The organism is Prevotella sp. P6B1, from assembly GCF_000702825.1.
Classification (GTDB): domain Bacteria; phylum Bacteroidota; class Bacteroidia; order Bacteroidales; family Bacteroidaceae; genus Prevotella.
The window spans coordinates 461372-519042 of the sequence record NZ_JNKF01000011.1 but is presented as its reverse complement, the minus strand read 5'-3'; the positions used below and the strand labels follow the sequence as shown (position 1 = coordinate 519042).

The following is a 57671-nucleotide window of genomic DNA, read 5'->3' as shown; positions in this document are numbered from 1 at the left end:
GTGTGCTTGCTGCCTACAGGATACTTAGTCTCGATAGCCTCCCATGGATCCTCGCGGAGCTGCTTGATACCAAGGCTCATCTTGCGCTCGTCGCGGTCGAGAGTCAGGATAACAGCCTCTACCTCGTCGCCAACCTTCAGGAACTCCTGAGCTGAACGCAGGTGCTGGCTCCAAGACATCTCTGATACGTGGATCAGACCCTCAACACCAGGCTGAATCTCAACGAATGCACCGTAATCGGCGATAACGACTACCTTGCCCTTTACGTGGTCACCAACCTTGAGGTCAGCATCCAGAGCATCCCAAGGATGTGGAGTGAGCTGCTTCAGACCGAGAGCGATACGACGCTTCTCGTCGTCGAAGTCGAGAATTACAACGTTGATCTTCTGATCGAGCTCTACTACCTTGTGAGGATCGTCTACGCGGCCCCAAGAAAGGTCTGTGATGTGGATGAGTCCGTCAACACCACCGAGGTCAACGAATACACCGTAAGAAGTGATGTTCTTAACGGTACCCTCGAGGATCTGACCCTTTTCGAGCTTACCGATGATCTCCTTCTTCTGGGCCTCGAGCTCAGCCTCGATAAGAGCCTTGTGAGATACAACAACGTTACGGAACTCCTGGTTGATCTTAACAACCTTGAACTCCATAGTCTTGCCTACGAACTGGTCGTAGTCGCGTATGGGGTGAACGTCAATCTGTGATCCGGGGAGGAAGGCCTCGATACCGAATACGTCAACGATCATACCGCCCTTAGTGCGGCACTTGATGTAACCCTGGATGATAGCGTCTGCCTCGAGAGCCTCGTTAACCTTCTCCCAAGACTGGCTCAGACGTGCCTTCTTGTGAGAGAGGATCAGCTGACCTTTCTTGTCCTCTGCGCTCTCTACGTAAACCTCTACCTTGTCGCCGATCTTCAGATCTGGGTTGTAGCGGAATTCAGAAGCGGGGATGATACCGTCGCTCTTGTAGCCGATGTTGACAACAACTTCCTTCTTGTCAATAGAGATAACTGTGCCCTCTACTACCTGATGGTCGGCAACCTTGTTCAGGGTTTCGTCGTAAGCCTTGTCGAGCTCTTCCTTGCTAACATTAGCTACTGTTCCGTGCTCAAACTCGTCCCAATTGAAATCGTCGAGTGGCTTAACGTTCTTTGTTAATTCTGACATAATAAAATTTTATTGTGCCCCTCGTTTGTGTGTCGGGGCAGGATCTGGACAGACGTTTACCAGACCATTTTTAAAGGGTTAATAATCGATAGGAGCAAGCGCCTGTTCCGGCCCCTATTCCCCCTTACGGGGGAGAAAGCGGCTGCAAAGGTACTACTTTTTTGGATAATAGCTGATGATTGATAGATGATAGGTAAAATATTTATGTTTATTTAACAAAAAAGAGGACCGACTCTCACGAGCTAGTCCCCTCCCATTCCAGTTTTAACCTTTTATACTTTACTTTACTAACTATTTAATTATACAACTATTCATTTACACAATGCCCTGAGCCATCATGGCGCTGGCAACCTTCATGAAGCCGGCTACGTTAGCACCCTTCACATAGTTGATGTAACCATCAGCCTGTGTACCGTACTTCACGCAGTTCTCATGAATGTCGTTCATGATGCGCTTCAGATAGTCGTCAACCTCCTTAGCAGTCCAGCTCAGACGCTCAGAGTTCTGCGACATCTCAAGACCTGATACTGATACACCACCAGCGTTAGATGCCTTACCAGGAGCGTACAACAGCTTGTTGTCCTGGAAGATCTTGATAGCCTCGGGGAGTGAAGGCATGTTAGCACCCTCAGCAACAGCGATAACACCATTGTCTACGAGAGCCTGAGCCTGCTCGCCATTGATCTCGTTCTGTGTAGCGCAAGGCAGAGCGATATCAGCCTTCTCGTGCCAAGGACGCTCACCAGCGTGATATACTGCGTTAGGATACTCCTCGGCATATTCCTTAATACGTCCGCGCTCAACATTCTTCAGCTCCTTAACATAAGCCAGTTTGTCGAAGTCGATTCCGTCTGGATCGTAGATGTAACCGTCAGAGTCAGAGAGAGTCATGGGGATAGCACCCAGCTGCAGGCACTTCTCAGCAGCATACTGAGCAACGTTACCAGAACCAGAGATCAGCACCTTCTTACCCTTCAGCTCGATGCCACGAGTAGCCAGCATTGAAGTCAGGAAGTAAACTGTACCATAACCCGTAGCCTCAGGACGGATGAGTGAACCACCGAATGAGAGACCCTTACCTGTGAGTACACCCTGGAACTGGTGTGTGAGCTTCTTGTACTGTCCGAACAGATAGCCAACCTCACGACCACCTACACCGATATCACCAGCAGGTACGTCCTCATCGGGACCGATAACGCGGTAAAGCTCGTTCATGAATGCCTGGCAGAAACGCATTACCTCAGCGTCGCTCTTGCCACGTGGTGAGAAGTCTGAACCTCCCTTAGCACCACCCATGGGCAGAGTTGTCAGAGAGTTCTTGAAAGTCTGCTCGAAAGCCAGGAACTTCAGGATACCCAGGTTTACACTCTTGTGATAACGCAGACCACCTTTGTAAGGGCCAATAGCGTTGTTGTGCTGGATACGGTAACCCATGTTGGTCTGTACCTTACCCTGATCGTCAACCCATGTGATACGGAACTCGCAAACACGATCGGGGATGCAAAGGCGCTCAATCAGATTGGCCTTTTCAAACTCGGGGTGCTTGTTATACTCCTCCTCGATAGTGGGAAGAACCTGAGAAACTGCCTGGATGTACTCCGGCTCATTAGGGAAGCGCTGCTTCAACTCTTCAACAACTTTTGCTGCATTCATAATCTTTAATCCTTTTTTTGTTATTGTTTGAAATTTAATTTCTTAATTCTGTTTGCAAAATTACAGTAAAACAACCGAAATAACAAACTTTTTATCACTTTTTTACTCAAAAAACTTTCATTTTGATAGATTATTGATTTAAGTCAAGACAAAATGGCGAAAAAAAGCTCCTTTTTTGTGTCCGAGCACAAAAAAGGAGCCTATATAATATAATAATGTGTAAGCGATTACTTGCTTATTACTGACAATTTGCTCTTAATTTTGTCAACATACGCATCAATTGTCGCTACAGCCACGATATTTACGACATCTCGAACGCTGGCGCCGAAGTCGATAAAGTGGATAGGTTTGTTAAGTCCCATCTGGATCGGGCCGATGATCTCGGCATCGCTACCCAGCATCTGCAGCATCTTGTAGGATGAGCGGGCCGAGGTTAGGTTGGGGAACACCAGTGTGTTAACCTTCTGGCCCTTCAGACGTGTGAATGGGAACTCCTGATCGCGCAGTTCATCGTCGAGGGCAAAGCTGAGCAGCATCTCGCCGTCGATAGGCAGGTCGGGGTACAGCTCGTGCATCTTAGTTACGGTATCCTTCACCTTCAGGGCACCGTCGCTGGTGCTACTGCCGAAGTTAGAGTGAGATATCATGGCAATGACCGGCTTCTCGTTGAAGAAGCGTACGGCTGTAGCTACAAGCTTTGAGATATCGAGCAGTGCCTCGCGGTCGGGATTCTCGTTCACCATGGTGTCGGCAATATAATAGGTGCCCTTAGGTGAGTTGATGATATGCATTGTACCGAAGTGTTTGTACTCAGGACGGATACCAATCACCTCTTTTACCACCTTTACGGTATTCGAGTACTTGGTGTACAAGCCAGTGATAAAGGCGTCGGCCTCGCCGGTCTCCACCATCATCATACCGAAGTAGTTGCGCTCGAACATCTTATCGTTGGCCTCCTGGAAGGTATAGCCTTCGCGCTGGCGCTTCTCGGTCAGTATGCGGGCGTAGCGCTCGCGGCGCTCCTGCTCGTTGGGGTGGCGCAGGTTCACAATCTCAATGCCGTCCAGGTTCAGGTCCATCTGGGCTGCCATCTTGGTGATTACCTCGTCATTACCCAGCAGGATGGGGTAGCAGATACCCTCGGCCTTGGCCTGTACGGCTGCCTTCAGCATGGTGGGGTGAACGGCCTCGGCAAATACCACGCGCTGTGGGTGGGCAGCTGCAGTGGCGTAAAGCTTCTGGGTAAGCTTGGTTTCCTGTCCCAGCAGTATCGAGAGCGAACGCTTGTACTCGTCCCAGTCTTTAATATCCTTGCGGGCTACACCGCTCTCAATAGCAGCCTTGGCTACGGCTGAGGATACTTCGGTGATGAGTCGTGGATCGACTGGCTTTGGGATGAAGTAGTTGCGACCGAAGGTCAGGTTGTTCACCTTATAGACATCGTTCACTACGTCGGGTACAGGCTGCTTGGCCAGGTCGGCAATGGCGTGTACAGCTGCCAGCTTCATCTCCTCGTTGATAGCCTTGGCGTGAACGTCGAGGGCGCCACGGAAGATGTAAGGGAATCCGATAACGTTATTAATCTGGTTGGGATAGTCGGTACGACCGGTCGACATCAGTACGTCGGGACGTGCCTCCATGGCATCCTCGTATGAGATCTCGGGCACGGGGTTGGCCAGTGCGAAGATGACGGGATCCTTGGCCATCGACTTCACCATATCCTTTGAGAGTACATTACCCTTTGACAGTCCAACGAATACATCGGCATCCTTAACGGCTTCGGCCAGCGTGTGGATGTCGGTACGGCTGGTGGCAAAGAACTTCTTCTGCTCATTCAGGTCCTGACGCTCGGTAGAGATGACGCCCTTAGAGTCGAGCATCACAATATTCTCTTTCTTGGCGCCGATGGCCATGTAGAGCTTGGTGCAACTGATGGCGGCAGCGCCGGCACCGTTGACTACGATCTTTACCTTGCTGATATCCTTGCCGATAACCTCCATGGCGTTCTTCAGTCCGGCGGCGCTGATGATGGCTGTGCCGTGCTGGTCGTCGTGCATCACGGGGATATCGAGCGTCTTCTTCAGACGGTCCTCAATATAGAAACACTCAGGTGCCTTGATGTCCTCGAGGTTGATACCGCCAAAAGTAGGCGCGATGCGCTCTACGGCCTCGCAGAATTTCTCGGGGTCTTTTTCAGCTACTTCAATATCAAATACATCAATACCACCATAAATCTTGAACAGCAGTCCCTTACCTTCCATAACGGGCTTGCCGCTCAGGGCGCCAATATCGCCTAGGCCCAATACGGCTGTACCGTTTGAGATAACTGCTACCAGATTTCCCTTGTCGGTGTATTTATATGCATCGTCGGGGTTTTCTTGAATTTCCAAGCAGGGATAGGCTACGCCGGGAGAGTAGGCGAGACTTAAGTCTGTTTGTGTACGATAAGCCTTTGTAGGCTTAACTTCGATTTTGCCAGGGCGTCCGCTCTCGTGATATTCGAGCGCGGCTTCTTTCGAGATCTTTACCATAAAGTGTATTATTTATAATGTGATTATTCTGAAATACGGGTACAAAAATACAAAAAACTAATGAAAAACATTTGGGTTTTTAGTTTTTTTTTGTAACTTTGCTGCCAAATTGAATGATTATGCAAGAAAACATTGAAATTTCGAAGTATAAAAGGGGTTTGAGGGAGAGAATACCCGAAGTGGCAATGAAACTTTTTACTGAGCGGGGTATCAATTCGGTACGTATGGATGATGTGGCCCAGACCATGGGCATATCGAAACGTACCATCTATGAACTGTATAATAAAAAGGAGGATTTACTGTTCGAGGTGGTGGTGAAGCACTTCAGGCAGCGTTTGGATGTCATGGAACTGGTGACCAGTCGTTGCAATAACGTGATGGAGATACTGCTCGAAGTATATCGGATGAAGGTGGCTGACTTTAAGAATACCAATCCGCTCTTTTTTACTGAGATGGTGAAATATCCCGAATTGCAACAATTTCTGACAGAGCAGAATGACCACATGCGTGAAAACAGTTTGCTGTTTATCCAGCGCGGTGTGGATGAGGGCTACTTCCGTTCCGACTTGGATTATCAGATGGCGGTACTGCAGTTTGATGCCATGGGGCAATATGTCATGGAGAAGGAACTGTACAAGCAGTACTCCATTGAAGATATATTCCGAAACCTGGTGTTCGTGTCGCTTCGAGGGCTTTGTACCGATAAGGGTATCAAGGCGATTGATGCGATGCTTGAACAGAAATAATAAAGAAATCCCCGCTGGTTGGCGGGGATTTCTTTTTGGTATTACTGATGCTGTTCGCGCAGCAGATCGTTCACAGTCTTTACTGGATTGAAGGTGCCCAGAGGAACCTCTACGAAGATGGTGCTCCAATCGCTCATGGCACCATTCCATAGTCCTGGCAACTCAAGGGCTTTCAGTTCCTTGCCAGCCTTTGATTTCGAAGAGATGAAACCTGTGGTCTTATCGACAAATGCTGGCAGGTTGAATGGCTTGCCCTGATAATCCTTAACGGCGCATACCAGATCAACGGGATTGAAGTGTGTACCCTGGGTAAACATCTTCATGTAGGCCTCGTTGTTTGTGTCGATCTGACTGCTTTCCAGAATCTGCAGGCTTACGGTGCCGTCCTGATTATATGTAAGGAATGGACCACCACCAGGTTCGCCTACGTTCTTAACAACACCGCATACACGCATAGGACGGTTCAGCTTCTTACGCAGATAGTCGGCATCAACCTTGTTGTTCTTGGCATCGGTGCACAGGTTCTTGGCTACGAATGCTGCCATTTCCTGCAACTGAGCCTCGGTAGCACCGGCATCGAGCTGACGAAGATACTCGAAAGCCTGCTTCTGTAGGGTTACCAGCACACCTGCAATCACCTGCTTCCACTCCACAGTCTCGGGCTTCAAACGGTCGGGTACCACATTGTCGATATTCTTGATAAAGATGACGTCGGCTTCGATTTCGTTCAGGTTCTCAATCAGTGCGCCATGACCGCCTGGACGGAAAAGCAGACTGCCGTCCTCGTTGCGGAACGGGGTGTTGTCGGGATTGGCGGCAACGGTATCGGTAGAGGGCTTCTGCTCAGAGAAGGTGATATCATACTTAATGCCATATTTCTTAGCAAAGAAGTCTGCCTTCTCGGCAACCTTTGCCTTGAACAGCTCCATGTGCTCGTGACTCACGGTGAAGTGTACGTGCGACTCGCCGTTGGAAGCAGCATAGAGTGCGCCCTCAACCAAATGCTCCTCCATGGGTGTGCGGGATCCCTCGGGATACTTGTGGAACAACAACAGACCTTTGGGTAGCTGGCCGTAGTTCAACCCCTCGGCCTTCAGCATATTGGCAGCTACAGCCTTGTATTTGCCTTCGGCGATAAGAGCCTTGATGCCCTTGCCCTCATTCTTCTGGCAGACAGCATTCAGTGCCTCGAAGAAGGCGAATTTCTCAATAGAATCGAAATATTTCTTCTCGAAATCGGTGGTTGGTACGTCGTAGTCGGCATCGACAAATGCGAACATGTTCTTAAACATACGACTGGCCGCACCTGAGGCTGGCACAAACTTAACAACACGCTTGCCTTCGGCCTTATATGCGTTCCATGCTTCCACCAGTTTCTGGCGCTCGTTGGCATCGGGGGCGATAATGCCGTTGCCGACACCTGCAGCAGCCTCTAACTTCAGGAATGGAAAACCTGTCTTAAACTCGTTCAATTGATTCTCAATCTGCTCCTGGGTAATGCCCTTTTGAGCAATTTGCTTCAAGTCTTTCTCTGCTAACATAATAAAAAAAGGTATTTTGTCAAAAAACTACGGCAAAAGTAACCATTTTTTTCGAAAAATGAAAATAAATCCAAAGAAAAATGTATCTTTGTAGCGAAAAATAGAGTTTATGGCAGAAAAATTTGCATTTACATATGAACAGAAGAAACGCATGGCTTCGCAGACGGCCGAAATCCTGACTGAGGAGATAGGACTGAAAGGCGATGCTATTGTGGCTGTAGAGTTGATACCGGAAATTGAGGCGGGGCATATCACGCTCGATGAGGTAGAGAAAACTCATGGCGAGTCTGTTTCACGAATTCTTCATGGATTGAACCGCATCCAGCAGCTATATGAGAAGAATCCGGCTGTTGAGAGTGAGAACTTCCGTAACCTGTTATTGTCGTTTGCGGAGGATATGCGCGTGATTCTCATTATGATTGCCAACCGTGTGAATCTGATGCGCCAGATCCGCGATACAGAGAATATTGAGGCAAGACTGGAGGTTTCGCAAGAGGCGGCTTATCTCTATGCGCCGCTGGCTCACAAGTTGGGTTTGTATAAACTGAAGAGTGAGCTCGAGGACTTGTCGCTGAAATATATGGAGCACGATGCCTACTACCACATCCGTGAGAAGCTGAGTGCTACCAAGGCATCGCGTGATGCCTACATCGAAAGGTTTATCAAGCCTGTAGAACAGAAGATGATGGCGGCGGGTATCCGTTGTCATATCAAGGGACGTACTAAGAGTATCCACTCTATCTGGCAGAAGATGCAGAAACAGAAATGTCCCTTTGAAGGCGTTTACGACCTGTTTGCCATCCGCATCATCATCGACTGTCCGTTGCAGCAGGAGAAGATGCAGTGCTGGCAGGCATACTCGATAATTACCGATATGTATCAGCCTAACCCCAAGCGCTTGCGTGACTGGTTGTCGGTACCCAAGTCGAACGGCTACGAGTCGTTGCACATCACGGTGTTAGGCCCGGAACAGAAGTGGGTAGAGGTACAGATACGTACCGAGCGTATGGATGAAGTGGCTGAACGTGGTGTGGCTGCCCATTGGCGCTATAAAGGCGTGAAGGGTGAGACGGGTCTCGATGAATGGCTGACCAATATCCGTACCATGCTGGAACATGCTGACGGACTGGACGCTATGGACCAGTTTAAGATGGACCTCTATGAAGACGAGGTGTTTGTCTTTACGCCTGCAGGCGATCTGTGGAAGTTCCCGGTTGGTGCCACCGTGCTCGACTTTGCTTATCATATCCACTCCAAACTGGGGAATCAGTGTACCGGAGGACGTATTAATGGAAAGGTGGTGCCTATCCGCTATGTGCTGAAGAGTGGTGATCAGGTAGAGATTCTGACTTCGGCAAACCAGAAGCCTCGTCAGGAGTGGCTTAACATCGTGAAAACCTCACGTGCCAAATCCAAAATCAGACTGGCACTGAAGGAGACTCAGGTAAAGGATGGACTCTTTGCTAAGGAAATGTTGGAGCGAAAGTTCCGTAATCGTAAGATAGAACAGGACGACAGCATCATGTTCAACGTCATCCGTAAGATGGGCTATAAAGAGGTGAGCGACTTCTATAAGGCTATTGCTGATGGTGTACTCGATACAAATGATGTTCTTGATAAGTTCTTGGAACTCAGAGATAAAGAGTCTGTTGTTACAGGAGATAATCAGGCCCGTTCGGCCAGCGAGTTCGAACTCGATGAGTCGAAGATTGCTGGTTTGAATCAGCATATGAACGATGATGTGCTGGTGATTGACCGTAACCTGAAAGGACTCGATTATCAGTTGGCAAAATGCTGTTCGCCCATCTATGGCGACGATGTGTTTGGCTTTGTGACCGTGAACGGTGGTATTAAGATTCACCGTTGCGACTGTCCGAATGCGCCTGAGTTACGTCGTCGTTTCGGATACCGTATTGTCAAGGCGAAATGGAGTGGTAAGGGATCGTCGCAGTATAGTATCGCACTACGTGTGATAGGAAACGACGATATAGGTATCGTCAATAATCTTACTTCTATCATCTCGAAGGATGAGAAGCTGGTGCTTCGCAGTATCAATATCGATAGTCATGATGGTTTATTCAGTGGTAATATCGTTGTGATGCTCGAAGATACCTCGCGTCTGGAAGCACTGATAAAAAAACTCCGCACAGTGAAAGGTGTAAAACAAGTATCACGCATCTAAATACCCATTTCAGTATGAATAAGAAACTACTATTTGCAGCATCAGTCATGCTTGCTCTCGTGGCTTGTCGAGGAGGTCGTCAGCCTATGACTCCTGTAGAGGAAGAGAATATCGAGTATCGTCCCTTGGTTACTGATTCGGCAGCTATCGACTCGATAGCCTATTCGGGTTTGGTTGACAATGAGGCAGCTCTTGAGGTGCCTGACATCCCCCAAGACAAGGATGTTAATATGAATGCCTCTGACGTAGAGATTACGGATATCATGTCAGGGGGTAACGTTGAGGAAATCAAGAAGTAGCTACTCTCTGTATATCCATGATAACAAGGCATTCACCCATCGTATGGAAAAACGGAACCAGCGATAGGTGCTCTGCTCCTTACCGCCGAATCGCAGAATGAATTCGCGGTAGGGATTCTTCTGGAACGGCAGGCCGACATCCATAAACCGCATGTGTTGATAGCCTTGTTCGTAGGCGTGCTTCATGACATCCCAGATGATGATGGTGTCGGGATGCAGGGCGTGGTAACTCTTGCGTTTGAAGGCCGAATACCATAAGTAGGCATCGCCCTCACTATATACACAAGCTGCGCAGGCAATCACTTTGTGATGGTATTTGGTAACGAAGAGGTTACCGTTGGTGCTTGCCATTAACTCGCGGAAGAATATATCGTCAGGGATATAGCGCTTAGGCTTGAGGATGTGGTGCTTGCGTAGTAATTGTGAAAAAGCCTTGAAATCAGCTTCAGTGTTAACAATCTCGGTCTGTGCACCACGCTGGTGGGCGTGGTCTATGCGCCGCTGCAGTTTCTCGCTGATACGTTCTTCGGGAGCATGCCGATGCAGAGAGTTGTGAATCGATATCCAATTCACTGGGTAATAGTTGTTCTGACGCAACTGCTTGTAGCCCAACATCTTTTGGCTGAGGTTGCTGACCTCTATGAATAATACCCGATTGTCTAACTTACGAGTTAAAGCATCCAGCATACAGCCGAACAGTTCATCTTTCTTATAGGCAGGGTCGTCGCAGTAAATGCCTTCGCTCAATATGCGGCAGTGTATCAGCAGAAAAGGGGGTAGTATCAACGTGCGGAAGCGAATGATGCCTAACATGTGGCAGAGTTCGCGACCAGTGCCGTCGGTTATCACCACCATATAGGGACGTTGGCGTGGAGCGGCCTCACACACTTCCATCAGTTCGCGGCTGTGGAAATAGCTACCTTCGCGAAGTGCGGGCATGCCTTTGGATTTTGTGTATATGGTAGTAATCAGTTGATTCATGGTGCAAAGATATATAAAAAAAGCTACACAGAGATATAAAGTTGCATTGTTTTTTGTTTTTTTATTATAATTCTCGGTGTCGTTGTGTCACTGTATTGAAAAAAAATAGTACCTTTGCAGCATAATAATTCGAATGATATGACAAATTTTAAAGATTTGGCGCAGTTGCGTCGTAGCCATCGCAAATTCTCGGCTGAAGAAGTTGATCCTGATCACCTCAAATTAATACTTCGTGCAGCATTGATGTCACCCACGTCTAAGAGTCAGCGCGCCTGGCAATTCGTAGTGGTCGATGACAAAATGGATCTTGAGAAACTGGCGGATGCCAAGGACATGGGTAGTCAGTTCCTGAAAGGGGCGCCTGTAGCCATTGCCGTACTGGGCGATCCTATGCAGAACGACTGTTGGGTAGAGGATGGATCTATTGCAACCATCTCTATGCAATACCAGGCTGAAGAACTGGGGCTCGGTTCGTGCTGGATTCAGATGCGTGGTCGCGGACTAAGTGATGGTACGACGGCTGATGAGGTGATTCGTGGTGTGCTTGGCATTCCCGACAACTACAACTGTCTCTGTATCTTGGCTTTAGGACATTGGCAGGATGAGCGTAAGCCTCAGGACGAGGAGAAACTGAAATGGGAAAACGTTCACCTGAACAAGTTTTAAAGTTCAAAGCTCAAAGTTCAATGATTAACTACGATTTAAATAAGATCAAGGCCATTATCTTTGATATTGATGGCGTGCTTAGTGCAGAGACCATCAACCTGAGTGCAGATGGAACACCTCTGCGTACGGTGAATATCAAGGATGGTTATGCCATTCAACTGGCTATGAAGTTAGGATTGCGTATTGCCATTATCTCGGGAGCACGGGTAGAAAGTCTGCGTGTGCGTTACGAGGGCTTAGGCGTAGAGGATATCTATCTGGGGTGTGCTGTTAAGATAGCTACCTATGATGAGTTCCTGGCTATTTATGGCTACACGGATGAGGAGGTGATGTATATGGGCGACGATATACCTGATCTGGAGATTATGCGCAGGGTGGGGTGCCCGGTGTGTCCCAAGGATGCCTGTCAGGAAATCCGTGATATCTCGCTCTATACCAGTGACCGACGTGGTGGTTACGGATGTGGACGTGATGTAATCGAACAGGTTCTTCGTGCACAAGGCAAGTGGGTCATGAACGAGAAAGCTTTTGGATGGTAATGAGGAAATACAAATATGTGTTGGCGAGTAATTCGCCTCGAAGAAAGGAACTCCTCGCAGGACTCGGATTAAAATTCGAGGTGCGTGTGATTAACGGAATCGATGAGAGCTATCCCGCATCGCTGCCTGCCAGTGAGGTGGCTCAGTATATTGCTGAGAAAAAAGCCGATGCCTATCGGAGTACGATGCAGGCGGATGAGCTGATTATTACGGCAGACACAGTGGTGATTGTGGGAGAGGATATTCTTGGGAAACCCCATGACGAGGCTGATGCCGTTCGCATGCTGCGTGAAATCAGCGGTCGTACGCATCAGGTGACAACGGGGGTATCGTTGCTGACATCCACACAGCAGTGTTCGTTCTCCGTTACGACCGATGTTACCTTCAAACAGCTAACTGATGAGGAGATACAACATTATGTATCGCATTATCGCCCCTTTGATAAAGCGGGCGCTTATGGAATACAGGAATGGATTGGCTATATCGGGGTGACGGGCTTGCATGGCAGTTATTATAATGTGATGGGGTTGCCTGTGCAGCGCATCTACACCGAATTGCAGAAACTAACTTAGTATTGCCAATGAAGAAAATTGTTTCAATCTTAATCGTCTTGATGTCGGTCGTTGTACAGACTGCTTGGGCCGACGAGAAGCATACAGCTGATTATATCCGTCAGCGTATTGATTCTGTCTATAGTCATCATGGTATGGCTGATATCGACTCGACTTACTGTACCTTGCGGTATCTCGAACTGGTACGTCAGGCCTGGGATGAGTTGGCTGAGGGTGAGATATTGTTTGATGCTGATCATTGGATTAATGCACAAGATTGGAGTAAAGATTTCACGGCAGAGGCTAAGGATATTGATATTCAGACCGATACAACAGCTATTGTTAGGGTTGGAATTCATAATTTTGGGCGTGATTACGAGGTGGTCTTAAGCCTGCATTATGAGCGTGATGACTGGTTTGTAGATGATTTTCTCGCTGCTGATGGCGGTGAAGGCGAGCGGGCCTACCTGACTCAAACCATCTGTACCATTCTGTGGCGTCGAATCGGACTGACCGACTCTGGTTTCCAGGATGTAGATGTGGCAAAATATTGCTATGTAGATATCGATGGTGATGGTTATGATGAAATCTGGTTGCGTTCAGAAGATAATCGTTTCGGTGCGTTAGTCAGTCTGGCGGGTAATGCGCAGTTGTTGGTGATTGAGCGTAGTCCACAGAGAGTGGTCTTTTATCGTGGAGCTGTAGGGGTAATCGGTAAAGCTGGTTACAACAGCGAGATCTCAAAGGTGGTAACGCTTCGCAATAGTCGCAAGTTTCATACTGTTGAATATCTCGCCACCGTGCCACTGGAGCTGGGCACGCCTATTTATGAATATTATTATGATGGACATCCTATATCGCCAGTTAAAGGCCGCCAGTTGATGCAGCGTGCCAAACAGAAAAGGAGTCAGCCTAAGCCGACTTGGCAGAATCTGCCCCAGGAAGAAGGTAGTGCTGAAGTTTCCGGTGATTGATGTTAAAAAAAGGAAAGATTATGGCTACAGGTAAATGGATAGGAGGATTTGTAGGATGGATGGCTGGTGGTCCCTTAGGAGCGCTGGCAGGCTATCTTTTAGGCTCGTTGTTCGAAAGTATGCTGAATGGGGTGAATAATCCTGACAACTCTGGTACGTGGCAGTCGTATAACGATGCTTATCAGCAGGCTTATCAACAACGTCAGCAACAGGGCCAACGTAACAGTTTCTTGTTTTCGTTACTGGTATTATCGTCGTACATCATCAAGGCTGATGGAAAGGCCATGCACTCCGAAATGGAGCTTGTCAGACAGATGCTTCGACAGAATTTCGGTTCGGTTGCCGTCCAGCAAGGTAACGATATTCTCAATCGTCTGTTTGAGGAACAGAAACGTGAAGGATGGACCCAGTTTAAGCAGACTGTGCAGGCTTGCTGTGGCCAAATATGTCAACAAATGGATTATAGTCAGCGTTTGCAGCTGCTGAATTATCTGGTCATGGTGGCCAAGGCTGATGGAAGTGTGCCTCAGAGCGAGATTTCGGCTTTGAAGGAATGCGCTCAGTGGATGGGACTACGTGCAACAGAAGTTGACCAAATGCTTCATTTGGAAGGAGACACATTGGAAGATGCGTATAAGGTGTTAGGCGTTAGTCCTGAAGCTACCGATGACGAGCTCAAGAAAGCCTATCGAAAGTTGGCTTTGGAGCATCATCCGGACAAAGTGGCAGCCTTGGGCGAAGATGTAAGAAAGGCCGCTGAGAAGAAGTTTCAGGAGATTAATGCAGCCAAAGATCGCATCTGGAAAGCCCGTGGATTGTGATTTTTTTAGTTTTTTTGGGGAAAATATTTGGCGGTTTGGAGTTTTTTTTCTAATTTTGTACCCAATCAAGGCTTTAAGCCTGATTAAGAATGACTATTATGAAGCTGAAACTGAACTACATATTGCTGTTCCTGACATTTACCCTCTCGGTAAGTGCAGCCAACCTCGGCTTCACCAAAGAGAAACCTCTGCTTTTTGGAATCGACGAAGATTATCCTCCGCTTGAGTTTATCGATGAGCAAGGAGAACCTAACGGCGCTGATGTAGAGTTTACTAAGCTTCTGATGAAGCGTTTGGAAATTCCATTTGAGTACAAACCTAATAATTGGGGAGCTATAGCCAATGACGTCTTGCAGGGTCGAGTAGATCTGGGCATGATGGTGTATTCGCCATATCGAAAGGATGTGACCAATTATTCACGTGCCGTTATTCGCTTGTATTATCAGATACTGACTCGTAAAGGTGCTAAGAAAAATTACGGTCTGCGTGACATGCATAACATGGAAGTGGCACTGATGGCCAGTCGGCCAGTTCGTGATACACTGCAGAAGATCGGAGCAAAACTGATTATCGTTGAAGATCTGACTAAGGCTATTAAAGATTTGTCGAATGGCAAATACGACGCATTAGTATGCTATAGATATCAGGCCAGATTCCTGACCCAAAAATATAATCTGATGAACATTGAACAGGAGGATCTGACGCTGACACCACGTGAATATTGCTATGTGAGCAATAATAAGAAACTGATTGATGCCATCAATAAGGAATTGGATAAGATGGAGGATGAAGGCTTGATTGACGAGGTGTATGGTAACGTGGCATCTACATTCAACGGGGTGATTATACCAGGCTGGGTGTATGGTTGCATCTTGGCTGTGGTGTTTGCGACATTGATAGGTGTGATTCTGATGCAGAAACGCAATACACGTAACTTGAAAAATGCTTTGGATTTAGCCCGCCAGAATGAGGAGAGGGCGCTGGAAAGTGAAGCTAAAGCACGAAAGAGTGAGGATGAGGCGCGGGCTAATGCTGAGATGGCTAAGGAGAGCGAAGCTATTGCCAGAGCGAACGCAGAAAGAGCTAAGGTCAGCGAAGAAGAGGCAAAGCGTAATGCGGCTATAGCTGAACAGAATGCAGAGATAGCACGGCGAAATGCTGAGGAAGCAAAGAAGAATGAGGAGAAAGCCCGTCAGAATGCAGAGGCTGCCCGTAAGAGTGAAGAGTTGAAGGATATCTTCCTGGGAAATCTCAGTCACTCGTTGCGTACACCACTGAATGCCATTATCGGATTCTCTGACTTGTTGATGTCTATGGAGGACGATACAATGTCACGAGAGGAGCGCGATAATTTATTGCAGTTGATTAATAAGAATGGACTTGACTTATTGCATCTGATTAATGAACTGCTCTCTCTCAGTGAGGTGGAAGGTGATAAGCAGCTATTCAAGCGTGAGGTGACAGATGTGGACTATGAGATGGGACAATATGCTTCAGAAATTCGTCTACAATTGCACAAAGGCGTACAACTGGATGTCGTAGAACCTGTGGGCGGTCTCCGTGCTCTCATTGACAAAAAACTTTTGCGCATCGTTACGATGCATCTCTTGGAGAATGCCATGCAACACACCACCGAAGGCAAGATTACGCTGACATATTACCTGAAGGCTGGTGGTCTGTATGTTGAAGTGAAGGATACCGGTGAAGGTTTACCAGAAAAATTGAAGAATAATATTTTCGGTCTGTTAAGCGACAAGAATACATATACCCACGACGAGAGTCAGGATAATCCGGGACTTGGACTTAGTGTTTGTAAAGCTATCATGGACCGTTGTAATGGTAAGATAGGAGCACGTGACAATACAGAAGACGGAAGAGGTTCTATATTCTGGTATTGGACTCCTTCGGAGATATTAAACTAGGAGGCATAGAGAAAATGACATTAATTATCGTCATACTGCTATTATTAGGATACGTTGTGATAGCTACTGGCCACACAACGGGGGTAAACAAGTCGGCAATCGCCATTTTTATCGGTACTGTAGGATGGGTGGTCTATATATGTTATGGTACCGACTTTGTGATGCAGCGCCATGCACAGGATTATTGGAAATTCCTTGCAGGTAGTCTGCCATCGAGCGAAGCAGTAAAATATTACATATATAATAATATATTCCTATATTACGTAGGTCGTGCAGCCAGTATCGTTATGTTTCTTCTGGCAACCATGAGTATCGTCGAGATACTGCATAATAACGGCTGTTTCGATTTTGTAACAAAGTGGATTAAGACCCACAACTCAAAACGACTATTGTGGACTATCACCTTGGCAACTTTCATTCTGTCGGCTAATCTCGATAACCTGACAACAGCAACGATGATGCTGGTCATCATGCATTCCATTGTCCAGAACCGTCGTCAGCGTATGCTGATTGGTGCAGCCATCGTTATTGCAGCCAACTGTGGGGGGTGTCTGACTGTGATAGGTGATCCTACCACCCTAGTACTTTGGGGGGATGAAGCCATTACTGCAACCAGATATACAACGTATATGGCACTGCCAGCTATTCTGGCTTGGATTGTGCCAACCATCCTGATTAATCGTGAACTGCCAGAGCGACTTGATACCCAATGGGCACCGATGCCGTTCCGTGGTGATGATACCAATCTGTTGCCTTGGCAACGCATAGTGATGCTCTTTGTAGGTATTGGCGGTTTGTGGTTTATTCCGACTTTCCATACCATTACGAAACTGTCACCATTCCTCGGTGCTTTGTGTGTGCTGAGTGTATTGTGGGTAGTCAACGAGATTATGAATCGCAAGCTGATTGGAGCTGACCAGATGATGCAGCGGTTGACTCCTCGTTCGGTGCAGTATGGCTCACTGCAGCAAATACTATTTGTAATGGGTATTATGTTGGCAATGGGTGTTGTTACCGAGACTGGCGTGTTTAGCGATGTGGCCCAGTGGATAGATGATACTTTTGAAAATGTGTGGATTCTTGGAATAGTTTCTGGACTGCTGAGTGGACTTGTCGACTCGTTCACGATTGCCATGAGCGACGTTTCGCTTTATCCGATAGCTGATACTGCCATGGAAGGCTCGTATGCCGAGAATTTCGTGGTGAATGGTGCTTATTGGAAAATTGTTGCTTTCTGTACCGCCGTAGGTGGCTGTCTGCTCAGTGTTGGTTCGGTGAGCGGACTGGCCTTGATGAAAATGGAGCACATGCGCCTTAGCTGGTATCTGAAGAACCTGACGCTGAAGGTGATGGCAGGTATGCTGATAGGCTTGGCTGTGCTGTGGATTGAAGTGAATTATGTATAACTAAACAATAAATGATTAGGTAATATGACAAAGATTAAGACGATTGGTATCCTGACGTCGGGAGGCGATGCACCAGGAATGAATGCCGCTATACGTGCCGTGACACGTGCCGGTATCTACAACGGTTTTAAGATTAAAGGAATATATCGTGGTTATGAAGGACTGATTCATGATGAGGTTCAGGAATTCACCACAGAGAATGTGAGTGGCATTGTAACCCGTGGTGGTACAATCCTGAAAACAGCCCGTTCAAAGGAGTTCCCAACACCAGAGGGAATGCAGAAAGCTTACGAGACCTGTGTAAAGGAAGAGATTGATGCGCTGGTGGTTATTGGTGGAAACGGTTCGCTCACAGGTGCTCGCAACTTCGGTATGGAGTTCGATTTCCCTGTGATAGGTCTGCCTGGTACTATTGATAACGACCTCTATGGCACCGACTCAACGATTGGCTACGATACCACGATGAATACCATCATGGAGTGTGTGGACCGTATCCGCGACACCGCCAATTCGCATGAGCGTATCTTCTTTGTGGAGGTGATGGGCCGTGATGCCGGTTTCCTGGCACAGAACTCTGCCATTGCCTGTGGTGCCGAGGCTGCCATCGTTCCCGAGGAGTCGACGGATGTTGACCAGTTGGCACAGTTCATGAGCCGTGGTATCCGAAAGTCAAAGAAATCATGTATCGTGATCGTATCCGAGAGTCCCAAGTGTGGCGCACTCTACTATGCTGATCGTGTGAAGAAGGAGTTCCCTGAGTTCGACGTGCGTGTGTCCATCCTTGGTCACTTGCAGCGTGGAGGTACCCCATCAGCCCGCGACCGCATTCTGGCTGCCACCACAGGTGTGGGTGCTATCGAGGCCATTAAGCAGGGACAGCGTAATGTGATGGTAGGTATCCGCAACAACGAGGTGGTATACGTACCTTTCAGCGAGTGTATCCGCACCGATAAACGTTTTGATAAACGCCTGATTAAGGTTCTTGATGAGCTTAGCATTTAATCTATGCCAGATATTAAAAAGATAGTATTAACAGGAGGCCCCTGTGCGGGCAAGACCACTGCCTTGGTAAAGATTACTGAGTACTTCTCGGGCTTTGGCTACAAGGTGTTTAATGTACCCGAAGTGCCCACGATATTCAGTACGGCAGGCTGGAACTACCTGACCCCCAATCGCAACCTGTATTATCAGGGCGAGCGAGCCATCTTGGAGACGCAGCTGGCGCTCGAAAACCAGTTCATGCGTTTGGCTGAGGTGTGCGAAGATCCCGTTCTGATTGTATGCGATCGTGGCGCGATGGATATCTCTGCCTATATCAAACCCGAGGAGTGGGAAGAGATTACGCACATGGCTGGTACCAATAGTAATACGCTGCGTGAGAGCTACGATGCCGTGCTTCACCTGGTGAGTGCTGCTGATGGTGCTGAGCAGTATTATACCACTGCCACCAATGCCACCCGCTATGAGCAAGCTAATGAAGAGGGACTGCGTATAGCCCGTGAACTCGACAAGAAGGTCATCAAGGCCTGGACGGGGCATCCTCATCTGCGTGTCATCAACAACCACGACGACTTTGAGAATAAGCTCAACCGTGTGCTAACCGAGATCTCCAAGGTGGTAGGGCTGCCTCAGCCAGTGCAAGAGGAGCGTATCTTCAGGGTGGAGATTACCGGCGAGATTCCAGAGTGTTCTGTCAGCGAGATCACACAGACCTATCTGGTGGCAGAGCCAGGAACAGAGGTGCGTCTGCGCCGTCGTGAGTGGAGTGGTGGAAAGGTGGTCAATGTGCACCGTTCCAAGAAGCGTATCTCTGAGACCGAGGTGATAGAGACCGAGCGTCAGGTGGACAACAATCTCTATGAGCAGATGTTGCAACAGGCTGATCCGTATCGTACCACCATCCGTAAGAAACGTCAGAGTTTCATTTGGAAAGGCCAGTTCTTCGAGATCGACAGTTTCCAGAACCCTGTTAGTAATCTGGTGATGATGGAGACCAAGGGCGTCACCGCTCAGGAAACGGTTAACTTTCCGCCGTTTATACGTGTGCTTGAGGATGTTACCGGCAATCCTAAGTATCTCAATTACAATATTGCGTTAAGACGATAAATATAGAATCAAATAATAACTTTAAAAATTAACAGCTATGTCAAAAATTATTGGACACATTTCGCAGATTATCGGTCCTGTTATCGACGTTTACTTCGATACAGAGGGCCAGGATGCCGAAAAGGTGTTGCCAAAGATTTACGATGCTCTGAAGATTGATCGTGGCGACGGGCGTGACCTGATTGTCGAGGTGCAGCAGCACATCGGCGAAGATACGGTGCGCTGTGTGGCTATGGACAATACCGACGGACTGCATCGCGGACTGGAAGCGATCCCTCTGGGTTCACCTATCGTGATGCCTGCAGGTGATCAGATTAAAGGTAGAATGCTGAACGTTATCGGTCAGCCTATCGATGGTATGAAACAGCTCGATATGGACGGGGCTTACCCCATCCACCGCGAGGCACCAACATTCGAGGAACTGTCGACCAAGAAAGAGATTCTGGCCACAGGTATTAAGGTTATCGACCTGCTGGAGCCCTACATGAAGGGTGGTAAGATCGGACTCTTCGGTGGTGCTGGTGTAGGTAAGACCGTGCTTATCATGGAGCTGATTAACAACATTGCCAAGGGACACAACGGATTCTCAGTATTCGCTGGAGTGGGAGAGCGTACCCGTGAGGGTAACGACCTGATCCGCGAGATGATTGAGAGTGGCGTTATCCGCTACGGCGAGAAGTTCCGTGAGGCTATGGACCAGGGTAAGTGGGACTTGAGTCTTGTTGACCCTGAGGAGTTGAAGAAGAGCCAGGCCACACTTGTTTACGGACAGATGAACGAGCCACCAGGCGCACGTGCATCAGTGGCCCTTTCAGGACTGACCGTAGCTGAGGGATTCCGTGATGGTGGTGGTAAGGATGGCGGTGCTGCCGATATCCTGTTCTTCATCGATAACATCTTCCGTTTCACTCAGGCTGGTTCTGAGGTATCTGCTCTGCTGGGTCGTATGCCATCAGCTGTAGGTTATCAGCCCACACTGGCATCAGAGATGGGTTCGATGCAGGAGCGTATCACATCAACAAAGACCGGTTCTATCACCTCAGTACAGGCTGTATACGTGCCTGCCGACGACTTGACCGACCCTGCTCCAGCTACCACCTTTACTCACCTGGATGCTACCACCGTATTGGATCGTAAGATTGCTGAGTTGGGTATCTATCCTGCTGTTGACCCACTGGGTTCAACATCACGTATCCTCGATCCACTGATTGTGGGTAAGGCTCACTACGATTGTGCACAGCGCGTAAAGGAGATTCTGCAGCGCTACAAGGAGTTGCAGGACATCATTGCTATTCTGGGTATGGACGAGCTCTCTGACGAAGATAAGCTGACTGTGAACCGTGCACGTCGTGTGCAGCGCTTCCTGTCACAGCCATTCTCTGTGGCCTCTCAGTTCACTGGTCTGCCTGGTGTGATGGTGCCTATTGAAGAGACTATCAAGGGCTTCAATGCTATTCTCGATGGTGAGGTAGACGATCTGCCAGAGCAGGCATTCCTGAACGTCGGAACAATCGAAGATGCTAAGGAGAAGGCCAAGAAACTGTTGGAAGCAGCTAAAGGCTAATTGACAATTGAAATTTGACAATTATGTTACAGCTAAAGATAGTTTCACCCGAGAAGGTAGAGTTTGACGGAGCAGTCGAGAGCGTTCTTGTGCCTGGCACAGTTGGACAGTTCGAGATACTTACCAACCACGCGCCGATTATCTCGTCGCTGGAGAAGGGAACCGTAGTATATACCTTGGAGTCTGGTGAGAAGAACAGGCTCGACATCTTAGGCGGCTTCGTTGAAGTGCAGAAGAATGTTGTAAGCCTATGTGTGGAAATAAGGAGCATCGGTGACAATGGACTTTGATAAACTGAGTAAACGCTACGCACGGCAGAGCATTTTGCTGACGACAGGGCTGGCTCTTCTGGGTTTGCTGGTGGCAAATGTCTATCAGACAGACGGAATAATCATACCACTGGTTGTTAGTTCGCTCTTTGTGCTGATAACAGAGCTCGCTTCTGCATTTCTGTGGCGTTGGGTGGCTGTCAAGCATTCCGACATGCTACCATCGTTCTTTACAGGTGTGTCAGGATTCCGCTTTCTGTTAGCGCTGGCCGTTATGTTTGTTTGGTATCTGGCTACGAACAGACAGGCAATAATCACGTTCTTCGTGGTGTTCCTGATCTTTTACTTCGTGTCCCTTATTCACCATTCCATCTTCTTTTCGAGAGTATCAAATCGTTTGTAACGATCTTAAAATGAGTTATTTCAAATGAAACAATTAAAGTCAATATGTCTCTTGTTGATGGTCGCGTTTCTGCCGCTGTCGCTCTATGCCAATGAGCAGGAGGACGAGAAACTCGACATCCCGGAAATCGTGCTTGAACACTTGGCCGATTCCTACGAGTGGCACATTGCTTCTTATCAAGGTAAGCATCTGAGCATTCTATTGCCGATAATCCTTAGGAGTTCGAACACGGGTGCTTGGTACTTCTGCACAGCACATAGTCTGCCTGATGGTTTCTTCTTCAACGAAGAGGCACATGGCAAGGTGTATGAGCGGATGGCCGACGGGACGACAGAACGTCCGTTGGATCTGAGCATTACGCGTAATGTGTTGCAGATATGGATTGTGGTAGCCCTCTTGCTGGGGGTATTCCTATCCTGTGCCCGCTGGTATAAGAAGCATGACGAGAAGAGTAATGCGCCCGGCGGATTCGTGGGAGCTGTGGAGATGCTTGTGATGATGATTCACGATGACGTCATCAAGTCGTCAATTGGTGAGAAGCATTACAAACCCTACGCACCTTATCTGCTGACGGTATTCTTCTTCATCCTGTTTACCAACCTCGTAGGACTGCTGCCCATCTTCCCAGGTGGTGCTAACGTTACGGGTAACATCAACATCACGTTCTTCTTGGCCTTCTGCACATTCCTTGCTATCAACTTGTTTGGCAATAAGGAGTACTGGAAGGATATTTTCTGGCCTGATGTGCCTATCTTCCTGAAGGCTATCCCCGTGATGCCTGCTATCGAACTGTTCGGCGTCTTCACTAAGCCCTTTGCTCTGATGATCCGACTTTTCGCCAACATGATGGCTGGTCACGCAGTAATCCTTTCGTTTACCTGTGTGATTTTCCTTGGTTGGTCGATGGGAGTAGGTTATGGTCTTGGGCTTAACCTGTTCAGTATCCTCATGCTTCTGTTTATGAATGCACTGGAGCTGCTGGTGGCCTTCGTTCAGGCGTATGTGTTCACAATGCTTAGTGCCGTATTCATCGGTCTGGCTCATCAGGACCATCACGCTGAGTAAAATTAAGATTTTAGAGAATTAAGTAACAACATTATTAATAATTAAAAATTAAAAGTATTATGATTTCAGCTTTATTTTTAGCCGAGGGTCTGGCTCAGCTGGGCTGCGGTATTGGTGCAGGTATTGCAGTAATTGGTGCAGGTTTGGGTATTGGTAAGATTGGTGGTAGCGCCGTTGATGCTATCGCTCGCCAGCCAGAGGCTTCTGGTAAGATTTTCACCCAGATGATTCTGACCTCTGCTTTCGTTGAGGGTTGTGCTCTTTTCGCTATTGCAGCTTGTGCATTCCTTATCAAGTAAGGATTGAAGAATTCAAAAACTGAAAAATTGAAGTTTTATGGATTTCAGTAAACTGCCAGCAATCCTCACCCCCGATCTGGGACTTCTGTTCTGGATGCTTCTGGCGTTTGCCGTCATCTTCTTCTGTTTAGCAAAGTACGGATTTCCTGCCATTACCAATATGGTTGAGGAGCGGAAAAAGTACATCGACGAAAGTCTGCTGAAGGCTCACGAGGCCTCTGAGCGACTGGAGAACATCAAGCAAGAAGGTGAGGCTATCCTTCAAGAGGCACGCGACCGTCAGGCTCAGATACTTAAGGAGGCTGCGGAGACACGCGACGCTATTGTGGAGCAGGCTCAGGAGAAAGCCAGGGCAGAGGGTGCCCGTCTACTGGAAGATGCCCGTGTGGCTATCGACCAGGAGAAGAAGGCTGCCATTGCCGATATCCGCCAGCAGGTTGCCGCACTGAGTGTAGGCATCGCTGAGAAGGTTCTCAAGCAGAGCCTGAAGGACGACAAGGCCCAGATGGATTTGATTGATCGCATGCTGGATGAAGTTTCTACTGATAAATAAGTAACCCAACGTATGGATATAGGAGTCATATCGGTAAGATACGCGCGCGCACTTCTCAAGAGTGCTACCGACGCCAAGATAGAGCAGCAGGTGTATGCCGAGATGCAGCAGATAGCCAAGAGCTACATCGAGGTGCCGCAGTTGCGCTCTACGATTGACAATCCGATGCTCTCGAAGGATAAGAAGGAGGGCTTGCTGCTCACCGCGGCAGGCCGCGAGCCTTCTGGTCTGATGAAGGCCTTCATCCAGCTGGTGCTGAAGGAGGACCGCGAGAATGTGATGCAGTTCATCGCCAATTCGTACGTCACGCTTTACCGTCAGCAGAAGAATGTCATCCGTGGACGTCTCATCACTGCTGCTGCCGTATCTCCTGAAACAGAACAGAAGATGCGCCGCATGGTGGAGAGTAAGACTAATGGAACAGTGGAGTTTGAGTCGCAGGTCAACCCCGACATCATCGGAGGTTTCATCCTGGAGTACGACACCTATCGCATGGACGCCAGTGTCAAAACCAAACTCAACTCAATTCTTAACACTTTAAAGAAATAATAACAATGTCAGATAAGATTAAACCAAGCGAAGTTTCCCAGGTGTTGCTCGACCAGTTGAAAGGCATCTCCGATGCCGAGAAGTTCGACGAGGTAGGTACCGTTCTCACCGTCAGCGATGGTGTGGCACGTATCTACGGTCTGCGCAATGCCGAGGCCAACGAGCTGCTGGAGTTTGAGAATGGCACCATGGCTATCGTGATGAACCTCGAGGAGGACAACGTGGGCTGCGTGCTCTTGGGCTCTACCTCAGGCATCAAAGAGGGCATGGTGGTGAAGCGCACCAAGCGTATCGCTTCTATCCGAGTGAACGACAACATGCTGGGACGTGTTATCAATCCGCTGGGCCAGGCTATCGACGGTAAAGGAGAAATCGATCTCACCGAGGCATTCGAGATGCCTCTGGATCGTAAGGCTCCTGGAGTTATCTACCGTCAGCCTGTAAAGGAACCGCTGCAGACCGGATTGAAGGCTATCGACTCGATGATCCCTATCGGTCGCGGACAGCGTGAGCTGATTATCGGTGACCGTCAGACGGGTAAGACCGCCATCGCTGTTGATACCATCATTAACCAGAAGAGTTTCTATGAGGCAGGAAAGCCTGTCTATTGTATCTATGTAGCTATCGGTCAGAAGGCCAGTACCGTTGCTGCTCTCGTATCTACACTGCAGGAGCACGGCGCTATGCCTTATACTATTGTGGTTGCAGCTACCGCTGCTGATCCTGCTGCTATGCAGTACTATGCGCCTTTTGCTGGTGCTGCTATCGGTGAGTACTTCCGTGACCGTGGTCTGCCCGCACTCGTAGTATACGACGACCTCTCTAAGCAGGCAGTGGCCTATCGTGAGGTATCGCTGATTCTGCGCCGTCCTTCTGGACGTGAGGCCTATCCTGGCGATGTATTCTATCTCCACTCTCGTCTGCTTGAGCGTGCAGCCAAGATGAACGAGCAACAGGAGGTGGCCGAGCAGATGAACGACCTGCCTGAGTGTATGAAGGGTCACGTAAAGGGTGGTGGTTCGCTCACCGCTCTGCCTATCATCGAGACACAGGCAGGTGACGTGTCGGCTTACATCCCAACCAACGTTATCTCTATCACCGATGGTCAGATCTTCTTGGAGAGCGACCTCTTCAACCAGGGTTTCCGTCCCGCCATCAACGTAGGTATCTCAGTATCTCGTGTGGGTGGTTCTGCTCAGATCAAGAGTATGAAGAAGGTGGCTGGAACACTGAAGATCGACCAGGCGCAGTATCGTGAGCTCGAGGCCTTCTCTAAGTTCTCAAGCGATATGGATGCTGTGACAGCGATGACACTTGACCGTGGTCGTAAGAACAATCAGCTGCTCATCCAGCCTCAGTACAGCCCAATGCCGGTAGGCGAGCAGATTGCCATCCTGTATTGCGGTGTGCATGGTCTGATGCGCGATGTGCCCATCGCTAAGGTACGTGAGTGCCAGACCTCGTTCCTCGACAAGCTGCGCTCAGCTCATCCCGAGGTGGTCGAGACTCTGGCCAGCGGTAAGATCGACGACGAGACCACCAAGCAGATTGAGGCCGTTATGGCTGATATCGCCGGAACGTATAAAGCCTGATAGCCTATGCCAAGCCTGAAAGAAATTAAAGGCCGCATAGCCTCAGTCAATTCTACGCGAAAGATCACGTCGGCTATGAAGATGGTTGCCTCCAGCAAGCTGCACCACGCTCAGGTGGCTATTCAGAATATGCTGCCTTACGAGGAGCTGCTGGAGCACATCCTCAAGTCGTTCCTGGCTGCCGAGGCCGAGGCTCAGACCATCTACGATCAGGAGCGCCCTGTTAAGAGGGTAGCCTTGGTGGTGTTCTCAAGTAACTCGTCACTCTGTGGCGGTTTCAATGCCAACACCATCAAGCTCATGTCGCATGTGGTCGATGAGTATGCCGAGACCATCGGGCGCGACCAGGTGGAGATCTATCCCATTGGCCGCAAGGTGTATGAGAAAGCCCGTAAGATGGGTTTGCAGGTGCAAGGTGAATACTCTGCGCTGGCCGACCATCCCAACGTGCAGCAGTGCATCGAGATAGCCATGGAGCTGGGCCGTAAGTTTGCTGCGGGCGAGATTGATAAGGTGGAGCTCATCTATCATCACTTCAAGAGTGCCGGTTCGCAGGTGCTCACCCGCAAAACGTTCTTGCCCATCGATGTGGAGTCGGAACTGCAGGCTGACCACGAGCGCGATCTCACTTCTACGATTGCCACCAAGCAGTCGCAGGAGTATCTGAAGAAGCGTGGTGAGCGCGAGACAGAAATGAAGCAGGAAGACGTGAAACCGCTGAACGATAACTTCATCGTTGAGCCCGACATGAATACTGTGCTTTCTCAGCTCATGCCAAAGTTAGCTCACCTGATGCTTTATACAGCGTTGCTCGATTCGAATGCCTCAGAGCATGCTGCCCGAATGGTGGCCATGCAAACCGCTACGGATAATGCTGATGAATTGTTGCGCGAGCTCAATTTGCAATATAATAAGAGTCGTCAGCAAGCCATCACCTCCGAACTGCTTGATATTGTGGGTGGCTCGGTGAATAACTAATAAAAAAGAAGTTTGCGGTTGATAGCGCAAACTTCTTTTTTTATTTGTGTTGTGTAATAACCTTCAGATGTTGTTAGTCTTTGAGTGAATAGGTGATGGTGGTTACCACACGCAACTTCTTGATGTAAGGCGTGTTCATATCGCGGTCTTCGATTTCAAACTGTCCCTGACCTGCTGTTTGTATCTGACCTAATTCGCTTTTGCTGGCCTCGGCAAACTGTTCGGCAGTTTTCTGGGCATTCTTAATAGCTTCTGCCATCATCTCTGGTTTCATCTGCTGGAATGAAGCATACTCGTATTGGGGATTGCTGTTTTCGATGGCAACACCTTGTTTCAGTAATTCTGCCTGTTTAAAGATCGCCTTGTTCACCTCGTTCACCTTGTTAGTTGCCACGGTAATCGTAGTGTTCACAATATAGCGGAAGTTCTTTTGGTTGTCACCCCATTCACGAGCCTCTAAGTCGCTGATGGTTGGTGGATTCACCGTTATCTCTTTTTCTTCGATGCCGTTCTGTTGCAAGAACTTCTTGATCTTATTGGTCTGAACGTTGATGTTCTCATAGAGTAGGGGAAGGTCGTTACCCGTTACCTTAGTGCCGATGCTCCATGTCACCTTGTCGGCGGGAACTTCACGTTCGGCAAGTCCCTTAACCGTTACCTTACGATCCTTGTTGGCAAAGTTGTCGATGCCACCTTTGATAAAAAGTCCTAAACAAACAATGCCCACTGTGATGAGTGCTGCAGCAATAATACGATTTTCTTTCATACGCTTACATGTTATTACCAAAAAAGTTCATCATTACTGAATTGAACGATAGATAGTCTATAATGTACATCTCTGTTATGGGCTTGGCTTATATTGTCTTCCTGAGCATCCATATATTGCAGCTTCTTTCTGAGCCATTTGTTTACGGCTGTTTCCTTTACCCAAAAAGTAGCATCAGGGTTGATGTGCATCTTGTTGTCGGCAAATTGATTCAGAAGAGTCTGGTTACCACGAATGATATTAAGTGCTTCTTTTAATTCCTCAGCCGTTGGAAATGGGAAACTGTAATAGCGCTTTGCGTAAAACATCTCATCCAGCTCGTCTTTACAGAATGGTGCACCATTAATGATAGAAATGTTTTCGGCAGGTAGCTTACCCAGTGCTTTCACCAGAATACCTCGTTGCGTATTGGTTGCTTCGCGTATACATATATATCGCGAAGTAATAAACTCCGTGAAGGAATTATCCCCTTTCTTTTTAACATCTTTCACCTCTTTCGGCAGACTAACCAACTCCCCAAAAGTCCAATTGTTGTTTGTTTTCATATTGTGTATAATTAATATAATGAATTCTATCTGTCGTGCATTTATAAGTTTCAGTTTTTTCTAAAAAACGATGCAAAGGTAATGATTTTTTTAAATAATCGGGCAAAAAGTGATAAAAAGTAAGCTAAAAACGAAAAAAAAATGCTTTTAATTTGGTGGTTTCGCAAAAATGCTATACTTTTGCAGGCGAAATCAGCGAAATGCTGGACATTTGTAGAATTTAAGAATTAAAGTTATGTCAATGTTGAATAGTTATTTTTACGGTTATTATTTTTACTTTACAGGGAACTGTGAGGCGGGAAGTTGCGTATAAATTTCAACTTATGACAAGAGAAGATAAAAAAACAAGGTCCCGCTTCACAACAAAGTGATAGCGGGATTCTTATTAAAATAAAGGTTATAGAAAAAGAATATGAAGAGAATAGCCATACAAGGACTGATAGGGTCGTTCCACGATATAGCGGCTCACCTGTATTTCGAGGGAGAACAGATTCAGCTGATATGCTGCAGTACCTTCGAACAGGTGTTCGAGCAGATCAAGCAAGACCCCACCACCATTGGCATGCTGGCCATTGAGAATACAATTGCGGGCAGTCTGCTCCATAACTACGAACTGTTGCGCGATAGCGGTACAAGTATCGTTGGTGAGCATAAACTGCATATAACCCATTGTATCTGTTGTTTGCCTGAGGACGACTGGGATACCATTCAGGAAGTGCACTCTCACCCAGTGGCTTTGATGCAGTGCCGCGAGTTCCTGGCCAAACATCCGCAGCTCAAGAATGTGGAGGCAGAGGATACTGCCGGAAGTGCCAAGATGATTGCCGAGGGACAGAAACGTGGCTGGGCTGCTATCTGCCATGCCGAGGCTGCCAAACTGTATGGTCTGAAGGTTCTTGAAGACCACATTGAGGATAATAAGCATAACTTTACCCGCTTCCTGGTGGTAAGCAATCCAAACAAGGCCGATATGCTACGCCCGCTGACCGAAGCCAATAAGTCGAGTATCGTTTTCTCATTGCCTCACGAAGAAGGTTCGCTTTCGCATGTACTGGCTATTCTGTCGTTCTACAAAATCAATCTCACTAAGATTCAGTCGCTGCCCATCATCGGCAGAGAGTGGGAATACCTGTTCTATGTCGATGTGATGTACGACGACCTGACCCGTTATCGTCAGGCTATCGATGCGATTTTTCCATTAACAAAGGCCCTAAAGATTTTAGGCGAGTACAAGGATGGGCGACAGACGAATTAAACGTAAATAGAATTAATACTAAAAGATTATGATACAACCTGCAGATAGATTAAGTTTAGTACAGGAATACTACTTCAGTCGCAAGCTGAAAGAGGTGGCGCAGTTGAACGCCGAAGGCAAGGATATTATCTCGTTGGCTATTGGCAGCCCTGACATGCCACCTTCGCAGCAGACCATTGATAAGTTGTGTGAGGTTGCTCATCTACCCGATGCGCATGGTTATCAGATGACAGTTGGTACCCCCGAATTGCGTGAGGCGATGGCACAGTTCTATAAGCGTTGGTACAATGTGAATCTGGACCCCAAAACCGAAGTGCTGCCACTGATTGGCTCGAAGGAAGGAATCCTGCACGTGACTTTGGCTTTTGTGAATCCTGGCGACGAGGTGCTGGTGCCCAATCCTGGCTATCCTACCTACACATCGCTTTCTAAGATCTTAGGCGCAAAGATTGTCAACTATAATCTGCGAGAGGACAATGGCTGGCAGCCCGATTTCGAGGAACTGGAGCAGATGGATCTGAGCCGCGTAAAGCTGATGTGGACAAATTATCCCAACATGCCGACAGGCGGTCGTGCCCGTATGGAAACCTACGAGCGACTGGTGAAGTTTGCCAAGGACCACGATATCGTGATTGTGAACGATAATCCCTACTCATTCATTCTGAGCGAGGAGCATCTGAGTATTCTGCAGGTACCTGGTGCCAAGGACTGCTGTATCGAGTTCAACTCTATGTCGAAGAGTCATAACATGCCAGGTTGGCGTGTAGGCATGTGCCTGTCGAATGCGCAGTTCATCCAGTGGACGATGAAGATTAAGAGTAATGTTGACAGCGGAACCTTCCGTGGTCTCCAGTTGGCAGCTGCCGAGGCGCTGAAGAACAATGACGAATCATGGCACCACGAGTTTAATATCGAGACCTATGCTCGTCGCCGTCAGTGGGCCGAGCAGATTATGGATGTGCTGGGTTGCACCTATGATAAGAATCAGGTAGGCATGTTCCTATGGGGTAAGATTCCTGCTGATATTAAGAATGTAGAGGACCTGACTGAGCGTGTACTCCATGAGGCTCGTGTGTTTATCACCCCCGGCTTTATTTTCGGTTCAAACGGCGAGCGCTATATCCGCATCTCGCTTTGTGCCAAGGAAGAGAAAATCAAACAAGCATTAGAAAGAATTAAAAAAGCAATATAATTATGGAACTGGAATTATCACCATTGAATTTACCGAGTGACAACGAACGTCCCTTTGTGATTGCAGGCCCTTGCTCTGCAGAAACTGAGGAACAAGTGATGACAACCGCTAAGCAGTTGGCCATGAAGGGCTGCCATAACTTCCGTGCAGGTGTATGGAAGCCTCGTACCAAGCCCGGTGGCTTCGAGGGTCATGGCGAACCCGCTCTGGTATGGTTGGAGCAGGTGAAGAAGGAAACCAAGATGCTGGTATCGACCGAGGTGGCTACACCCGAGCATGTAGAGCTGTGCCTGAAGCATAACGTCGATATCCTGTGGATTGGAGCCCGTACATCGGCTAACCCTTTTGCCATGCAGGCTATTGCCGACTCTCTGAAAGGTGTCGATGTCCCCGTGTTTGTGAAGAACCCTGTGAACCCCGATCTGGAGCTTTGGATTGGTGCTCTTGAGCGTATCAACCAGGCAGGAATCAAGCGCTTAGGAGCCATTCATCGTGGTTTCTCTAGCTATGAACAGAAGATTTATCGTAATGCACCTATGTGGCAGATTCCCATCGAGTTACGTCGTCGTATTCCCGAGTTACCAATTATCAGCGACCCCAGCCACATCGGTGGCCGTCGTGAGCTGGTAGCACCACTTTGTCAGCAGGCTATGGACCTTGGTTTTGATGGTCTGATTGTAGAGAGCCATTGCGATCCTGATAAGGCCTGGAGTGATGCCAAGCAGCAGGTTACTCCCGATGTTCTCGACTACATTCTGAGTCTGCTGGTTATCCGTGATGAGAACACCACAACCGAGGGTATTACTCAGTTGCGTAAGCAGATCGACGAGTTGGATAATCAGCTGATGGAGCTTCTGGCTAAGCGTATGCGTGTATGCCGCGAGATCGGTCAGTACAAGAAGGAGCACAACATGACTGTGCTGCAGGCCAATCGTTACAATGAGATTCTGAATAAGCGCGGTGCCCAGGGTTCGCTCTGCGGTATGGATCCAGAGTTTGTGGCCCATGTATTCGAGAATATCCACGAAGAGAGCGTCCGCCAACAGATTGAAATCATTAACAAGTAATTATTACATTGTTACATTTTCTAATTTTTACATTGTAAATGAAGATATTAGTAATGGGTGCAGGAAAGATGGGATCGTTCTTCATCGACCTGCTGAGTTTTGACCACGAAGTTGCTGTGTTTGAGCGCGATGCCAAACGCATGCGATTCACCTATAACTGTCAGCGTTTCACCTCTTATGAAGAGATCAAGGCCTTCGAGCCAGAGCTGCTTATCAATGCCGTGACGCTGAAGTACACCATTCCAGTATTCAAGGAGGTGATACCTTACCTGCCCAAGGAGTGTATCATCAGCGATATCGCATCGGTAAAGACCGACTTGAAGGATTTCTATGAGCAGACCGGCATGCGTTACGTCAGTACGCACCCCATGTTCGGACCCACCTTTGCCAATCTGCAGCAACTCTCTGAAGAAAATGCCATCATTATCAGCGAAGGCGACACGCTGGGCCGTTGCTTCTTCAAGGACTTGTATAGCAAGTTGGGACTGAATATCTATGAGTACAGTTTCGAGGAACACGATAAGACAGTGGCTTACTCGCTGTCAATACCTTTCGTGTCAACCTTTGTGTTTGCAGCTGTGATGAAGCATCAGGATGCGCCTGGTACAACTTTCAAGCGTCATATGCGCATTGCCAAGGGTGTGCTCAACGAGGACGACTATCTGCTTCAGGAAATCCTGTTCAACCCCTATACCCACGAACAGGTGGTGCAGATACGTACGGAGTTGAAAGAGCTGCTCGAGATTATCGACAAGAAGGATGCTGCTGGTATGAAGGGATACCTGACTAAAATTCGTGACAATGTGAAGCGCGATATTGAGATTAAGCGCTGATACTATTTTGTCAGTTTCAAATATCTGTTGGTAAGATTGTCATAAAAACAAAACGAAAGTTTGCATGGTGTGATTCTTTTTCGTATTTTTGTGCGCAAAAATTAGAATCGCAACTGTTTATGAAGTATCTTACAACCTTATTATCGTGTATCGGTATGTGCGCTGTGGCTGCACCTGGAAATACCGATTACACGCGTGGCATCGGACGTTATCCGGGTGCCCAGAGTGAGTACTATGCCCCTGCTGTTAGTTGGGTGGACAACGGTCAGACACTGTCTAACGTAGCCCTCCATCGAGCGGCATGGGCATCGTCGTCTATTGACTATAACCATACGGCACATCTGGTGACAGATGGTATCTGCAACACAGCCCCCCCCGTCAGACTGAAGGTTTCAACTCAGGATGGGGTACTGCCCCGTAAGGAAGCAGAGTGGGCTATCGATGGCGGTGCCTATTCGAAGAATATCCTGATGGGTGAGAAGGCTTGGCTGCAGTACGATTATAGCGGTGCCATGAAGGTGAAAACCGCTGGGGTGCGTGTAGTAGGTATGATGGCGTATAATGACCAGTTGGCTACCAAGGGCTATAGTATCCGTTGTGAGGCTTCGGAGAACGGCAAAGACTGGCAGGTTGTGGGTGAAATCAAAGGTAGTCAGCTACCAGGAAAGCCGCTCTTATATAAGTTACATTCCGACCCTAACAAACAGACCGAAGAGAGCCTGTTGCCAGCCCGCCAATTGGATGAACTCATCAAATTCAAGACACCAGTAAACACCCAACATCTGCGCGTGGTGATGGATATGGCAGGCGCAGCCCACTGGGATGTGTACGAACTGAATTTCCAGGATGCGATTGGTGGCTATGTGGAGCTGTTACCATCGCAGAAGTTCAGTAGCGTGTGGATGAGCGATGGTGGTGGTAAGCAGTGGCTCTATACTGATCTGGGCAAGAGTCTGCCCATCCGACAGATTGAGCTCGATTGGCTGTATGCCCCCAAGGTAGGAATCATTCAGGTATCGGATGATGCTAAGACCTGGAGAAAGGTGGCTGATTTCAAAGCTCAAAAATCAAAGTTTACGTTTCAAGCTACCGCCCGCTACGTGCGTCTGCTGCTACAGGAACCTGGTGAGGCTGGTTGCTATGCCCTGCGTGAGATGGCAGTTCTTTCTAAGTTTAGGAAGATCTATGCACCGCATGCTTTAGCCGGCTTGAAGAATGGCCGCTACGAGTTGAGTGGCGGCTTGTGGCAGTTGCAGCGTGCATCGGAGGTTGATGCCCGTGGCGAACAGATTGCCTCAGCCGACTATGATAGTAGAAGCTGGATTCCGGCTACGGTTCCTGGTACGGTGCTGGCTTCGTTTATGAATATTGGTGCGGTGCCCGATCCAAATTATGCGGATGATGTGGACCAGATATCAGAGTCGTATTTCCGTTCCAATTTCTGGTATCGCCAGGAGTTTGACATAACATCTGTTGATGGTGCCCAGCAGTGGCTGAATTTCGATGGTATCAACTGGAAGGCCAATGTATATCTGAACGGTCAGCGTCTCGGACGTATCGAGGGTGCATTTATGCGCGGGAAGTTTAATGTCACAGGGTTGCTGCGCAAAGGTAAGAATTACCTGGCCGTTGAGGTGGAATGCAATCAGTATTTCGGTGCTGTGAAGGAGAAGGACCGCAATACCACTCAGCTGAACGGCGGACTGCTCGGTGCCGATAATCCTACCTTCCATGCTACTATCGGCTGGGATTGGATTACTACCGTTCGAGGTCGTGAGGTAGGCATCTGGAACGAGGTTTATCTTACCTCTACAGGAAATGTGACCGTGAGCGATCCATACGTCAGCACCAAGTTGTCTGCCGATGGCAGGACGGCCAGCGTGAAGCCTTCGGTGTTTGTGCGTAACAACGATAATCAGCCGGTAAAAGGCACACTGAAGGGCTGGATAGGTGATGTGAAATTTGAAAAGCAGATCACTCTTCCTGCCAATACTGAGCAGGAGGTCAGCTTCTGTCCACACTGCAACAAACAGCTTACCAGCAGCAACTTCAAACTGTGGTGGCCTAATGGTTATGGCGAGCCTTATCTCTACGAGTCGGGGTTTACTTTCGAACCCGATCATGGCGAGGCCTCTACCATCAGCTATCAGGCTGGTATCCGTGAGATGAAATACGAGGGATTGAAGGATTCGCTCATCATGTATATCAACGGTCGCCGTTTTATTCCATTAGGTGGAAACTGGGGTTTTGACGAACACAACCTCTTGTATCGTTCGCGTGAATACGATATTGCTGTGGGCTACCACAAGCAGATGAACTGCACCATGATTCGTAACTGGGTGGGCCAGATTGGCGACGAGGCTTTCTACGAGGCTTGCGATAAGCATGGTATCATGATATGGCAGGACTTCTGGTTGGCTAACCCTGCCGACGGCCCCGATCCCTACGACGATGTGCTCTTCTTGAGCAATGCGCAGGATTATCTGCGCCGTATCCGCAGTCATGCCAGTATCGGTATCTGGGTTGGTCGTAACGAGGGCTTTCCTCCTGAGACTATCGATCGTAAGCTGCGTGAGTATGTACACACCTTCGCACCAGGCTTGGAGTTCATCTCCAGTTCAGCCGATGACGGTGTGAGCGGACATGGACCATATTGGGCACTGCCTATGAAAGAATATTTTGCCCGCCAGAGCGGTAAGATTCACAGTGAGCGCGGCATGCCTAACGTGATGAATATCGAGAGCTTGACTCGTACACTCAGTCCTGATGCCCTCTGGCCACAGAGTGTGCAGTGGGGACAGCACGACTATACGCTGATGGGTGCCCAGCGTGCCCGTGAGTTTAACGGACTGGTAGAGATGGGGCTTGGCAAGGCCTCCAGCGCCGAGGAGTTCACCCGTTGGGCTCAGCTCATTAACTATAACGGCTATCGTGGCATGTACGAGAGCACCAGTAAGAGCCGTGCAGGACTGCTGATCTGGATGAGTCATGCCTGCTGGCCATCGATGGTTTGGCAGACTTACGATTACTATTTCGACCCCACAGCTGCTTACTTTGGTGTGAAGAAAGCCTGTGAGCCACTCCACATCCAGTATAACGCCCTGACTGACAGCATCGAGGTGGTAAACCACTCGGCAGGAAATGTGGCAGGTATCACCGCTACAGTTGCTGTATATGATCTGAATGGTAAGAAGGTTCGCCAGCAGAAGCTCCGTCTGAATAGCAATGAGGATACCACTCAGGCTATCCTGAGGCTGACCAAGTTGCAGCCTCAGACGCCATCGGCTGTTTGGTTCCTACGTTTATCACTCACTGATAAGCGTGGTGTGATTTCGGAGAATGAGTATATCATGGGCCGCGAGGAGAATAACTACCGCGCCCTGACCACCTTACCAAAATCAGCACTGCAGCAGAACGTAAAGGTTACTGGAACCAAGGCTGTGCTCACCCTGAAGAATACAGGCAAAACGGTTGCCCCGTTCCTGCGTGTCAACCTGAAGGGTGCCGATGGTGAGCAGATTCTGCCGGTTATCTATAGCGACAACTACTTTACCTTGATGCCTGGCGAACAGAAAATCGTCACCATTGAGTGGAAGGCCGAAGATGCTCGCGGACAGGCTCCAGTCTTTGAAGTAACCCCAATTAGTTAAGTGGCTTATACAAATTGGGGGTGCTTTTTTCTCTAAGTACTTTTCACGTGCAAAGCAGTTAGCGCGCAAAATATCTTTAGGTACTTTGCAAAATTCTTAGAACAGCCAACGACTGGGGAGTTGTCGATCGGGCCACAGATGTTTGGCATACTGATAGTGGTATAATTCGTACAGGCGGGTAAACACAGTCAGTCGCTCCTTAAAGGTCTCGAAATTCTTGTGTTCAGGCATTGTCCAAAGCACTTCGGCTAAAGCCGACATGCGGGGCAATGCCTGATATTCTACCATCCCCTCGGTAAACAGATGCTCAGTCCAGATATTGGCCTGACCGCCAAGGATATGCTTTCGTGCATCGGCTGGGATTGAATCAGGGGCAGGATCGAGTGCGTACACCTTTTCTACTGGGATATAGCCACTGCAGCGACTCGGTTCGTGCGAGGTCTCCTTGCTCTGCTGGTAGTCGAAATAGCAGTGAGAGGTGGGCGACATCACGACGTCGTGCCCCGTTTGGGCTGCTTGTGACCCAGGAGCAGAACCTCGCCACGACATAATCATCGCATCGGCAGGACTGGCCTCAAGTATCTCGTCCCAGCCCAGAACCCTACGATGGTGGGCTGTGATGAAGTCGAACACACGTTTCGTGAAGAAGCCTTGATAGGTGGTGTGCTTCAGGTTGAGACTATTGCACTTGGCGCAGTGTTCCCACTTCTCGGTAGGCGCCTCGTCGCCACCGATATGAATAACCTCCGATGGGAAGATATCCATAATCTCTGTAAGCACATCCTCTACAAACTCATATACCTTAGGATTGCCTACACAGAGCACATCCTTGTACACGCCCCAATAGTGTCCTACCTGGTAGGGACCGCCAGTACAGCCCAGCTCGGGATAGCATGCCAGCGCAGCCAGCATGTGTCCTGGCATATCAATCTCAGGTACTACGGTGATGTGGCGTTCTTGGGCATATTCTACTATCTCGCGTGCCTGCTGCTGGGTGTAGTAACCCCCATGAGGAATACTGTCGTCGAGGTCGGCATTGATACCAAGCACCGTACCTGAACGCTGCGAACCGATGGTGGTGAGCTTTGGATATTTTTTGATTTCTATGCGCCAGCCCTGATCGTCGGTCAGGTGCCAGTGGAAGACGTTCATATTGTGCATCGCCAGCAGGTCGATATACTTCTTGACGAAATCGACAGAGAAGAAGTGACGCGAGCAGTCGAGATGCATGCCTCGCCATGAGAATCGTGGTGTGTCGGTAATAGTGGCTGCAGCAAACTCAGTACCATTGGCAGCTGCTTTGCGCAGCGTCTGTATGCCATAGAATACACCTGCAGCAGAACCGCCTTCGATACGGAAACCTTTCTGCGATACGTTGAGCATATATCCCTCTTGGTTGGTGACTTTTGTTGATATGCCCAACTCGATATAGCGCATTTTTTTCGCGCGCTTGTCGGTAATGGGTAGTTGTAAACCTGCCACTTCTTTCAGATACTGCTGCAGTAAAGCGGCTTCGCGTTGCAATTCGGCTGGTGCCAGAATCTGTACATCAGCATCCAACAGGAAGGCTGGACCTTTAGCCAGTTGGATAGACTGGGGCAGGGGAACTACATGATAGTCAGCCGGAGCGGCTGAAGTGAATAGTGATGAGTGAATAGCGAATAGTGCCGTGAGCACTAATGGTTTTAAATTAAAGTTCATAATGCTATTTAGTTTACATTTTGCAACGAAAATTAAAATTTGTATTCTACAAATGCCTCCATCGCCTCGTAGCAGGCCAGTCCTAAGTTGTCGTAGCGTTTGGCGGTCTCGCGGTTGCGGTCTTCGGCACGTTGCCAGAACAGTCGCTCGTCGTTGCCTAAGAACGGTGCACTCTCCATCTGACTCTGGTGGCGCAGAATGGCATTTCGCTTTTCGCGCAATTCCTCAGGGCTCATGGGCACACACATCTCGATGTCGGCCACATCCCATTCTGCCCAAGCACCACGATACATCCATACGCGACAGTCCTTGAGCCACTCGGCACCAGCTTTCTTTTCCTCGTCGATGGCTGCCAATACGGCATCGGTACATTTACGGTGTGTGCCATGTGGGTCGGCCAGATCGGCTGCTACATATATCTGGTGGGGCTTAATCTCACTGATCAGTTCGATAATCGGGGTTACATCAGCCTCAGTCATAGGCAGCTTTTCAATCTTGCCGCTTTCGTAGAAAGGCAGGTCGAGGAAGTGGATATGCTTACTGTCGATACCGCTATACTCGCAAGCCAATCGAGCTTCGACACGACGAATCAGTCCCTTCAGGCGCAGTATCTGTTCGTTGTCCAGATCGCCCTCTTTCTTATTCTTGATAAAAGCCTTTACAGCCTGATAGCTGTGCTTGATAACCTCGTCGCTGCCATTGGCAAAGATAGAGTTGAACCCGTTGATGAAGTGCATGAATCGGCGCACTTCCTCGTCGCCCACAGCAATGTTGCCCGATGTCTCGTAAGCAATGTGTACATCGTGGTGCTGCTGCATCAGTCGACGGATGGTGCCACCCATCGAAATGACATCATCGTCGGGGTGGGGCGAGAATACTATGACACGCTTGGGGTATGGATTGGCACGTTCTGGACGTGTGGAATCATCAACATTCGGCTTGCCTCCCGGCCATCCGGTAATGGTATGCTGTAATTCGTTGAAGACCTCAATGTTGACTAGACCAGCCTGGCCATCAAACTGTTCGACAAGGTGACCCAATCCGTTTTCAACATAATCCTTGGTCGACAGCTTCAGCAGTGGCTTTTCTACCTTATTACACAAATCGATAACTTGACGCCTCAGTTCATGATTAGGCATCTTAATGTTGTTTGTAAGATTCAAGTTCATCATGTTATAAAAGTAGTATATCTTAAATTTTCTGCGAAGTTATACAAATAATGCGAAATAAACGCAGAATTTGAGAAGATTAACAATAAAAATATGTAATTTTGCACCCGATGAAACAACCAGCTATACAGAAACCGGAAGGACTGAGCGAGGTGCTGCTGCATGCCTGCTGCGCCCCTTGTTCGTCGGCTATCGTCGAATGGATGATGGCTCACGACGTTCGTCCAACGATTTATTATTTCAATCCAAATATCTGGCCCAGAGAGGAATACGAAATCAGAAAACAGGAGAGTAAGCGCCATGCGGAGAGCTTGGGACTCAAGTGGATTGATGGCGACTACAACCATGACGAGTGGTTGGGTGGCGTGTGCGGATTAGAGAAAGAGCCTGAACGCGGGCGTCGCTGCGAGCGTTGTTTTACGTTGCGCCTGATAGCTGCAGCCAAGCAGGCTCAGGCATTAGGCATTAAGTATTTTACTACCACACTGGCATCGAGCCGTTGGAAAAGCTTAGAGCAGATTGAACGTGCCGGCCTTATCGCCGAACAAAAGGTTAATGAGGAAATGTTCAATGTTCAAAGTCCAAAGTTCAATGAAGTTAAATTCTGGGCACAGAATTGGCGTAAAGGCGGACTCTATGAGCGCCGTAATCAGTTGCTCAAGGAGTATGATTTCTATAACCAGCAATATTGCGGGTGTGAGTTCAGTATGCGAGTTAAAACAACAGAAATAGGGGAAAAACAAAAAAACGACGAGTAAAATTTGGGTGTATCATATTTTTTGTGTATCTTTGCGCCCTAAAAAAGAAAGGTGATATGTTTGAGAATTTAAGTGATAGATTAGAACGCTCGTTCAAGATACTGAAAGGTGAAGGAAAAATCACCGAGATTAATGTAGCTGAAACACTGAAAGATGTACGTCGTGCCCTGTTGGATGCCGACGTAAACTATAAGGTAGCTAAATCATTTACAGATACTGTCAAGCAGAAGGCTCTGGGTATGAATGTGCTCACAGCCGTGAAACCCAGTCAGCTGATGGTGAAGATTGTTCACGATGAGCTGGCCGAACTGATGGGTGGAAAGGCAGCCGAGCTGAAAGTTGAGGGTCGCCCAGGCGCACCTGCCATCATCCTGATGTCGGGGCTGCAGGGTTCAGGTAAGACCACCTTCAGCGGTAAGCTTGCCAAGATGCTGAAAGAGCGTAATCACAAGAAGCCCTTGCTGGTAGCCTGCGACGTGTATCGTCCTGCTGCTATCGAGCAGTTGAAGGTTGTGGGTGAGAGTGTGGGTGTACCCGTTTACTCAGAGCCTGATAATAAGAATGTAGTAGAGATTGCCAACAACGCCATTCAGGAGGCCAAAGCCAAGGCCAACGATGTGGTGATTATCGATACCGCTGGCCGACTGGCAGTCGACGAGGAGATGATGCAGGAGATCGAAACGCTGAAGAAGGCCGTTAATCCTAACGAGACCCTGTTCGTTGTCGACTCGATGACCGGTCAGGATGCTGTTAACACCGCTAAGGAGTTCAATGATCGCCTGGATTTCGATGGTGTGATCCTGACAAAGCTCGATGGCGACACCCGTGGTGGTGCAGCCCTCAGTATCCGCACCGTGGTTACCAAGCCTATTAAGTTTGTAGGTACGGGCGAGAAGATGGAGGCTATCGATGTGTTCTACCCAGAGCGTATGGCCGACCGTATTCTCGGTATGGGTGATATCGTTTCGCTGGTAGAGCGCGCCCAGCAGCAGTTCGACGAGGAAGAGGCCAAGAAGCTGGAGAAGAAGATCCGTAAGAACAAGTTTGATTTCGATGACTTCATGGGTCAGATTCAGCAGATCAAGAAGATGGGTAACATCAAGGATCTGGCAGCTATGATTCCTGGTGTAGGCAAGCAGATTAAGGATCTGGATATCGACGATAATGCCTTCAAAGGCATCGAGGCCATCATCAATTCGATGACTCCTAAGGAGCGTGCCAATCCCGACATCATCAACCAGAGTCGCCGATTGCGTATAGCCAAGGGTTCTGGTTCGAAGCTCGAGGATGTGAATCGCCTGATGAAGCAGTTCGACCAGACGCGCAAGATGATGAAGATGGTGACCGGCCTGAACTCATCGAAGATGGCGCAGATGGCGGCAGCGATGAAGATGCGAGGCGGCATGCCGAAGTTCTAAGACATCATTAAGAATTACCTAATTATAAATTACTATGGCATTTGGACAATGGATTAGCAATCTGGTAGGCCTCTTCGAGGAAGGACCTATGAAGGATCTGACTGAGGAAATGGCAAAGGCCACTCAGCCGAAGAAGACGGCAGCGGAAGAGGTGATTATCACCGATGAGTTCCGTCAGACGTTTAACATCGATTCGCCAGTGCGTGAGAATCTGAAAAACAGTTTCCTGTTCTCAATGCTGCTCATGGCATCGCACATCGTGCTGGCCGACGGTAAGGTAGAACCAGAGGAATATGAGTTCTTAGGCAAGTTCCTCCGCATCAACTTCGGCAAGGAAGCCGAGCACGAGGGCATGGAAGTGGTCAAGAAGATCATCGCCAAGCGTGCTGTGATGGAAGCACAGAAGCCGATGGCGTTCCTCCAGATGATAGGCGACTGCGGTAATCAGATAGCTCAATCACTCAGCGAGGATCTGCGTTACCAGATGTTGAGCATGCTGGCACTGATTGTCAAGAGCGATGCCAATGTAACTAACACTGAGATCGAGGCCCTCAAGGAGGTGGCCATCTATATCGGACTGAAAGCAACCGATGTGGACACGCTGATGAACCTCGACGCTCAGAAAACCCAGAATGCCAAGGACGAATGGCAATGGATTAAACAATAACAACACATATGCAACTGATTGATGGAAAAGCAACAGCAGCGGCTATCAAGGCCGAGATTGCTGAAGAGGTAAAAGAGATTGTTGCCCAGGGTGGCAAACAGCCCCATCTGGCGGCCGTATTGGTGGGTCACGATGGAGGTTCGGAGACTTATGTAAAGAATAAAGTACTGGCCTGCGAGGCTTGTGGCTTTAAGAGTACGCTCATCCGTTTCGAGGATACTATCTCGGAGGATGAGCTTTTATCTTGCGTTGATAAGCTCAACAAGGACGACGATGTGGATGGCTTCATCGTGCAGTTGCCCTTACCAAAGCATATCGATGAGCAGAAGATTATCGAGGCAATCGACTACCGTAAGGATGTCGACGGTTTCCATCCTATCAACGTGGGACGTATGGCTATCGGTCTGCCTTGCTTCATCTCAGCCACTCCTTTAGGCATCATCACACTGCTTAAGCGCTATGGTATCGAAACCAGTGGTAAGAAGTGTGTCATCCTGGGTCGTTCAAACATCGTAGGTAAGCCTATGGCTCAGCTCATGATGCAGAAGCAGTATGGCGACGCTACCGTTACCGTATGCCACTCGCGCTCAAAGACGCTGAAGGAAGAGTGCCGCGCAGCCGATATCATCATCGCTGCCATTGGTCAGCCCGACTTTGTAACAGCCGATATGGTGAAGGATGGTGCTGTGATTGTGGATGTAGGTACCACCCGTGTGCCCGATGCTACACGCAAAAGCGGCTTCCGTCTTAATGGCGATGTGAAGTTCGACGAGGTTGCACCTAAGTGCTCGTATATTACACCTGTTCCTGGTGGCGTTGGTCCTATGACCATCTGCTCGCTCATGAAGAATACCCTGGCTGCAGGTAAGAAAGAATACTATAAGTAATGACGGCGCAAGAGTATTACGAACAAGGCAATGAGGCCCGCAAGCGCGGTCAGTGGCACGAGGCAATCAATAGCTATATCCAGGCTATTGAGCTCGACCCCGAGAGTCCCGCTGTGGAAGCCAAGCGTATGCTCGACGACATCATGGCTTTCTATTGTAAAGATATGTATAATCCATAAACAAATACTGAATATGGCAAAAATGAAAGGCGCTATTGAGGTGAATACCGAGAGGTGTAAGGGATGCAGCCTCTGCATCATCGCTTGCCCTCAGAAGGTTATCGCCCTTGCCAACAAAGTTAATCTGCACGGCTACCCCTACGTGGAGGCTGTCAACGAAGAGGCCTGCGTGGGCTGTGCTTCGTGTGGCATCGTCTGCCCCGATGGTTGTATCACCGTGTATCGTAAAAAAGTGGAGGAGTAATTATGGCACAGGAAAAAGAAGTTGTATTGATGAAAGGCAACGAGGCTATTGCCCACGCTGCTATTCGATGCGGATGCGACGGCTATTTCGGCTATCCTATTACTCCGCAGAGTGAAGTGATTGAGACGCTGGCTGAACTGAAGCCTTGGGAGACTACCGGTATGCAGGTGGTTCAGGCTGAGAGCGAGCTGGCCAGTATCTACATGGTTTATGGTGCTGCCGGAGCCGGTAAGCGTGCCATGACCTCATCTTCGTCTCCTGGTATCGCATTGATGCAGGAGGGAATCACTTACATGGCTGGTGCCGAGGTGCCGGGTGTGTTTGTAAACGTGCAGCGTGGAGGTCCTGGTTTGGGTACCATCCAGCCATCGCAGGGTGACTATTTCCAGGCTACCCGTGGTGGTGGTAATGGCGACTACAAGGTGATTGTACTGGCTCCATCGTCAGTACAGGAGATGGCCGATTTCGTAGATCTCGCCTTCGAGTTGGCATTCAAGTATCGTAACCCTGCCATGATTCTGAGCGATGGTGTGATCGGTCAAATGATGGAGAAGGTAGTTCTGCCTCCATTCAAGCCCCGTCGTACTGACGAGGAGGTAATCAAGGAGTGTCCTTGGGCTTCAACTGGTAAGCCAAAGAACCGCGAGCGCAATGTGATTACATCGCTCGAACTGAAGCCTGAGATTATGGAGCAGCGCAACCTGGCTCTACAGGAGAAGTATCGTAAGATTCAGGAGAACGAGGTTCGCTTCGAGCAGCAGCAGATGGACGATGCCGAGTATGCAATCGTAGCCTTCGGTAGTGCTGCCCGTATTGCCGAGAAGAGCGTAGAGATTGCTCGCGAACAGGGTATCAAGGTTGGTCTGTTCCGTCCTATCACACTGTTCCCATTCCCTGAGAAACAGATTGCCGAGCTCGCCAAGAAGGTGAAGGGTATCCTGGTGGCTGAGATCAATGCTGGTCAGATGGTACAGGATGTTCGTCTGGCTGTTAACGGCGCTGTGCCCGTAGAGCAGTTCGGACGTCTGGGTGGTATCGTTCCCGATCCTGAGGAAATTGTTAATGCACTGAAAAAGGTAATGTAAGACTATGGATAGAAATCAAATAGTTCAACCAGAGAACATCGTCTGCAAGAAGCCGACGCTGATGAACGACAACAATATGCACTACTGCCCAGGCTGTAGCCACGGTGTAGTTCATAAGCTTATTGCCGAGGTCATCGAAGAGATGGGTATGGAAGACAAGACCGTAGGAGTATCGCCTGTAGGTTGTGCCGTCTTCGCTTATAATTATATTGATATCGACTGGCAGGAGGCTGCCCATGGTCGTGCACCCGCACTGGCGACAGGTATCAAGCGTACCTGGCCCGACCGTCTGGTATTCACCTATCAGGGCGATGGCGACCTGGCATGTATCGGAACCTGTGAAACCATTCATGCGCTGAACCGTGGTGAGAACATCGTGATTATCTTCGTCAACAATGCCATTTATGGTATGACTGGTGGTCAGATGGCACCAACCACACTGATTGGTCAGAAGACCTCTACCTGTCCTTACGGTCGTGATCCTGAGATTCACGGTTATCCTTTGAAGATGGCCGATATCGCTGCAGGATTGGAGGGCACCTGCTACGTTACTCGTCAGAGTGTGGAGAGTGTAGCCTCAATCAACAAGGCCAAGAAGGCACTGCGCAAGGCATTCGAGGCTTCGATGGCTGGCAAGGGCTCTTCGTTGGTAGAGTTCGTTTCAACCTGTAACAGCGGTTGGAAACTTTCTCCTGCTAAGGCTAACGAGTGGATGAAGGAGAACATGTTCCCCTTCTATCCAAAGGGTGACCTTAAAGACACGACCAACCTTTAAAGGTAAAAAGGTAAAAAAGTAAAAAGGTAAAACATGAAGAAGGAAATAATTATTTCAGGTTTCGGAGGTCAGGGCGTGCTCTCAATGGGTAAGATTCTGGCTTATAGTGGACTGATGGAGGATAAGGAGGTAACATGGATGCCGGCTTACGGTCCTGAGCAGCGTGGTGGTACAGCCAACGTAACAGTGATTGTGAGCGACGAGCGCATCTCTTCGCCTATCCTGAGCAAGTACGATATTGCAGTGGTACTCAATCAGCCCTCACTCGAGAAGTTTGAACCCAAAATCAAACCCGGTGGCATTCTGATTTACGATGGCTTCGGTATCATCAACAAGCCAACCCGTAAGGATATCACCGTGTATGAGATCAATGCCATGGACAAAGCTGCCGAGATGAAGAACGGTAAGGTGTTCAATATGATTGTGCTGGGTGGACTCTTGAAGGTTGCTCCTGTTGTGAGCGATAAGGGTGTAGAGAAGGCTCTCTACAAGACACTCCCTGAGCGTCATCACGGATTGATTCCCCTCAACATGGAGGCTCTGAAGGAAGGAGCCAATATTATTGAGGAGCAGAAATAAATAACGAAGAATCCCCGCCAGCAATGGTGGGGATTCATTTTTTTCTTATAAGAGTTTTACGATAGCGTACGATGTAGGTGGCATGTGGATGGTCATGCTGCCATTCTTTTTATTGCTGAGAATGGTGAATCGGTCGCCAGCCAGCACCTTGGTCTTCTTGAATTTGATATTCACCGGGAATGTGGCGTCCGAAGCCTGGGCTCTGGGGTTGAGCATCACGAGCACCACATCTTTTCCAGCCGCACGCGCATACACAAAGGGATAGGCACTCTGCTCCTTGGTCAGCGGGTACAGTGGTACAAACTCCGCATAGTCGGCCAGTGCAGGCTCGCTATGATGGAGTGCTATCAGCTGTCGGGTCTTGTTGAGCAGCGAGTTGGGATTGCGCTCCTGCGCAGCTACATTGGGTGCGTTGGGGTCGGGATCCACAGGCAGGTAGAGCTGCTCGGCATTGCATGTTGAGAATCCGAGATTTTTATCCTGGCTCCACTGCATGGGTGTGCGGGCTCCGTTGCGTGGCTGATAGGCACCTTCCACCTGCGGCCAGCTGGTTGGCAACTGGCGCATACCTATCTCGTTGCCGTAATAGAGGAAGGGCACGCCTGGCATGGTGAATCCGAAGGCATAGATAATCTCGAGTTCCTTGTCAGTACGCTTATTACCCAGACGGGCGTTGTCGTGGTTACCCATTGGCAGACTGATATAGCCTTTGCCCAATGTTTTCTGATACTGGTCCATATAGCTCTCCAGGAAAGCACGCACGTCGCCCTTGCCTTCGGCATCGAAGTAGCTGTGGCCTTCGCTCACGCCGTTCAGAATGCGCCAGCTCTCCTTCTGGAACAAGTCGTTATAGCCTTTGAACCAATGGAAGAAATCCACGTGGAAACAGTTGTCGAGCGCATCGGCCGGATACGACCATTCTGCCACCATGAAGCCCTGTGGATACTCCTTTTCGAGCAGCTGTCGGATCTCGCGCCAGAAGAGCTTGGTTTCGTTCTCGTTGGTGTTGAAGAACTGCTCGTTGCCACGCACGCGACGCGTCTTGACCAGCGCGCCCGCCATATCGGCACGGAAACCGTCGCAGCCCATATCCATCCAGAATCGTAGCACCTTCTTCAGATCCTCGCGCATCGCCAGCACATCGGGATGGTTGGTGGGCAACTGCCATTTCTGGTTGGGGTCGGGATTGGCGAAGCCGAAGTTGAGCGCCGGCTGGCACCAGTAGAAATTACGCATGAACTGACCGTTGCGCTGACCGTAGCCCTTCACAAACTGACCTGCGAACTCGAATGGGGGATCCACCCAGTTGGTCTCGGTCCAGATATAGTAGTTGGAGTATTTGTTCTTCTCCTGTTTCTGCGAGGCCACAAACCAGGGATGATCGATGGCTGTATAACTGATCACGTAGTCGAAGATCACGTGCATGCCGCGCTTGTGCGCTTCGTCAAACAGCAACTTGGCATCCTCGTTGGTACCATAGCGAGGCGCAATCTTGTAGTAGTCGCGAATGTCGTAGCCAGCATCGTTAAAAGGCGAATCGAAGAAGGGGTTGAACCAGATGGCATCTACACCAAGGCTTTTGACATAGTCCAGTTTGCTGATGATACCCTTCAGGTCGCCGATACCGTCGCCGTCAGAGTCGCAGAAGGTCTGCGGATAGATTTGATAGAACACCGCGTTCCTTGCCCAATCGGGCACTTTCGGAACTTCGTACTTGCCTGTGATGGTCTGCGCCTGGAGAGATAGTGCCCCCATGACGGCCATCATGGATAAGATCATTTTCTTCATACGAGTTAATGTTTAGGAGTATTAATTTTTATAATCTCGTGGGGCAAAGATACGTTATTATTTTTTGATTCCCAAATTCTATAACATTCATTTTGATTTTTTTTATCAAGAAATACGTGTTTTTTCAAATTATTTGTGATAAAAGCATGGTTCATGCCAGAATTATTTGTATTTTTGCAATCTGAATTGTTAATCACGGAACGAATTGTTAAGAATGAAAAGAAATCTATTAACCCCTGCGATATCCATAGCTGTCGTATGCCTTTTGCTGATGTCCCTTGCAGGATGTCACAACGATGCTTCATTCAAGAAACGCTGCGATGATGCGGAACGTATGGTGTACTTTGCCTATCTCGACAAGGATTACAACCGCATACTTGAACTGACCGACAGCGTGGAGAAATTAGGACTCTTTTCGGAGGGAAAAGCCGACTATTGGATGGGTTATGCTTACGACCGCATGATGCAGAAGCGTATGGCCGAGTTGTATTGGAAACGGGGTCTTACGGCAGTTGAGAATTCGACTGGCGACGATAATATCAGCGTGTATGCAGGTATTGCCCACCGACTGGCAGGATTGAAGTATTTGTGGGGAGAGTATGAGGAGGCACTGAAGATAGCCCAACCAGCCATCGACCGACTGGAGAAACTGGGCTGCGACACCACGAGCGAATACACCAATCTGCTGATTTATGCTGGCTGTTGTCAGAGTCGGCATGGTCTCAGCGAGCAAGCTACAAATAATATTTTTAATCGCGCATACGATTTGCATCTCGACTTTATCAAGCGTCATCCTTATGCCACATCCTATCGTGATGCCATCGTGGGCGTTATCAGTATCAGCTATAATTATATCGAGATTCATGACTACGAGAAAGCCCTGATATGGCTGGATCGTATGTCAGAACTCATCCGAGGCTATGAGCCAGTCAAGGATGCCCGACCGGATTATGCCGAAAAGCAGTGGGCCCGCTATTATATCTATCGCGCCATCACCCTCGAGGGTCTGCACCGTTCAGAAGAGGCTGCTGAGTGCTATCATACCTTTCTGAAAACAGGTATGAGCCGTACACCCGAAGGCAAGAACTTGGGTGGAACCTATCTAGGCGTGGCAGGCCGCTGGCAGGAGGCTGCCGACAATTTCAAGAACCTGAAAGAGCTCATCAAGGAATACAAGGTAGACTATACGCTCGAGATGATTCAGAAAGTGATGCTAAAGAAATACGAGGCCAACCGCAATGCAGGCAGGTTGGATTCGGCTAAAGCTATCAGTGTGGATATTATTGAGCACCTCGACTCGGCCATCAACGTGTCGCGCCATGCCGATGCCGTAGAGCAGGAGGCAGTGCATCAGAAAGAGCTTGAGATGGCAGCTGAGCGTGAAAAGATTCTGCATACCCGCCAAGCCTGGCGCATCATGGCGCTGATTATCCTGATACTGATTATGCTGATTTACATTGTCCTGCGCCACCGCTCACAAGCCCGTTTGGCCAAGGCGCTCGAGCGCGCTAAGGAGTCGGATCGTATGAAGACGGCATTCGTTCAGCACATCAGTCACGAGATACGCACACCACTCAATATCATTACAGGCTTTGCGCAGGTGGTGAGCAATCCCGACTACGATCTGAGCGTCGAGGACCGCAACCGCATCATGGCCGACATCAGTCATAACACCACTGAGATTACCAACTTTGTAAACGAGCTGCTGGAGCTGTCGGAGAGCGAGAGCCAAAGTATGTATCAGCTTAACGATGAGGTAGATGTAACGGCCGTCTGTCAGGAGGCCATCGATGCCAGCGAGGCTACCAACCAAGGCCGACTGGCGTTGAGTGTGAACAGCGAGCTGCCCGATGGCTATCGCCTGAAGAGTAATGCCGCAGCCATCCGCAAGATTCTCGACCGTCTGATGAGCAATGCTTTGAAGTTTACCGATAAGGGTAGGGTAACCATCTATATAAAAACCGTAGATAGCCAGTTGGAGATTGCCGTAGAGGATACCGGCAAAGGCATCCCACGCGACCAGCAGGAGCGCGTCTTCGAGCGGTTCTACAAAGTCGATTCGTTTGTGCAGGGCATCGGTCTAGGGCTTACTGTAGCCCGTCGTTCAGCCCAGCTCCTCGGCGGCACCCTCACCATCGATCCAAATTACACCGCCGGCGCCCGCTTCGTCATCAGCTTGCCAGTGACTATTTAAAATACCTACTTGTGATTAATCGCAAATGTTGCGTTAAAATGTTGCGCAATGCTTAAAACCCCGTGTTTTAGGTATTGCGTAACTGATTTTTTCGCCGTACCTTTGCACTCGTTTTTAAACAACCATTTTTATACATTTATTAATTTAAACTTTAAAAGAGATGAAAAAGATTGTAATGATGATGTTTGCTGCTCTGTTCGCGATGAACGTATTGGCAGACAACGTGAAGTTCAAGGTAACCAACATTCGCTGTCAGAACTGCGCTAAGCGTGTAGAGAAGACCCTGAAAGCCAACGAGGCTGTAAAGGAAGTGAGTGTGGACTTACAGGCCAAGACCGTAAGCGTGAGCTACGATGCAGAGAAGGCTAATGCCGAGGCCCTGCTGAAAACCCTGACCGACGCTAAGTATCAGGCCGAGATCCTGAAACAATGCGATGGCAAGAAGGGCGGCTGCGGTAAGCACGAAGGAAAGGAAGGTGGTTGCGGTAAGCACGAGGGCAAGCAGGGTGGCTGCGGTCATCACGCCCAGAAAGAGGCCGAGGCCCAGAAGTAACATTAACCATTAATGAAAAGGCACCACGCTGTTGCGGTACTACGGCAATAGAAGTGCAACAGCGGTGGTGCCTTACTTATTTTCAGATAAGCATGGCAAAAGTATATAATTTGGTTGAGACCATCGTAGGGTGGCCTCTGAAAACACGAGTATATTTCGCATTATTAACACTATTTTTCCTTTTTTCTCAATATACGGAGGCTCATCCGCTTAAAGGTAAGGTGGTTGATGCCAACGGCAATCCGCTGATAGGCGCTACCATCAGGGTGAACAACTCGAAAGAGGGAACCGTAGCCGATGCCGAGGGAAACTTCAACCTGCAGTTGACTTCGAACAAACTGCCGGTTATACTCACCATCAACTATCTGGGTTATGAGAAACAGGAAGTGAAGGTGATGAGTAACAAAAGCAATCTGGGCACCATCAAGCTGCACGAGGATGGCTATTCGCTCAACGATGTGGTAGTGGTGGGCTACGGTCAGCAGTCGCGCAAGAAGCTGACTGGTGCTGTATCGAAAGTGAAGGGCGACGTGGTGAGCGAGGCCACACAGGATGCCCCCATCATGGCCCTGCAGGGAACGGCATCGGGCGTGTATGTGGCGCAGGCATCGGGTGTGCCAGGAGGTGGTTCAACCAGTATGGTTATCCGTGGTGCCAGCACCCTTTCGAGCGACCAAGAACCGCTCTATATCGTGGATGGCGTGCCCTTGAACTCTAACCCTGAGAACCCCATCGCCTACACATCGACCGGACTGTTGGGACTGCCCGACGAGCTGTCGCTCATCAACCCTAACGACATTGAGAGTATCGAGGTGCTGAAGGATGCCGACGCCACTGCCATCTATGGTACGCGCGGATCGAAAGGTGTGGTACTGATTACCACCAAGAAAGGTCGCGAGGGGCGTGTGAAGGTGAACCTGAAGATGAGCACCACCGCCCAGTTTATGAGCAAACGACTCGACTTTCTGAATACGGAGGAATATACCGCTTTGCGCCGCAAGGCCTTCGAGGCTGATAAGGCTAAGGGCTACGTGACGGATGCCGACCTGACACCAGCCAAGTTCCCCGACCTGACACTCTGGGACCAACAAACCACCTACGACTGGCAGGATATCCTGTTCGGCAATACCGCTTGGGGCACCGACATACAACTGAACGTGTCGGGTGGCAACAAGAACACATCGTTCATGATTAGCGGTGGCTACTACAGTTCGGGTACCGTGACCGTTGGCGACGATAAGTACACCCGCTGGACGGGGCGTTCTAACGTGCAGCACCAGAGCGACGACCACCGTCTGCACCTGGATGCAGGCATATCGGTGACCAAGCTCACGATGGATGCCGATGCTGCAGGAGCAGGCTATTCGGCTGTGGCATCGCAGCCAAACTTACCGCCATACGATGAGAACGGCGAGCCCTACTGGCTGTTGGACAACAGTAACTTCGATGCTCCGCTCAGCATCCTGAACTATAGCGGCACCAACGATGCCACATCGCTCAACGCCAGCTTCAACGGTAGCTATCGCCTCTGGGACCAGTTGGCCGCCAAGGTGCAGATGGGCTACAACTACAGCTCGAGCAACCAGCAGAATCTGTACCCCCGAAGCTACTATCATCCGCTGAGCACCACCGCCTATAACCAGGCGCGCTACTTCACGATGACCACCAGCACGCTGATAGTAGAACCGCAGCTTACCTACAATTGCCAGTTGCTGGGCGGTAAGGCCGACTTCCTGTTGGGCGCCACCTATCAGAACGGCGATACCCATACCATCCTGCTGTACGGACAGAAGTATCCTGGCGACATATTCCTGAAGGATGCCAATGCCGCATCGCTCATCAATTATCACCAGAACCCTTCGACACAGACCAAGAGTGCATCGTTCTTCGGACGCATCACCTACGACTGGCAGGACCGCTATCTGCTCAACGCCACCTTCCGTCGCGACGGTTCGTCACGCTTTGGTAAGAACCACCGCTATGGCAACTTCTACTCGGTAGGACTGGGCTGGCTGTTCAGCAACGAGAAGTTTATCAAGGATAATCTGAAGTGGCTGAGCTACGGAAAACTGCGCGTGTCGACCGGACGTACAGGTAACGACGGTATCACCGACTATCAGTACATGACCAAGTACGCCACCAGCCAGTATCCCTACGAGGGCAGCGTGGGTATTGTGCCCAGCAATCTGGCTAACGACGACCTGCATTGGGAGACTACCGATAAGTTCGACGTTGGACTGGAACTGGGTTTCTTCAACGATCGCATCCTGTTCACCGCCAACTACTATCACAACACCAGCAAGGACCTGCTCACTCGCCTCTATCTGCCCAACCAGACCGGATTCTCGTATATGATGTCGAACCTGGATGCAGAGATTGTGAACAAGGGACTGGAGCTGGAACTGAACACGCAGAACATCAAGACCAAGGACTTCCGCTGGACCACACAGTTCACCCTTACCATCCCCAGCAACAAGCTCACCAAGTTTAAGGACCTGGCTAACTCGGGCTATTACAACACCTACGAGATAGGTAAGTCGGTCAATATCATCCGTGGTTACAAGTATTTAGGCGTTGACAATCAGACGGGTGTGCCCATGGTGCAAGACCAGAACGGCGACGGCAAGATTAACAGCAACGACGACTATATCACCCTGGGCAGCAAAGACCCTAAATACTACGCCGGACTGCAGAACACCATCAAGTGGAAGAACCTGACTTTCGACTTCAGCCTGTACTACCGCAACAAGCCCATGGAGTATGGTTATCTATGGAGATTCTACAACCCCATCGGCATGAGCCAGAACGTGACTCGCGAGATGGCCAGCAACTACTGGACCACACCGGGTGTTGACGCCAAGTATCCAGGACTGACCACCACCAGCGCCAGCGACATCTACGATGCCTACTACCGCTATATGTCGTATAGCGACGCCGCCTTCAGCACGGGTAGCTATCTGCGCCTGCAGAACGTGCGACTGGCTTACGACTTCGACCAGAAACTGGTGGGCCGACTGGGCATCAGCGCCCTGCAGCTCTATGTACAGGGCAAGAATCTGCTGACCATCACCAACTACGACGCTTACGATCCTGAGACAGGAGATGCCTCGGTTCCGCCCACACAGTCGGTGGTGTTCGGATTAAACGTAACATTCTAATTATTAATAGGTATGAAACAGAAATATATCGCATTATCATTAGTCACCGCCCTTGCACTCAGCTCGTGCGAGAGCCTGCTCGAGATAGATCCGCCTACCGACTCGCTGACAGCCGATGTGACATTCTCCACACCCGAAGGCATACGTACTGCGGCTACGGGATTCTATACAGACAACTTCCTGAACAACCTGATGTACTATCAGGGACTGGAGCTCTACGTCAGTCAGCTGAGCGACGAGCTGCTGGCACGTTCAGGCCAGTTTGCCGATCTGAGTCAGAACAACTATAACTCGTCGTCCAACTATATCCCCAACCTGTGGAGTGCCCCTTATTCGAGCATCTATGGCGCCAACGACTTCCTGGGCCATGTTGAGGGCTCGACGGTGATACCAGCCGACGAGCTGAACAAGTATCGTGGCGAGGCGCTGTTTTTTCGCGCCAACGCTTATTTCTACCTGGTTAATCTCTTTGGCGATGTACCTCTGCTCACTACTTACGATGTGAGTGTGACAGCTACTGCACCACGCACACCTAAGGCCGAGGTGTACCAGCAGATCATAGCCGACCTGCAGCAGGCGCAACAGTATCTGAAGGATGCCGGCAATGGCACCACCCGTATCTCGGCCGATGCTGCCACAGCCCTGTTAGCCCGCGTGTATCTCTATACCGAGCAATGGGATAAGGCCATCAGCGAGGCCAACAAACTGATTCCTGCTGCCGATGGCGGACAGGGCAGCAAATATGCACTCGAAACAATCCAGCGCGTATTCCTCTCAACCAGCAGCGAGGCCATCCTGCAGAGCAATCAGGAGGGATTCATCGGTACAGGCAGCTACGTGGGCTACACCCGTATCGGCAATCTGTTTATCCCCAACGCCCGCGCCACTTACGCCAACTATTACTTCTGCGACGAACTGGCAGCCGACCTGCGTTCGGAGCCTGCCGACCAGCGTAACGAGTGGATAGGAGAAAAGGCAGGCAGCGGCGGCAAAACCTATTACTATCCCTATAAATACAAGAACATGACCACCCCCGCCAGCGCGGCCGACTACGAGAGCTACGTGATTCTACGACTGGCAGAGATGTATCTGATACGTGCCGAGGCCAGCGCTCATCAGGGCGACGCTGCACAGGCTGTAGCCGACATCAACAAGATTCGCCATCGTGCCGCCCTCAGCGACTATACCGGCAGCCAGAGCAAGGACAGTCTGTTGTTGGAGATCGAGAGTCAGCGGCGCAAGGAGTTCTTCTTCGAGTGCGGTCATCGCTGGATGGACCTGAACCGTACGGGTCGTGCCGACGCCATCTACAGCCAGACCAGCTACAAGAAGGTGAACTGGAAGTCGTACAAGTCGCTGCTGCCCATCCCCGAGCAGCAGATAGGTCGCAACCACAACCTCACGCAGAATCCGGAATATTAATTTCAAAACAGATAATAGCAATGAATAGTAAAGTTAAACTGCTTAGCATCTTAGGACTGGCGCTCTGTATTCAGAGTGCTGGTCTTAAAGACGACACCATCACCAAAGAGGATGGTATGTACATCGTTAACACTACGGAATTAGGTAAGCATATCGAGGGCTATAACGGTCCCACGCCGCTGAAAATCTACATCAAGAAGAACAAGGTGGTTAAGATTGAAGCCCTGAAGAATCAGGAGACTCCCAAATACTATGCCCGCGTGAAGAAGGCACTGTTTGAGAAGTGGAATAACCTGAAGGTAAGCGAGGCCCAGAAGCTGCAGGTAGATGGTGTGACTGGCGCCACCTATACGTCCGAAGCGGTGATCAAGAACGTACAAGCCGGTTTGGATTATTACAAGAAGCATAAGTAATTCCCAAATAATCATAAATCCCAAGGCAGAATTGCAATGCCTTGGGATTTATTTAAATGATGGTGCAGCGAAGGCTGAGCCAAACTATTTTATAGTCCGTCGTGGTCGCTGATGGCCTTGCGCCATTCGTCGGGAAACGGTATGGACTGCTTATGTTCCAAATCATATAGCACCAATATCGACAGGCAGCGGCTCTTTACCTCCTGCGTATCGGTGTCAAAGATTTCCTGTTCGAGATGGAAGCTCTTGTTGCCGAGCTTGGCGGTACGGGTGCGGACGGCAATATGGTCAGAGCCTTTTATCTGGGCAAAGAACTCCACCTCTATCTTCACTACGAAGATTGCATATCGATCCCAGTCGAAGCCTTTGCATACGGTGGACACATAGTCAGTCTTACCAGAGTCGTAGAACTGAAAATATATGGTATTGTTCACGTGTCCGAACTTGTCAACGTCGTTGAAACGTATCTGCAGGGGCACCACATTGTGAAACTCGTAAATTCTTTCTTCTGCCATCTTGATTTCCTCATCTTTTGTTTTCGCGTGCAAAGGTACTACTTTCTCAGCAGAATCCGCACAATAATTGAAAATTAATGCTTATCTTTGTCGCTGTAAACTTGATCTTCTGATTCGCAGAAAGAATCGGGGCGTTCGTTGAAGATATTTGGAGAAAGTGCCTATAATCTCTATCTTTGCAAAATAAATATATCTACGACGAAAGTATGAAAAAGAACTTGTTAATTCTGATGATGTTGGTAGGAGCGCTGACGGCGCAGGCCAAGGACTACACCTATTTGACTTTTGAGACGACGGACGGGGCGAAAGCCTCCGTGGACGTATCGTCGCTGCCAGTGACGATTAATCTCGACAGCTCGACACTCACCATCGGTTCGCAATCGTTCAGCCTCGCGAACCTGAGTAAGATGTATTTCTCGACATCGGATGAAACATCTGCTACTGGCATCAGCGAAGTGATGAAGGCCGACTTGGACGAGGCTACCGAAATCTATGATTTACAGGGCCATAAGGTGAGCAAGAACCAGATGCGCCGTGGCGTGTTTGTGATTAAGACAAAACAGAGAACCTTTAAACTGAACGTAAAATGAAACGCACATCATTCTCTATGATAGTCCTCGTGCTGACGATAGCAGCCTGGGGGCAGACGCTGAAGATCACTACGAGTAGCGGTACAACATCCTATAACGCAGCTGACGTAACATCGAGTTCGCCAGCTACATTCAGCAATGGCACATCGATGACCATTGGCTCTGATACATACACGCTCAGCAATATCACGAGTATGCAGATAGCCAGTAGCAGTTCTTCAACGGTAGATGCCAATACTGTAAACATTATATATAATGGATCTTCGGCTACGGTGACAATGGCCGACAATGTAGCCTCCTATGTTACGGCCGAGGTGAGTGGTGCTCATGTAAGCATCACCCAGAGTAACACAGCAGCTATCGACGACGACGAGATAACCTACGTGCTCAGCGGTTCGACGACCGACGGCTCGCTGACGCTGGCAGGATCGTACAAATGTACGGTATCGCTTGAAGGTGTAACACTGACCAACCCTAATGGTGCGGCTATCAACATCACCAACTCGAAACGTATACAAATCAACGCTAAGAAGGGCACTAAGAGCACACTGACCGACGGTAGTGGCTCGCAAAAGGCCTGCCTATACTCGAAAGGGCAGATACAGCTACAGGGTAATGGTACGCTGAACGTGGTGGGTAACTATAAGCACGGCATCAAGTCGGCCTCGTATATCACCATCAAGAACCTGACGCTGAACATCACATCGACCGTAAGCGACGGCATCAACTGCGAGGAGTATTTCCAGATGAAGAGCGGTACGGTGACCATCAGCGGAGTGGGGGACGACGGCATACAGTGCGACCTGGGCGGTACAACATCGACGGGCGAGACCACCGACCACGAGGACGAAGACACCGGCAACGTATATCTGGAAGGCGGTACGCTGACCATAACCACTACAGCAGCGA

General features: G+C 49.2%; 52 protein-coding genes and 1 pseudogene (2 of these 53 running past the window's edge). 42 read left to right on the top strand and 11 right to left on the bottom strand.

Annotated elements, in window-relative coordinates:
• The 3 genes from rpsA to T495_RS0106325 all read right to left on the bottom strand — a co-directional run.
• On the bottom strand, positions 1 to 1169 hold the 5' portion of the coding sequence (gene rpsA, locus T495_RS0106335; RefSeq protein ID WP_033147987.1) for a 30S ribosomal protein S1. 607 nt of this gene lie to the left of the window's left edge; only the first 1169 of its 1776 coding nucleotides appear in the window; its start codon is at positions 1167 to 1169; its stop codon lies beyond the left edge, outside the window.
• A gap of 315 nt (positions 1170 to 1484) precedes the next feature.
• Positions 1485 to 2822 carry an NADP-specific glutamate dehydrogenase gene (locus T495_RS0106330; RefSeq protein ID WP_028904542.1) on the bottom strand — a complete coding sequence of 446 codons (1338 nt, stop codon included), beginning with the start codon at positions 2820 to 2822 and terminating at the stop codon, positions 1485 to 1487.
• Between the two features lie 227 nt (positions 2823 to 3049).
• On the bottom strand, positions 3050 to 5353 hold the full coding sequence (locus tag T495_RS0106325; protein WP_028904541.1) for an NADP-dependent malic enzyme: 2304 nt from the start codon (positions 5351 to 5353) through the stop codon (positions 3050 to 3052).
• Positions 5354 to 5538: 185 nt separating this feature from the next.
• Between T495_RS0106325 and T495_RS0106320 the strand changes: the two genes are divergently transcribed.
• Positions 5539 to 6099 (top strand): TetR/AcrR family transcriptional regulator, encoded by a 561-nt coding sequence (locus T495_RS0106320; RefSeq protein ID WP_197018882.1) that lies wholly within the window; start codon positions 5539 to 5541, stop codon positions 6097 to 6099.
• Positions 6100 to 6140: 41 nt separating this feature from the next.
• Here T495_RS0106320 and T495_RS0106315 read toward each other — a convergent pair whose 3' ends face one another.
• Positions 6141 to 7640, bottom strand: a complete 1500-nt coding sequence (locus tag T495_RS0106315) for a DUF4301 family protein (RefSeq protein ID WP_033147986.1) — start codon at positions 7638 to 7640, stop codon at positions 6141 to 6143.
• A gap of 109 nt (positions 7641 to 7749) precedes the next feature.
• On the opposite strand from T495_RS0106315, the gene T495_RS0106310 reads away from it, so the two are divergent.
• A complete protein-coding gene (locus T495_RS0106310) occupies positions 7750 to 9822 on the top strand; it encodes a bifunctional (p)ppGpp synthetase/guanosine-3',5'-bis(diphosphate) 3'-pyrophosphohydrolase (protein WP_033147985.1) in 2073 nt (690 codons plus the stop codon).
• A 14-nt stretch (positions 9823 to 9836) separates the two neighbouring features.
• Positions 9837 to 10121 (top strand): hypothetical protein, encoded by a 285-nt coding sequence (locus T495_RS0106305; RefSeq protein ID WP_155950145.1) that lies wholly within the window; start codon positions 9837 to 9839, stop codon positions 10119 to 10121.
• Here the strand turns inward: T495_RS0106305 and T495_RS0106300 are convergent, their stop codons facing one another.
• Positions 10122 to 11102, bottom strand: a complete 981-nt coding sequence (locus T495_RS0106300; RefSeq protein ID WP_028904331.1) for a GNAT family N-acetyltransferase — start codon at positions 11100 to 11102, stop codon at positions 10122 to 10124.
• A 138-nt stretch (positions 11103 to 11240) separates the two neighbouring features.
• Between T495_RS0106300 and T495_RS0106295 the strand changes: the two genes are divergently transcribed.
• From T495_RS0106295 to T495_RS0106210, 18 genes are all read left to right on the top strand, one after another.
• A complete protein-coding gene (locus T495_RS0106295; protein ID WP_033147984.1) occupies positions 11241 to 11768 on the top strand; it encodes a nitroreductase family protein in 528 nt (175 codons plus the stop codon).
• 20 nt (positions 11769 to 11788) lie between these two features.
• Entirely contained in the window at positions 11789 to 12307 is a 519-nt protein-coding gene (locus tag T495_RS0106290; RefSeq protein WP_028904329.1) for an HAD family hydrolase, read from the top strand.
• Positions 12301 to 12879 (top strand): Maf-like protein, encoded by a 579-nt coding sequence (locus T495_RS0106285; RefSeq protein ID WP_051651886.1) that lies wholly within the window; start codon positions 12301 to 12303, stop codon positions 12877 to 12879. The genes T495_RS0106290 and T495_RS0106285 overlap by 7 nt, the downstream gene beginning before the upstream one ends.
• Before the next feature lie 8 nt (positions 12880 to 12887).
• Entirely contained in the window at positions 12888 to 13832 is a 945-nt protein-coding gene (locus T495_RS0106280) for a hypothetical protein (protein WP_028904327.1), read from the top strand.
• A gap of 20 nt (positions 13833 to 13852) precedes the next feature.
• Entirely contained in the window at positions 13853 to 14653 is an 801-nt protein-coding gene (locus tag T495_RS0106275; RefSeq protein WP_033148112.1) for a DnaJ domain-containing protein, read from the top strand.
• A 98-nt stretch (positions 14654 to 14751) separates the two neighbouring features.
• Positions 14752 to 16575, top strand: a complete 1824-nt coding sequence (locus tag T495_RS0106270; protein ID WP_197020349.1) for a transporter substrate-binding domain-containing protein — start codon at positions 14752 to 14754, stop codon at positions 16573 to 16575.
• Between the two features lie 14 nt (positions 16576 to 16589).
• Complete coding sequence (locus tag T495_RS0106265) at positions 16590 to 17981, top strand: SLC13 family permease (protein ID WP_028904324.1); 1392 nt, start codon at positions 16590 to 16592, stop codon at positions 17979 to 17981.
• A gap of 24 nt (positions 17982 to 18005) precedes the next feature.
• Positions 18006 to 18983: a 6-phosphofructokinase gene (gene pfkA / locus T495_RS0106260; RefSeq protein WP_028904323.1), complete on the top strand. Its 978-nt coding sequence runs from the start codon at positions 18006 to 18008 to the stop codon at positions 18981 to 18983.
• 3 nt (positions 18984 to 18986) lie between these two features.
• Positions 18987 to 20087 (top strand): AAA family ATPase, encoded by a 1101-nt coding sequence (locus T495_RS0106255; RefSeq protein WP_028904322.1) that lies wholly within the window; start codon positions 18987 to 18989, stop codon positions 20085 to 20087.
• Positions 20088 to 20124: 37 nt separating this feature from the next.
• Positions 20125 to 21651, top strand: a complete 1527-nt coding sequence (gene atpD / locus T495_RS0106250; protein ID WP_033147981.1) for a F0F1 ATP synthase subunit beta — start codon at positions 20125 to 20127, stop codon at positions 21649 to 21651.
• Positions 21652 to 21674: 23 nt separating this feature from the next.
• Positions 21675 to 21941 (top strand): ATP synthase F1 subunit epsilon, encoded by a 267-nt coding sequence (atpC, locus tag T495_RS0106245; protein WP_028904320.1) that lies wholly within the window; start codon positions 21675 to 21677, stop codon positions 21939 to 21941.
• Positions 21942 to 21975: 34 nt separating this feature from the next.
• Positions 21976 to 22323, top strand: a complete 348-nt coding sequence (locus tag T495_RS0106240; protein WP_231480258.1) for a hypothetical protein — start codon at positions 21976 to 21978, stop codon at positions 22321 to 22323.
• A 24-nt stretch (positions 22324 to 22347) separates the two neighbouring features.
• Entirely contained in the window at positions 22348 to 23388 is a 1041-nt protein-coding gene (gene atpB, locus T495_RS0106235; protein WP_033147979.1) for a F0F1 ATP synthase subunit A, read from the top strand.
• Between the two features lie 56 nt (positions 23389 to 23444).
• Positions 23445 to 23687, top strand: a complete 243-nt coding sequence (gene atpE, locus T495_RS0106230; RefSeq protein ID WP_028904317.1) for an ATP synthase F0 subunit C — start codon at positions 23445 to 23447, stop codon at positions 23685 to 23687.
• A gap of 37 nt (positions 23688 to 23724) precedes the next feature.
• Positions 23725 to 24240 carry a F0F1 ATP synthase subunit B gene (gene atpF / locus T495_RS0106225; protein ID WP_028904316.1) on the top strand — a complete coding sequence of 172 codons (516 nt, stop codon included), beginning with the start codon at positions 23725 to 23727 and terminating at the stop codon, positions 24238 to 24240.
• 12 nt (positions 24241 to 24252) lie between these two features.
• Positions 24253 to 24789 (top strand): F0F1 ATP synthase subunit delta, encoded by a 537-nt coding sequence (locus T495_RS0106220; RefSeq protein ID WP_028904315.1) that lies wholly within the window; start codon positions 24253 to 24255, stop codon positions 24787 to 24789.
• A gap of 5 nt (positions 24790 to 24794) precedes the next feature.
• On the top strand, positions 24795 to 26381 hold the full coding sequence (gene atpA, locus T495_RS0106215; RefSeq protein ID WP_033147978.1) for a F0F1 ATP synthase subunit alpha: 1587 nt from the start codon (positions 24795 to 24797) through the stop codon (positions 26379 to 26381).
• Between the two features lie 6 nt (positions 26382 to 26387).
• Entirely contained in the window at positions 26388 to 27359 is a 972-nt protein-coding gene (locus tag T495_RS0106210; RefSeq protein ID WP_033147977.1) for a F0F1 ATP synthase subunit gamma, read from the top strand.
• A 73-nt stretch (positions 27360 to 27432) separates the two neighbouring features.
• Here T495_RS0106210 and T495_RS0106205 read toward each other — a convergent pair whose 3' ends face one another.
• Both T495_RS0106205 and T495_RS0106200 read right to left on the bottom strand, forming a co-directional pair.
• Positions 27433 to 28125, bottom strand: a complete 693-nt coding sequence (locus T495_RS0106205) for an SIMPL domain-containing protein (RefSeq protein ID WP_033147976.1) — start codon at positions 28123 to 28125, stop codon at positions 27433 to 27435.
• Between the two features lie 14 nt (positions 28126 to 28139).
• A complete protein-coding gene (locus tag T495_RS0106200; protein WP_033147975.1) occupies positions 28140 to 28670 on the bottom strand; it encodes a hypothetical protein in 531 nt (176 codons plus the stop codon).
• 412 nt (positions 28671 to 29082) lie between these two features.
• Between T495_RS0106200 and T495_RS0106195 the strand changes: the two genes are divergently transcribed.
• The 5 genes from T495_RS0106195 to T495_RS0106175 all read left to right on the top strand — a co-directional run bounded on the left by T495_RS0106195 (position 29083) and on the right by T495_RS0106175 (position 36667).
• Positions 29083 to 29925, top strand: a complete 843-nt coding sequence (locus T495_RS0106195; protein WP_033147974.1) for a prephenate dehydratase domain-containing protein — start codon at positions 29083 to 29085, stop codon at positions 29923 to 29925.
• Positions 29926 to 29953: 28 nt separating this feature from the next.
• The gene (locus tag T495_RS0106190) at positions 29954 to 31117 is read left to right on the top strand and encodes a pyridoxal phosphate-dependent aminotransferase (RefSeq protein ID WP_033147973.1); all 1164 of its coding nucleotides are present in this window, start codon (positions 29954 to 29956) and stop codon (positions 31115 to 31117) included.
• Between the two features lie 2 nt (positions 31118 to 31119).
• Positions 31120 to 32184 (top strand): bifunctional 3-deoxy-7-phosphoheptulonate synthase/chorismate mutase type II, encoded by a 1065-nt coding sequence (locus T495_RS0106185; protein WP_028904308.1) that lies wholly within the window; start codon positions 31120 to 31122, stop codon positions 32182 to 32184.
• Positions 32185 to 32222: 38 nt separating this feature from the next.
• Positions 32223 to 33017: a prephenate dehydrogenase/arogenate dehydrogenase family protein gene (locus T495_RS0106180; RefSeq protein WP_028904307.1), complete on the top strand. Its 795-nt coding sequence runs from the start codon at positions 32223 to 32225 to the stop codon at positions 33015 to 33017.
• A 119-nt stretch (positions 33018 to 33136) separates the two neighbouring features.
• Positions 33137 to 36667: a discoidin domain-containing protein gene (locus tag T495_RS0106175; RefSeq protein WP_051651885.1), complete on the top strand. Its 3531-nt coding sequence runs from the start codon at positions 33137 to 33139 to the stop codon at positions 36665 to 36667.
• Between the two features lie 96 nt (positions 36668 to 36763).
• On the opposite strand, the gene T495_RS0106170 is transcribed toward T495_RS0106175, so the two are convergent.
• The gene (locus tag T495_RS0106170) at positions 36764 to 38368 is read right to left on the bottom strand and encodes a beta-N-acetylhexosaminidase (RefSeq protein WP_051651884.1); all 1605 of its coding nucleotides are present in this window, start codon (positions 38366 to 38368) and stop codon (positions 36764 to 36766) included.
• A gap of 32 nt (positions 38369 to 38400) precedes the next feature.
• A pseudogene (locus T495_RS0106165) lies at positions 38401 to 39525 on the bottom strand (PIG-L family deacetylase); the annotation flags it as partial.
• A 122-nt stretch (positions 39526 to 39647) separates the two neighbouring features.
• Between T495_RS0106165 and T495_RS0106160 the strand changes: the two are divergent.
• From T495_RS0106160 to T495_RS0106120, 9 genes are read left to right on the top strand one after another with little or no spacing between them, the layout of a single operon-like run.
• Positions 39648 to 40295, top strand: coding sequence for an epoxyqueuosine reductase QueH (locus T495_RS0106160; protein ID WP_033147972.1), 648 nt, complete (start codon positions 39648 to 39650; stop codon positions 40293 to 40295).
• 56 nt (positions 40296 to 40351) lie between these two features.
• Positions 40352 to 41713 (top strand): signal recognition particle protein, encoded by a 1362-nt coding sequence (gene ffh, locus T495_RS0106155; RefSeq protein WP_028904304.1) that lies wholly within the window; start codon positions 40352 to 40354, stop codon positions 41711 to 41713.
• A gap of 34 nt (positions 41714 to 41747) precedes the next feature.
• A complete protein-coding gene (locus tag T495_RS0106150; protein WP_051523165.1) occupies positions 41748 to 42380 on the top strand; it encodes a TerB family tellurite resistance protein in 633 nt (210 codons plus the stop codon).
• Between the two features lie 8 nt (positions 42381 to 42388).
• Entirely contained in the window at positions 42389 to 43267 is an 879-nt protein-coding gene (gene folD / locus T495_RS0106145) for a bifunctional methylenetetrahydrofolate dehydrogenase/methenyltetrahydrofolate cyclohydrolase FolD (RefSeq protein ID WP_033147971.1), read from the top strand.
• The gene (locus T495_RS0106140; protein WP_013065546.1) at positions 43267 to 43446 is read left to right on the top strand and encodes a tetratricopeptide repeat protein; all 180 of its coding nucleotides are present in this window, start codon (positions 43267 to 43269) and stop codon (positions 43444 to 43446) included. The genes folD and T495_RS0106140 overlap by 1 nt, the downstream gene beginning before the upstream one ends.
• 13 nt (positions 43447 to 43459) lie before the next feature.
• Positions 43460 to 43690, top strand: coding sequence for a ferredoxin family protein (locus T495_RS0106135; RefSeq protein WP_028904302.1), 231 nt, complete (start codon positions 43460 to 43462; stop codon positions 43688 to 43690).
• Positions 43691 to 43692: 2 nt separating this feature from the next.
• Complete coding sequence (locus tag T495_RS0106130) at positions 43693 to 44775, top strand: 3-methyl-2-oxobutanoate dehydrogenase subunit VorB (RefSeq protein ID WP_033147970.1); 1083 nt, start codon at positions 43693 to 43695, stop codon at positions 44773 to 44775.
• A 4-nt stretch (positions 44776 to 44779) separates the two neighbouring features.
• Positions 44780 to 45550 (top strand): thiamine pyrophosphate-dependent enzyme, encoded by a 771-nt coding sequence (locus T495_RS0106125; protein WP_028904300.1) that lies wholly within the window; start codon positions 44780 to 44782, stop codon positions 45548 to 45550.
• Between the two features lie 33 nt (positions 45551 to 45583).
• Positions 45584 to 46129 (top strand): 2-oxoacid:acceptor oxidoreductase family protein, encoded by a 546-nt coding sequence (locus T495_RS0106120; protein ID WP_033147969.1) that lies wholly within the window; start codon positions 45584 to 45586, stop codon positions 46127 to 46129.
• Between the two features lie 45 nt (positions 46130 to 46174).
• Here the strand turns inward: T495_RS0106120 and T495_RS0106115 are convergent, their stop codons facing one another.
• Positions 46175 to 47917: an alpha-amylase family glycosyl hydrolase gene (locus T495_RS0106115; protein ID WP_081832034.1), complete on the bottom strand. Its 1743-nt coding sequence runs from the start codon at positions 47915 to 47917 to the stop codon at positions 46175 to 46177.
• 214 nt (positions 47918 to 48131) lie between these two features.
• On the opposite strand from T495_RS0106115, the gene T495_RS15125 reads away from it, so the two are divergent.
• The 5 genes from T495_RS15125 (at position 48132) to T495_RS0106090 (ending at position 55657) form a co-directional block, all read left to right on the top strand.
• Positions 48132 to 50111 (top strand): HAMP domain-containing sensor histidine kinase, encoded by a 1980-nt coding sequence (locus T495_RS15125; protein ID WP_081832033.1) that lies wholly within the window; start codon positions 48132 to 48134, stop codon positions 50109 to 50111.
• 160 nt (positions 50112 to 50271) lie between these two features.
• The gene (locus T495_RS0106105; RefSeq protein WP_051651881.1) at positions 50272 to 50664 is read left to right on the top strand and encodes a heavy-metal-associated domain-containing protein; all 393 of its coding nucleotides are present in this window, start codon (positions 50272 to 50274) and stop codon (positions 50662 to 50664) included.
• A gap of 92 nt (positions 50665 to 50756) precedes the next feature.
• The gene (locus T495_RS0106100; protein WP_081832032.1) at positions 50757 to 53822 is read left to right on the top strand and encodes a SusC/RagA family TonB-linked outer membrane protein; all 3066 of its coding nucleotides are present in this window, start codon (positions 50757 to 50759) and stop codon (positions 53820 to 53822) included.
• A gap of 12 nt (positions 53823 to 53834) precedes the next feature.
• Positions 53835 to 55244: a RagB/SusD family nutrient uptake outer membrane protein gene (locus T495_RS0106095; RefSeq protein ID WP_033147968.1), complete on the top strand. Its 1410-nt coding sequence runs from the start codon at positions 53835 to 53837 to the stop codon at positions 55242 to 55244.
• Between the two features lie 20 nt (positions 55245 to 55264).
• On the top strand, positions 55265 to 55657 hold the full coding sequence (locus T495_RS0106090) for an FMN-binding protein (protein WP_051651879.1): 393 nt from the start codon (positions 55265 to 55267) through the stop codon (positions 55655 to 55657).
• An 89-nt stretch (positions 55658 to 55746) separates the two neighbouring features.
• Here the strand turns inward: T495_RS0106090 and T495_RS0106085 are convergent, their stop codons facing one another.
• Positions 55747 to 56172 (bottom strand): thioesterase family protein, encoded by a 426-nt coding sequence (locus T495_RS0106085; protein WP_033147967.1) that lies wholly within the window; start codon positions 56170 to 56172, stop codon positions 55747 to 55749.
• Positions 56173 to 56378: 206 nt separating this feature from the next.
• On the opposite strand from T495_RS0106085, the gene T495_RS0106080 reads away from it, so the two are divergent.
• Together T495_RS0106080 and T495_RS0106075 are read left to right on the top strand one after the other, a co-directional pair.
• Complete coding sequence (locus T495_RS0106080; RefSeq protein ID WP_033147966.1) at positions 56379 to 56762, top strand: hypothetical protein; 384 nt, start codon at positions 56379 to 56381, stop codon at positions 56760 to 56762.
• Positions 56759 to 57671: the beginning of a carbohydrate-binding domain-containing protein gene (locus T495_RS0106075; RefSeq protein WP_033147965.1), read on the top strand. The gene runs 1025 nt beyond the window's last position; only the first 913 of its 1938 coding nucleotides appear in the window; its start codon is at positions 56759 to 56761; its stop codon lies off the right edge, out of view. Before T495_RS0106080 ends, T495_RS0106075 begins: the two co-directional genes overlap by 4 nt.

Coding starts and splice junctions, on each gene's coding strand:
- T495_RS0106330 (WP_028904542.1), bottom strand. CDS start 2,822: ATGAATGCAGCAAAAGTTGTTGAAGAGTTGAAGCAGCGCTTCCCTAAT.
- T495_RS0106325 (WP_028904541.1), bottom strand. CDS start 5,353: ATGGTAAAGATCTCGAAAGAAGCCGCGCTCGAATATCACGAGAGCGGA.
- T495_RS0106320 (WP_197018882.1), top strand. CDS start 5,539: ATGAAACTTTTTACTGAGCGGGGTATCAATTCGGTACGTATGGATGAT.
- T495_RS0106315 (WP_033147986.1), bottom strand. CDS start 7,640: ATGTTAGCAGAGAAAGACTTGAAGCAAATTGCTCAAAAGGGCATTACC.
- T495_RS0106310 (WP_033147985.1), top strand. CDS start 7,750: ATGGCAGAAAAATTTGCATTTACATATGAACAGAAGAAACGCATGGCT.
- T495_RS0106305 (WP_155950145.1), top strand. CDS start 9,837: ATGAATAAGAAACTACTATTTGCAGCATCAGTCATGCTTGCTCTCGTG.
- T495_RS0106300 (WP_028904331.1), bottom strand. CDS start 11,102: ATGAATCAACTGATTACTACCATATACACAAAATCCAAAGGCATGCCC.
- T495_RS0106295 (WP_033147984.1), top strand. CDS start 11,241: ATGACAAATTTTAAAGATTTGGCGCAGTTGCGTCGTAGCCATCGCAAA.
- T495_RS0106290 (WP_028904329.1), top strand. CDS start 11,789: ATGATTAACTACGATTTAAATAAGATCAAGGCCATTATCTTTGATATT.
- T495_RS0106285 (WP_051651886.1), top strand. CDS start 12,301: ATGGTAATGAGGAAATACAAATATGTGTTGGCGAGTAATTCGCCTCGA.
- T495_RS0106280 (WP_028904327.1), top strand. CDS start 12,888: ATGAAGAAAATTGTTTCAATCTTAATCGTCTTGATGTCGGTCGTTGTA.
- T495_RS0106275 (WP_033148112.1), top strand. CDS start 13,853: ATGGCTACAGGTAAATGGATAGGAGGATTTGTAGGATGGATGGCTGGT.
- T495_RS0106270 (WP_197020349.1), top strand. CDS start 14,752: ATGAAGCTGAAACTGAACTACATATTGCTGTTCCTGACATTTACCCTC.
- T495_RS0106265 (WP_028904324.1), top strand. CDS start 16,590: ATGACATTAATTATCGTCATACTGCTATTATTAGGATACGTTGTGATA.
- pfkA (WP_028904323.1), top strand. CDS start 18,006: ATGACAAAGATTAAGACGATTGGTATCCTGACGTCGGGAGGCGATGCA.
- T495_RS0106255 (WP_028904322.1), top strand. CDS start 18,987: ATGCCAGATATTAAAAAGATAGTATTAACAGGAGGCCCCTGTGCGGGC.
- atpD (WP_033147981.1), top strand. CDS start 20,125: ATGTCAAAAATTATTGGACACATTTCGCAGATTATCGGTCCTGTTATC.
- atpC (WP_028904320.1), top strand. CDS start 21,675: ATGTTACAGCTAAAGATAGTTTCACCCGAGAAGGTAGAGTTTGACGGA.
- atpB (WP_033147979.1), top strand. CDS start 22,348: ATGAAACAATTAAAGTCAATATGTCTCTTGTTGATGGTCGCGTTTCTG.
- atpF (WP_028904316.1), top strand. CDS start 23,725: ATGGATTTCAGTAAACTGCCAGCAATCCTCACCCCCGATCTGGGACTT.
- T495_RS0106220 (WP_028904315.1), top strand. CDS start 24,253: ATGGATATAGGAGTCATATCGGTAAGATACGCGCGCGCACTTCTCAAG.
- atpA (WP_033147978.1), top strand. CDS start 24,795: ATGTCAGATAAGATTAAACCAAGCGAAGTTTCCCAGGTGTTGCTCGAC.
- T495_RS0106210 (WP_033147977.1), top strand. CDS start 26,388: ATGCCAAGCCTGAAAGAAATTAAAGGCCGCATAGCCTCAGTCAATTCT.
- T495_RS0106205 (WP_033147976.1), bottom strand. CDS start 28,125: ATGAAAGAAAATCGTATTATTGCTGCAGCACTCATCACAGTGGGCATT.
- T495_RS0106200 (WP_033147975.1), bottom strand. CDS start 28,670: ATGAAAACAAACAACAATTGGACTTTTGGGGAGTTGGTTAGTCTGCCG.
- T495_RS0106195 (WP_033147974.1), top strand. CDS start 29,083: ATGAAGAGAATAGCCATACAAGGACTGATAGGGTCGTTCCACGATATA.
- T495_RS0106190 (WP_033147973.1), top strand. CDS start 29,954: ATGATACAACCTGCAGATAGATTAAGTTTAGTACAGGAATACTACTTC.
- T495_RS0106185 (WP_028904308.1), top strand. CDS start 31,120: ATGGAACTGGAATTATCACCATTGAATTTACCGAGTGACAACGAACGT.
- T495_RS0106180 (WP_028904307.1), top strand. CDS start 32,223: ATGAAGATATTAGTAATGGGTGCAGGAAAGATGGGATCGTTCTTCATC.
- T495_RS0106175 (WP_051651885.1), top strand. CDS start 33,137: ATGAAGTATCTTACAACCTTATTATCGTGTATCGGTATGTGCGCTGTG.
- T495_RS0106170 (WP_051651884.1), bottom strand. CDS start 38,368: ATGAACTTTAATTTAAAACCATTAGTGCTCACGGCACTATTCGCTATT.
- T495_RS0106160 (WP_033147972.1), top strand. CDS start 39,648: ATGAAACAACCAGCTATACAGAAACCGGAAGGACTGAGCGAGGTGCTG.
- ffh (WP_028904304.1), top strand. CDS start 40,352: ATGTTTGAGAATTTAAGTGATAGATTAGAACGCTCGTTCAAGATACTG.
- T495_RS0106150 (WP_051523165.1), top strand. CDS start 41,748: ATGGCATTTGGACAATGGATTAGCAATCTGGTAGGCCTCTTCGAGGAA.
- folD (WP_033147971.1), top strand. CDS start 42,389: ATGCAACTGATTGATGGAAAAGCAACAGCAGCGGCTATCAAGGCCGAG.
- T495_RS0106140 (WP_013065546.1), top strand. CDS start 43,267: ATGACGGCGCAAGAGTATTACGAACAAGGCAATGAGGCCCGCAAGCGC.
- T495_RS0106135 (WP_028904302.1), top strand. CDS start 43,460: ATGGCAAAAATGAAAGGCGCTATTGAGGTGAATACCGAGAGGTGTAAG.
- T495_RS0106130 (WP_033147970.1), top strand. CDS start 43,693: ATGGCACAGGAAAAAGAAGTTGTATTGATGAAAGGCAACGAGGCTATT.
- T495_RS0106125 (WP_028904300.1), top strand. CDS start 44,780: ATGGATAGAAATCAAATAGTTCAACCAGAGAACATCGTCTGCAAGAAG.
- T495_RS0106120 (WP_033147969.1), top strand. CDS start 45,584: ATGAAGAAGGAAATAATTATTTCAGGTTTCGGAGGTCAGGGCGTGCTC.
- T495_RS0106115 (WP_081832034.1), bottom strand. CDS start 47,917: ATGAAGAAAATGATCTTATCCATGATGGCCGTCATGGGGGCACTATCT.
- T495_RS15125 (WP_081832033.1), top strand. CDS start 48,132: ATGAAAAGAAATCTATTAACCCCTGCGATATCCATAGCTGTCGTATGC.
- T495_RS0106105 (WP_051651881.1), top strand. CDS start 50,272: ATGAAAAAGATTGTAATGATGATGTTTGCTGCTCTGTTCGCGATGAAC.
- T495_RS0106100 (WP_081832032.1), top strand. CDS start 50,757: ATGGCAAAAGTATATAATTTGGTTGAGACCATCGTAGGGTGGCCTCTG.
- T495_RS0106095 (WP_033147968.1), top strand. CDS start 53,835: ATGAAACAGAAATATATCGCATTATCATTAGTCACCGCCCTTGCACTC.
- T495_RS0106090 (WP_051651879.1), top strand. CDS start 55,265: ATGAATAGTAAAGTTAAACTGCTTAGCATCTTAGGACTGGCGCTCTGT.
- T495_RS0106085 (WP_033147967.1), bottom strand. CDS start 56,172: ATGGCAGAAGAAAGAATTTACGAGTTTCACAATGTGGTGCCCCTGCAG.
- T495_RS0106080 (WP_033147966.1), top strand. CDS start 56,379: ATGAAAAAGAACTTGTTAATTCTGATGATGTTGGTAGGAGCGCTGACG.